Raw genomic sequence first — 41373 nt, 5'->3', positions numbered from 1 at the left:
ACGTGCAAGCGAATGGTTTTGATTGATTCAAGATAAACAGATTTGAAATGAGACAATCTTACGATATTCGGGATTCTTATTCAATATGAATAACGATTAACTATCATTAAAATCAATATATTATATGATATTACACAAAGTAACTTTGAGAATAGAGATAATTTTTTTGCCTTTTAAAGGGGGGTATAAGCTTACCTATAAGAAAGAAGAGAAAGGCTTTGGTGAAGAGCCATTGATGTCTCAATTTGTGCTGCATTTTATAAGGTTTAGGTTTGAAAGTTTATCTCTGAACAGTAGCAAAAAAGAGAAACGTTTTTTAAAGAATAAAAAGTTTTTACACGGTATGCATCAATATAAATGTGTATGGTTATTAATGGATTTTTATGCTGAAGTTTCTTATAGAAGAGAGCAGTATTATTTGGATAATATGCTCTCTTTGATTGGTAATCTTTTGTGTTAAAAGATATAGGTGAGGTGCGATGGATCATTTTTATGTTGTGGAGAAGGATTGATGAGTTTTTTTCGTTGTATTGGCCGTTCTGCCTTATTTATGTTGGATCCAGAGCAAGCACACGGTTTAGCGATTCTCGGGCTGAAAAGTGGATTAAATGGCTGTCAAAAGGTTATCGATAAACGTTTGTGTGTAACTGTTGCTGGGCTTGAGTTTGAAAATTTTATTGGTCTTGCTGCGGGGTTTGATAAAAATGCAGAGGTTGTGGATGGTGTTTTTCGTTTAGGATTTGGTTTTACAGAAATTGGGACAGTGACACCAAAGCCTCAGATTGGAAATTCTAAACCACGACTCTTTCGTTTAAAAGAAGATGAAGCAATTATTAATAGAATGGGTTTTAATAATGATGGACATCAAGTTGTTTACAACAGATTGCGCGCGTGTAAAAAAACTGGTGTTGTAGGCGTTAACATTGGAGCCAATAAGGATACGGTTAATAAGATTGGTGATTATACTGTTGGTATTGCTCATTTTTATGATGTTGCTGATTATTTTACGGTTAATATTTCTTCTCCTAATACACCAGGCTTACGTGATTTACAGGCCCGTGACAGTTTGCATCTTTTGTTGAGTGCAATTTCGCAAGTGCGAAATGAGCAAGAGAAAAAGCATGGATTCTCCATTCCCATTTTTTTAAAAATTGCTCCTGATTTATCAGAGAAAGAATTAGATGATGTTGCTGAAGAAATAAAGCTTTCTAATTTTAATGGGCTGATTGTTTCTAACACAACTCTTTCACGCCAGGGGCTTAGCAATAGTCACCTCAGCAATGAAGAGGGAGGGCTTTCTGGACGTCCACTTTTTGAACGTTCTACTATTGTGCTTGCAAAAATGCGTCAAAAGTTAGGGAAGGAGATTGCAATTATCGGTGTTGGCGGTGTAAAGGACGCACAAACTGCTTTGGAAAAAGTAAAAGCTGGTGCAGATTTGATTCAATTATACAGTGGGATGGTTTATGAAGGTCCAGATCTTGTCATAACTATTCTGCAAGAGATTTTGCAGATGATGCAACAAGATGGAGTTGATAACATAAAAAGCTATCGTGATCATAGTCTTGAGCATTGGGCAAAATTTCCTTTGTAAAAAACGCTTTTTTCTTCACAAAAAATTGCGAGATTTTTTTAAAGGGGCTTGCAAACTTTGTTGATTTTCCTTATGTCACATAAGCAAAGGATAAATGCTTACAAAATCGTGAACAGTTATGGTACATTTTCTTTTTATGCGGTTGTAGCTCAGTTGGTTAGAGCGCTGGTTTGTGGCACCAGAGGTCGTAGGTTCAAATCCCACCAACCGTACCAAAAAATTTTATTGGAAATACTGAAAATGGATGTGCAAGACGAACAAACGCTTGCTAAGAGTATTGTATCACCGACTGTAACTGCTTGGGGGTATAATGTTGTACAAAAAACGCATGGCATTCCAAAAAAAACAATAAGGCGCATTGCGCTTCTCCTCTTACCTTAATGCGTTTTCATTATGCATCTTTTACACAAGATTTGCGATGGAAAGATTTTACGGAACAAATCAATTGTTTTGTTTAAAAGATCCGAGCTTCATACACTTTTCAATATGGAAGGGTATTCACAATGTTTGTTGTGATGAAGCAATTGCTATCTCTTGGCATGCCACTGGCTGTTGGGTTTATCTCTCAGATGATGATTTCCTTCACAGAAGCAGCGCTTGTAGCGCATTTAGGCGTGCAAGCCTTGAGTGGTACAATGTTAGCTCTGAGTATATTTAGTTTTGTTATGTTGTTTGGGCTAGGTATTATTACCGCGGTTGCACCAAAACTTGCGGAAAGTTTTCGTAGACAAGATAGATATGCATTAAAGGCATGGTTTGATCAAGGAATAGGGCTTTCCCTTTTGATTGGAACGGTGAGTGCGATCATTTTACTCAACACGAGGAATATTTTGTGTTTTCTCGGCCAAGATGGGACAATTGCCAATATAGCGCAGGAATATAATAGTGGTGCTGCTATAGGAGTGGTGTTTTTTTATCTTTATGTGAATAGCCGGGGATTGCTGTCAGCAATTGGTAATCCACAGCCTTTAACCTGGGTTATGCTTGCAGCTATCATCGTGAATTTTTTTATCTCTTGGCCGCTTATTTTTGGTATAGGTTCTGCGAGCGGATTAGGTGTCTTTGGTGCTGGAGTTGCGAGCAGTTTGATCCGTATTTTAATTGTTATCGCTGCGGCAATAATTTTGTCCCGCAATTCTGCTTTTCATTCTTTTCGCTTTAATTATTTGAGACCAAAGTTAGAGATTTCACGAATAATAAAATTGCTGCGAGTAGGGCTACCCATTGGTATACGTATTCTTATTGCGGAAGGCTTTCCTTCGGTCATTGCATTTATGATTACGGCTTATGGGGTCGAATCTTTGGCTGCACATACGATAGGGATGCGTCTCGATATGCTTATTTCTGTGGTGGCTTTGGGAATTTCCAGCGCAGCTGCGACAATAGCAGCGTGGTATAGAGCAGATAGGAATAATATGGCTCTAAAACAGTTGCGTATAAGTGTCACAGTTTTTGCTGTAGCTTATGTCTTATTTTTATCAGTGGTTGTTTATCTCTCTTATGAATTTATCCTTACAACTATCTTTAATATTTCTTCAGAACGCGTTATTGTTTTCTCTTGGGAGTTGCTTCCGTTCATCTTATTGTCTTTTGCTTTTGGCACTTTAGGAGCTATGCTCAATGGCATACTTGTGGGTTTGCTTGATACGTTTTGGTCAATAATTGTTGTAGCAATAAGTTATTGGGGGTTAGGCCTATTGGGGGGAGCGCTAATGGCGCATTTTTTTGAATATGACTTTATTGGCTATTGGCTTGGCATGATTGGTGCAAGCTTAATCGTTTCTATCTTTAATTATATGCGCGTGGGTTATTTAATAAAATGCAATCCTATGTTTGGGGTAGAGTGAGTGTTATAAAAGCGCTTGTAAAGCACTAGCTGTGAAGGCATAGCTATTCACCGTCCATAGAGGCTGTTTTACTTCTATGGAGATAACAATATAGGTTACAAAACTTGCTTAATATTGAAAAGAAGTGCCTTTGATTGTAGCCTCAATATTCTTTATTGAATTTTAAAATAATATGGATTTATTAAAATCATTCAGCTTCAATTTAAGAGTAAGTTCGGTAGATTGGAAGAGTTTAATACCTTAAAAAATGACGAGAAAAAATGTGCTTATATTCATACGCCGTTGAGGAGGCATTTAAAAAAGTTGTTGTTTTTATAAGTTATTACAATACAATCAGCGGTGCTGAAGTGCATGCATTTGTTAAAACAATTGCAGTCGCTAACGGTGTTATTTTTGCAAATCCTGTTTATTACAGGTCTTATTCAGAGACATTGAAGAATGCTCTTGATAATTTAGATTATGATGCTTTTTGGATAAAGCTTTTGGTCTTCTCTCTCATGACAATACAACCAAAAATGCGCACTGCCCTGTGTATATTTGGTACTAGTTGTGCATATGCTTTATGGACAGGCACTGCAATATCAAGTTGCTTCAGCTAAAGATGGTTTTGCGTTTGAGAATGAAAACCGTACATGGAGACTTAGCAGCGTAAATGTACGGGCTCGCTGCGCACATCTTGTTGATGAAATATATATTTTTAAACAATAAGGGTGGAGGATATGATCAAAAATGATAGGAAATACCGTTATTTAGTCGTTGGTGGTGCAGGACTGTTGGCTTCCGTGTGCCGGTCATTAGGGCTAAATAACGTGATTATTGCAGCGCGTTTTCGTTCTCATCAATCCAAAATCGAGTTATTTCAGATAAGGGCTAAATGTGTATCTTGGAGATTATTATAAGCCATAGGCACAATTTTTAAAAGGGGTACCACTATGGACGTGCTTGAAATATTGCATATTATGGGGGCATTCGCCTGCACATGCATTTTCGTGTAGGTTGAGATTGAGCTTTTGGCCTTCTTACCGAAGCCGCTTGCGTATTGTTTATGTTTTTGGTTCTAATGCAGAGGATAAAATAATCTCTGGATGTGCGCATCACAATAAGATTGATTCCACATCTGTAAAATTAGGTCAGAAAAGGCGATCATATGGCCGGCGGTGGTCAATGAGAAAAGTCTTTATGATCATGTGATTTGTGAGAGCCGTATTGAGAAAGAGTTTGCGCAAAATCTCGATAACGACTCTGATGTAAGATTGTTTTTTAAACTGCAAAGAAGTTTTAAAATAGCTACTCCCATTGGCTCTTACACGCCTGATTGGACGTTTTTTTTAGAGCGGGATGGCGAACAAAAGCTTTACTTTGTGCTGGAAACAAAAGGAACGAATAGCGAGTTTGATTTGCGTCTTAAAGAAATGCTGAAGATTAAATGCGGCAAGGCGCATTTTACCGCCCTTGAGACTGGTGTGGTGTTTAACGAGGCACCGGTGATGAGTTGGCGCGATTCTAAGCGGGGGATGGTAGTAGAGAGAGTAGGGGGGCTGTGGTAGGAGTGGGCGGTACGAATGAGGCTGTCTTTAGTTGCGTACCGACAAGCTAATTTTGTGCTTTGCGAAATTCGCCAAGGCTTTTGGACGTACCGCGTTTATCGCGTAATAAAATCTTATGAATATCATGCAGAAGGCGCGCAGAAACGGGTGATTGCGTGTCTAGCTTCCCAATGCCGTAATTAAGTACAGCCACATAATGAGATAGCTCTTCAATATCATCAGTCGTACTGATACTTTTTTTTTATTTTCAAACAATAATAGGTCAGATGGTAACGATTATGTCCTTTTTATCTGAGAAAAGAGTAGCACCGCTTGCGTATATGTACGAGTAAAAGTCAATCAACATTGGTCTGAGGTAAAAACCGCCAATTATTTCTAATACACCTAAGGATTTCATAGCTTGCTCTAACGGTTTATATAAAACCGCCCTTTTAAAAGATGGATTGGGCGGCAAATTTATTGGGATATAGGCTTTATGAATCTCTCGAACTAAGCTTTCTACTATGCAGGTCCTAAGGCGTGATTGCATATATGGTCGTATCTGTTGCTGCGTTGTGTAGGCAGAGATCCTAAATTAGGAAAGGAGGGCTGCTCTTTTAATTACAAAGGAAGAATACGGCGCGTAAGTGAAGCAAAATGTATTTTGAGGAGCAGTAAAGGGGTGAGGCATTTGATGTCCAGCGGGTGATGGATTAACTGGAGTATACGTAGGCATTGCTAGGGCGGAGTTTTTAGTTAAGAATTGCACTTCGTACGCTATAAGCTCTCTGCATCCTTCATATAGGCGTTGGATCATCGCCCAATGCAACGTAAAGGGGCTGTTTTGTCTTTAGCGTTTGTTTGGCTGCTTCTATAGTGCCGCTGGCTCTATCAGCCATTATGGTGATAATTTTCTCGTCCAAAGAATAAATCAATCGATTGCGTAATAGGGTATGTGTGCCTTTTTTGACCGTGTCTTTTTTTAAAAGCAGCTGTTACCTCGTGGCAGGGTTGGGGGTGTTTATATGATCAGCTTGCCAAAGAAATGGAAGCGTTATCGCGATAGCCACCAATAGTAGTCCAGCGATAAAGGTGGCAGCAAACTGCAATGATATAAAAGAACCAAGGACGCCGACCAAAAAGCTTCCGACCGGCGTTCCAGCATAGCCTATCACCCGAAAAGCAGAATTAGCTCGCCCGAGAAGTTGCTTTGGTGTGAGGCGCTGCCTGAAGGCGGTAACACCAATAAACCATAAGCTTGCTCCAATGCCAGCGATAAAGGTGACGCCCCATACGACGACAGCACTTTTTGAAAAGGCTGGAATCAGCAGCAAGACAACCGTTCCTAAACCGTCAGTGAGAACAGCTAGGCGCACCGGTGCATAGCGTATACGCGGCGCAAATAGGGCACCTGCCATTGTTCCAAGTGCGTAGGCTGCAAACATCACGCCATATTGGCTGCTATGTAGGCCCAGATACCGACTGTCGGTAACGAAGAAGATGAATGAGGTTAGGAATGCTCCAAATACCACCGATAGAAAGAATGTGAGTAATGTAAGGGAGGTAAGATGCCGATTTGAAAAAATGAAACGAAAGCCGGCAATGATATAACGGAAAGTGATGTTTTCTTTATCAGGTGTTGGCGATGTCGGAACAGCATGGCGAGCGGTAAAAATCAATGCGATAAAAAGCACGATTAACAGGCCGAGAAATAGCAGTGTGCTATGCGCTAAAATGCTGCTTGTTATGACAGGGGCAAGAAAATAGGAGACCCCGAAATCTAAAAACAAGACAATAGAGTAGAAGGTCATCAATCGCTCTCCCTCCATGATAAGTGGTGGAATCGTCATTATATAAGCTTCGGCAGAAACGACGATGAATCCAGCAATGGTTGCATAGAAGAAAATTTGTTCGGCTGGAGTAATCTGTATCATGAGCAGTATGAACAGGACAATATGCAGTAGCATGAAGATGAAGAGAGCTGAGGTGGCAAGTTTTATTTTGTCGCAGCGATCAAGTAAAACGCCTGCAAGGATGCCGAAAATTGGCCACGCTAATGAGAAGAGACCTTGCGCCCAACTTACTCCGACTACGCCATATCCAGATTGTCTTGCTAATAGCGGGATGGCAGTGCGCAAAGCACCGCTGAGTAAGGCGAGCAGACTAACGGTTAGGCAAAAATAGCGTATGTTCTTGTTGGAAAAAAGCGTGAACATTCTGTTCTCCTTAAGATGCCACACAGGTTTCCACTGTTCCATCAAGTACGGCGGTTGTATTCAGCATGTTTGAGACATAGCCGTCCAAGATATTCCTGTCTTCCTGAGATAGAAGAAAATACATAAGGTTGGAATACCATTGCCAACCACGCTGAGTCAGCTGGAGATTGTTATCACTTTCTGCGATGAGACCTGCATCTATGAGCTGTTGTAGGTTATTGTATACGAAAGAGGGAAGTGCGGTCCAGTCAATTCTTTCTTTTTCGGCATGGCCGTTATAAGGTAGCCGCATACACAAAGCCTTGGAGGCTTGTTGCTCCGCTGATACCCAATTGTAGTATACTTTGGATTTGCCTTTAAGTTGTATGTCGGTAATGTATCCGCTTCGACTGGGATTGGCTCGTGTGACGAGTGAGCTGGGAATCGACAGTGCTGACGCCCCAAAGCCAACGACATAATCGTCATGATAACCATGCAAATATTTGTGATAGCGGAAATAATTAGCTGAACTCGTTTTAGCGAGCGTTAGACGAGTTTTGTTGGCAATTTTGATATAGGAATGCCCATTACACGGCGTATAGCCGCAGCTGCGCATAACGATGTCGCTAAATAAGCGAAGCATCTGTCGATGCTGTAGGCTGGATGGCTTTAGCCCTTTTTGTGCGTAAGACTTATGCAGTTGCGACGTGATAGCCAGATTGTTGATTGCATAGAGGTTGATGGTTTCAGGGTGAAGCTCGCTGGCTTGCTTCAATCGTATAATAGTTCTTCGGCTTGCTGGCTGTGCATGCCATATAGTAGGTCTAAACCGACATGTCCAATTATCTCTTGTGACCAAGCTACGGTATTGTTGATTTGTTCACGTGTTGAGGTGAGGTTAAACAATGATCGGAAACGCTCAATGAAACTCTGTATACCGAAGCTGATCCGGTTAACGCCGATCTCACGGGCAGCATAAAGTTTATCACGTGTGACGCTTTTCGGTTCGCTTTCCAGTGTAAGCTCAGTTAAGGAAGAGAGCTCAAATTCGGCATGCAATACTTTTCCGATGTGGCGGATATTATCTGCAGACAAAAGCGACGGTGTGCCGCCCCCTATATAGATGCTGCGGATGGACCCTTTAAGCGAGCGAATGAAATTTCCTTTGTTTCTGATCTCTGTGGTAAGCGCTGACATATAAGATTCGATTTGCTTAACGTGCTTGTAGGCCCCTTTCTGAAAGGGACAGAAGGAACAGATGGTTTCACAAAAGGGAATATGCAAATAAAGAGAAATGGTACGCGCTTGTGGAATCTGCTGACTCTGCGCTAGCTTATTAAAGTCTAGGTAATTGTAAAATTCATTTGAAATAGTGCGAAATAGCGGATATGTGAAGTTGTAAATCGGCTTGGGTTGATTGAATTTCACAAAAGGATGATCCACGAGTTGCATAGCTTATCTCCCCCAATTTCTTAACTCGCACTATATTATTGACGGGCGACTGGTTATCCAATCGCTCGAGTGTATTACCAAAGATTTTCACGGAACATAATGAATCCTCCTTTTGTAGAAGTTATATGTATTATACATATAACTTGTTATATGAACAGGATAGCTTGTTTAAGAGGCAATGGAAAGATAAAAAATGTCTATTTATAAAAGAACTTTCTCTTGCAGTCTTATGGTCTGATATTGTAATTGGTACCCTGTTTTACGTGGTCGGGCTATGAATGCCTAGAGCGAGAAAAAGCAGGGTATTTTAATGGACGTGCGGGACATCATTGTTATGTTGCTGGGTCTTGGAATTTGCGTCTGGTTATGAAATATCATTAGCGCAAAAAGATGGTTTTAAAGGTAGAGATTTTAATATCTCTGTAAAACTTCGAGAAGAGATAGAATTATCTATTAGAAAACATATAAATGTCCAGTGTGATAATATTATCGAATGACATGACATCATCGCTCTTGCTCGCCATTTTGACATATTACCTAAAATCTCATTGAGATTGTGTCATGTACTGGCAAACGGGGATAGATCGCGTTTTGGTATGACTGCGACGAAGTTACGTGCTGCATTGTCTTTGCTAGAATCCAATAGGATTAGGCTTAATAGGGTGCATTTGCATGGGGGCGTGTGCTCGGTCTGCACAGTATCACGAGATCATAAGTCAAAGTATGTGAAAGCAACTGATACAAAAAAGATTTTACGATGGTGGAAGATCGACGATGAAGGACGTTAGTTCAAAGAAAATTGATATTATTGTGTTTTCATATCCTGATTTTTGGGCTTTTGAGATATAAATAACACACCTCTTAGTGGGCTGGAGATTATCAAATGTTGAATCACGCATGGCGCAATTAGCAAAAAATCCTATCTATTGGATTTGGTATGCTCTACTGGATTCTTAGCTCTAAATATTGTGTGCGAAGTGTAATGTCAAGCGGTAGGAATTGATATAAGTGCAGAGTCGTACCATCCGCTCAGAACAAGGTTGATAGCTCTGTTATGCAGGCGATGGTTAAGTTTTATGTCGGAAATGTTGAGCGTATGACTTATCCTGAAAATACATTTACGCATATTATGGCGGGGTGAGTGTTTGTAAGCACTAGCTGTAAAGGCTACTCACCATCCTAGGGTGTTTACTTCTATGTGGATAACAATAGAGTTACAAAACTTGCTTCATATTAAAAAAGTTTCTTTTCTTTTAATTAAGCATTGCTACAACCAAAAGGAAATTAAATATCTCGTCTTTATTATTCTCGCCAATGTTTGCTTGTATATGATTATTTGAATCGGAATTAGGTTATGTTCCCTATGGTATTTCGCACTGTTTTATATAAGGAGAAGGTTCGACCGATGTATCGCGTGCAGTACCAATTTTCACTATGGTGATAGGATAGCTTGATGGTGATAGGATAGCTTGTTGAGCGTAAAATTCTTTTACCTTGATGAATCTTATAGTATTCTTCAAAAATATCAGTTGATAAATTTTTTTTGTGTCGTTTATGCATGGGCTGATACAATAAAAATAGGACTTAATTGTTTTTAAAGTTGGTATGTTATGGCTGTAAAAAATGTTAAACAAACGAAAAGTAAGAATTTTAAACCTGTCTCTCGTTTTCTCAAAAGTTTACGTGGTGTGAATAATTGGGAACAGGTTTCACAATGGCTTTCTTTTCGTAAGGTAGAGGATATTGAATGTATTACGCCTGATCAAGCAGGAGTTCCACGGGGTAAGATGATGCTTTCTAAAAAATTTACATCGGAAACATCATTGGCATTGCCTTCAGCAGTTTTTATGGCAACAATTTCAGGGGATTATCCTGAAGATGGTCATGGTTTTGAATATCCTAAAGCAGATGGTGATTTACGCCTTGAGCCTGATCTTTCTACGTTAAGCATTGTGCCATGGGAAGATGCTCCTACGGCACAGGTGATTTGTGATCTTGTGTATCAAAATGGTCAGGTTGTGGATTATACACCACGCAATGTTTTACGAACGGTGGTTCATTTTTACACAAAAATGGGTTTAAAACCAGTTGTTTCACCAGAAATTGAGTTTTATTTGGTACAAAAAAATCCCGATCCTGATTACCCTTTAGTTTCACCGGTTGGTCGTTCTGGGCGTTCAATTGGTGGAGGGCAAGGCTATTCAATTGCTGGTGTGAATGAATTTGATGATTTGATTGATGATATTTATCATTTTTCAGAGGCACAAGGATTGGAAATTGATACACTCATTCATGAAGAAGGAGCAGGTCAGTTTGAAATCAATTTACGTCATGGTGATCCTATTGAATTAGCGGATCAAGTTTTTATGTTTAAACGAACAATTCGTGAAGCAGCACTGAAACATAATATGTATGCGACATTTATGGCAAAACCCATTCAGGGGCAGCCAGGTTCTGCGATGCATATTCACCAATCGGTCGTTGATAAGAAAACGGGTATGAACATTTTTACACAGGAGAATGGTGAAGAAAGTGTCTGTTTTCGGCATTTTATTGGTGGATTGCAAAAACATATGCCAGGGGTTCTTGTGATGCTTGCGCCTTACGTGAATTCTTATCGACGTCTTGTACCTGATAATTCGGCTCCTGTTAATTTGCGGTGGGGATATGATAATCGGACGACAGCTTTTCGTGTTCCTCGTTCTGCTCCTCAAGCGCGGCGTGTCGAGAATAGGCTTCCTTCATCAGATGCGAATCCTTATTTAGCTCTTGCAGCTTCTTTAGCGTGTGGTCTCATTGGTTTACAGCAAAAAATTGAGCCAGATGAGCCAACGACAAATAATGTGAATGCTGATAATATTGAGTTACCGCGTGGACTCATTGAGGCAGTTAATTTGTTTGAACAAGATACAGCAATACATGCTATTTTAGGGGATGTGTTTGTCAGTACTTATGCTGCAATCAAACGACAAGAGTTTGAAACTTTTATGGAAGTAATTAGTCCGTGGGAGCGTGAATATCTCCTGCTGAATGTTTAAATTTTATGACAACGATTGATGATAATCCAATTTCTCCAGGAATTTCTTGGTATGAAGATACTTTAAAAGAGCGCCCCTCTTATCCATGTTTTGATGAATACAGACAGTGTGATGTGGTCATTATCGGAGGTGGATTTACGGGACTTTCAGCTGCTTATCATTTAGCCAAAGCTGGAGTGGATGTTGTTTTGTTTGAAGCATCACGTTTTGGTGATGGCGCTTCAGGGCGCAATGGTGGTCAATTAGGAACGGGGCAACGGCAGTGGGTAGAAACATTAGAGAAAAAATATGGTTTTGAGCGCAGTAAGGTTCTGTTTGATTTAGCAGAAGAAGCTAAAAAAGATATTTTATCGTTATGCGCGATGCCTGATTGTCAGTGTGATTTGATAGTAGGACAACTTTCTGTGACCCATAAAAGGCGTGATCTTCTCTCTTATCAACGGCATATTGAGGTGATGCAACGTTACGGTTATCAGGCTCTTACTTTTATGGATAGGGCTGAAACATCTAGGCGACTTGGATCGCTTTTTTATTGTGGTGGTATTTATGATGCGGATACCGGCCATATAAATCCCTTAAAATTGGTTGTTGGATTGGCAAAAAAAGCCCAAGATGCTGGTGCTAAGCTTTATGAGAAATCACAAGTAACGACCATAAGGCGCAAGCAAGCCCATTGGAAAGTGATAACAGAAAAAGGCAGTGTAACAGCAGAACATGTTTTACTTGCAACAAATGGGTATAAACTTGGTCTGGAGCGTTTTATTGAAAAAAATATTGTTTCTATTCGCTCTTATATTGGAGCAACGGATCCATTACCAAAGCATAGTTCAATTCTTATAGGGGGGGAATCGGTTGATGATTCCCGTTTTATGGTTCGCTATTTTCGCAAAAGCATTGATAATCGTCTCTTATTTGGTGGTGTAGAAAGTTATGATAATAAGCATCCTCTAAATTTAGATGAACGTATAAAACGGCAAATTGTTGAAATTTATCCTCAATTACATTCTATCAATTTAAGCCATCGGTGGGGAGCAACGGTAGCGATTACAGTTGAGCGCATGCCCTATGTTCGCCAACTTTTCTCAAGGATAACTTATTGTGGTGGTTATTCAGGGCATGGCGTTATGTTGGCTCCTTTCGTGGGAAAATTATATGCAGAATGGTTAACTGGAAAATATGAACGTTTTTCCTATTTCCAAGACTTAAAGATTTCATCTTTTCCGGGGGGACGCGTTTTGCGTTATCCGCTTATATTTTTAGCAATGCATTGGTTTTCTTTAATGGATCGCCTTTAATGGAAACATTGCTTGAAATGAAGAAAATTAATGGCTTATTTAGTATCTGTCTGCTTTAATGATGAAAGCTTTTATAAGTGATATGGGATTTCATAATCGAATGGAAAATAAACAAGTTCATGGTGCGTAAAATTATTCCAGTTTCTTCCTTTGATTGTATTGTTTTTGGTGGCAATGGTGATCTGGCGTCGCGCAAGCTTTTGCCGGCTTTGTATCATTGTCAGTGTGCTGGGCAATTCAATGAGCCAACACGTATTATTGGGGTTTCGCGCACTTCCCTAAGTCGTGAAGAATATCAAAATTTTGTCCGCATTTCTTTAGAAAAACATATCCATCCAAAAGATCTAAATTCAACAGAACTCAATCGTTTTCTTGCACGTTTAAGCTATGTTTCTGTTGATGTTTCCTCGAACCGAGGATGGGAGGATTTAGCCCTCCTTCTGTCACAAGATTCAGCGGATATTCGAGCTTTTTATTTGGCTGTTGGTTCGTCACTTTTTACTGATATTGCGATGAAGTTGGGAAAAAATAATTTGGTGACAGCACAAACACGGATTATCATTGAAAAACCAATTGGTTGCGATGTAAAAACAGCTATTTCACTTAATAATGTATTTGCAAGCGCCTTTAATGAAGAGCAGATCTTTCGCATTGATCATTATCTTGGGAAGGAAACTGTTCAAAATTTAATGGCATTGCGGTTTGTTAATACACTTTATGAACCGCTATGGAACTCCAATTATATTGATCATGTTCAAATAACCGTTGCTGAATCTTTAGGGTTAGAGGGGCGTACAGAATACTATGAAAGCACTGGTGCTCTACGCGATATGGTTCAAAACCATATGCTACAGTTACTTTGTTTGGTTGCGATGGAAATACCATTTATCAACAGTGCTAATGCTGTGCGCGATGAAAAACTTAAAGTTTTACATTCTTTGACACCGCTTGATGTCCATAATGTAGGGCAGCATACTGTACGTGGGCAGTATCTTTCTGGTCTATCAAATGGTATATCTGTAGAGTCTTATTTTGATGATCTGGGAAGAGCGAGTGAGAGCGAAACATTTGTTGCGCTTAAGGTTAAGATTGATAACTGGCGCTGGGCCAATACGCCTTTTTATTTACGAACAGGTAAGCGTATGTTCACGCGAATGTCTGAAATTGTTGTCGTTTTTAAACCTATTCCTCATAATATTTTTAATGTGGATTTAGATGAAATTTTTTCTAATCGGCTTGTAATTCGTCTCCAACCTGATGAAGGTGTAAAACAATGGTTGATGATTAAGGATCCAAGTTATGGCGGTATGCGGTTTCGTCACATTCCATTAGACATGAGTTTTGCTTCCACATTTTCTGAACGTAATCCTGATGCTTATGAACGTTTATTAATGGATGTTATTCGTGGAGATCAAACACTGTTTATGCGTCGTGATGAAGTTGAGGCTGCTTGGCGTTGGATTGATCCAATCATTGAGGGATGGGAAACAATAAAACAGCCTGTTCACAGTTATAACGCTGGTTCGTGGGGGCCATCTGCTTCGATGAGCCTCATAGAACGTGATGGACGTATATGGAACAATTTAGTTTAGAGCAATAAGTATGTATAGAATGAATATTGATCGTTTAGACTTTGAAACCCCTCAGACTTTAGCTTTGGCATTAGCAGATCGAGTAGCCGCAGAGCTTAGTATATCTGTTCTTGAGCGTAATAGAGCAGTTTTAGCGGTGTCTGGTGGTAAAACACCAGAATTGTTTTTTCATTATTTGTCAAAAGCGGATATTGATTGGCAAAAGATCATTATCACTTTGGTCGATGAACGTTTTGTTCCTACACACGATGAACGTTCAAATGAACATATGGTACGGTGTCATTTGTTACAAAATTTTGCAGAAAAAGCACGTTTTGTAGGGCTTTATCATAAAGCAATTACTGCTGAACTTGCTGCTTTTTCAGCGGCGAGTCGTGTTAATACTTTGCCTAAACCCTTTGATGTTGTTGTTTTAGGAATGGGGGAAGATGGACATACGGCTTCTTTTTTTCCTGATGCTGATCGTTTAAAGCAAGCGCTTGATTTACGAACACAAGCACTTGTTTTACCCCTTCATGCTAAGAGTGCTGTTGAGCCAAGACTCTCACTAACTTTGCCAGTTATTATGCAATCTCGTTGCATTATTCTCCATTTCGAGGGTCTTCAGAAACGCGATTGTTTTGAGGAAGCTTGTCAAGATGGGGCTGAAACAGAAATGCCTATTCGGGCAATTTTGCGTAATTCCCCTCATCTCGTTCAGGTTTATTGGTCGCCTGCAGAAAATGAAATAAGTGAATCAAAATATGCGACACAAGGTGAATAAAACGTAATCTCTCTCAATGAATGAGGGGAAGAAACAATGAAAGGGGGAGAGAAATATGGCACTTTCCAAGACAATTGCCACAGTTACACGAAGGATTTATGAACGTTCTCGATCAACACGAGAAATTTACTTAGATCGTATTGCAAAAGCACAAGTTCATCGCCCCAAACGGAGTTTTTTAGGATGTGCCAATCAGGCTCATAGCTTTGCTGCTTGTGGTGCAATAGATAAAGAGCGCTTGAAGGGAAATATCGTTGGGAATATTGGCATTATCACGGCATATAATGATATACTTTCAGCACATCAACCTTTTGAAAAATTTCCTCACTTAATTAAAGAGTCGGCCCGTACGGTTGGTGGTGTTGCACAAGTTGCAGGGGGTGTTCCCGCGATGTGCGATGGTGTTACGCAGGGAAATGCGGGGATGGAGCTTTCCCTTTTTTCGCGTGAAGTAATTGCAATGGCAACAGCTATAAGCTTATCACACGATGTCTTTGATGCAGCATTGTATCTTGGGGTGTGTGATAAAATTGTGCCAGGTTTATTGATTGGTGCCCTAACATTTGGTCACTTACCAGGAATTTTTATAGCTGCTGGTCCTATGACAAGTGGTCAAGGTAATGATGAAAAAGCGAAGATACGTCAACTTTACGCCGAAAATAAAATAGATCGTCAAACACTTCTAGCATCAGAAGCACGTTCTTATCATGGACCAGGAACATGTACATTTTATGGAACAGCTAACTCTAATCAGATGATACTGGAGATGATGGGGCTTCATATGCCGGGAGCTTCTTTTATTAATGCGAATACACCGTTGCGTGATGCTTTAACAAAAGAAGCCACGGAACGTGTACTTGAAATGACAGATCTTGGTGATCATTATAGTCCACTTGGTATGATCATTGATGAGCGTTCTTTTGTGAATGCCATTGTAGGGTTAAATGCAACAGGGGGATCTACCAATCATACGATTCATTTGATTGCTATAGCTGCGGCTTGCGGTATTCAGTTGACATGGCATGATATTGCAGAAATTTCATCCGTTGTGCCTCTTTTAGCGCGAATTTATCCGAATGGTTTGGCTGATATCAATCATTTTTATGCAGCAGGGGGGATAGGATTTATTATCCGCGAGCTTATCGAGGCAGGTTTAGTGCATGAAGATGTTTCTACGGTTTGTGGTCAAGATCTCAATGCTTATGCAATTGAAGTGAAGCTTTCTGCTGATGGACGTGTGTTACGTGAAGCGGCTCTCAAGGAAAGTGGTGATCATAAGGTGTTAGCAGGATGGAGAAAACCATTCCAGCCTGAAGGGGGTATTCGCGTTTTATCGGGAGATTTGGGAACAGCTATTATAAAAGTTTCCTCTGTTAAACCAGAGTATTGGCAGATTAAAGCACCAGTCTTTGTTTTTAATGATCAAGAAGAACTACAAAAATCTTTTAAATCTGGAGCGTTGCATGATAAAGATTTTATCGCTGTTATTCGCTATCAAGGACCAAAAGCCAATGGTATGCCAGAGCTTCATAAGTTAACGACCATTTTAGGCGTTTTACAAGATCGTGGTCAAAAGGTAGCATTGATAACGGATGGGCGTATGTCAGGAGCGTCAGGAAAAATTCCTGCTGCTATCCATGTGACACCAGAAGCAGTGGATAATGGCCCCATTGCACGTTTGCAGGATGGTGACATTGTTTTCCTTGATGTTCATGGGGGTAAATTAACTCTTTTGGAAGATTTAGCAAAATTTAACGCGCGAACAACCACGCCTCCTGATCTTTCAAAAAATGAACATGGTGTTGGACGCGAACTTTTTCATGTGTTTCGTCAATCCGTTAATCGTGCAGATCAAGGGGCATCTGTTTTTATGACATGACGAATGTAAAAATGGTAAATCATGTGCAATGAAACCATGCAAAATGAATTGTTACAATTCTTAGAATTTTGGTATAGGAAGATTGTGTGATCGCGCAGCGGCTTTGAGTGTATTAACCATAAGCATGGCAATTGTCATTGGTCCAACGCCTCCTGGAACAGGGGTGATCGCAGCAGCTTTTTCTTTTACATTTTCAAAATCGACATCACCAACAAGACGTGTTTTCCCTATACCTTTTTCTGGTGCAGCAACGCGATTAATACCGACATCAATAACAATTGCACCATTTTTCACCCAGTCTTTTTTAATCATTTGTGGGCGGCCTACAGCAGCTACGAGAATATCAGCGCTTCGACACACATCATCAAGGTCACGGGTACGACTATGGGCAATTGTCACAGTGGCATTGGCTGCTGTTAAAAGGGCAGCCATAGGTTTTCCAACAATATTAGAGCGTCCAACAACGACAGCATCAAGTCCAGATAAATCTTGCCCACATTGTTGTTCAATCATCATCATGGCACCAGCTGGTGTGCAGGGAATAATAGCATCTTCAAGTGCATTTGCCGCGAGTTTTCCTACATTAATATAATGAAAACCATCAACATCTTTTTGAAAAGCAATGGCTTGTGTTACGCGGTTTGTATTCATATGAGCAGGGAGAGGCAGCTGTACCAAAATACCATGAATTTTTGGATCAGAGTTTAATGTTGCAATAAGTTGAAGTAGTTCTTTTTCTTGGGTTTCTTTGGAAACGACATGTTTGATTGAAAGAAACCCACATTCTTCGGCTTTTTTATTTTTTGAGGCGACATATACTTGACTTGCGGGATCATCTCCAACAATAATAACGGCGATACTAGGTTGTATATTATAGTGACGGCGGAGCTTTGTTGTTTCGGCCTTAACTTTTACGATAATCTCTTCAGCAAGTTTTTTCCCGTCGATAATATTATTCATTCAGAGATCCTTTCGGTAAGGCTGTTTGTTTTTTTGTAAAGCATTTTCTAATGATACGATAGAGTTTTATAGCAATAACGGTAAGAATGGTTTGATAAGGTTGTGGATTTATAGTTTTAGAAGACTTTTAAATAATTGCTTTATAAAGAAGCAGCAACATTGCTGTTTGAATAAACTTTGGATAAAGAATAAAAATAATGAAGATATAAGGCGAATTATAAGGATATAAAAAATCTTTTAACGATCATTTAATTTTGTATTTAATCTGTTATAGGGGGATAACTGCAGAGGGATGTTGTGCACATCAGAATAATAAAATTTTTGAGCGGAATTTTTATTACAATTATCTTTTTATTTGGAGTGGGGATTCTCGTTTTACCTTATCTTGTCTCTACAGATGCGATTCGTATTCATTTAGCACAGGATTTGAGTGCATGGACGGGTTATAATGTACAACTGCGTGATCCACCGCGGTTACATCTTTTCCCTTATCCTAAAGCATTTCTTTCCGGCGTTACTTTAACATCAAAAATGGATGATGTTACGCCATTATTGGAAGCTGAATCAATAGAAGTTGATCTTTCTTTAATAGATCTTCTTTGGGGGCATGTTTCTTTTTCCGAGACGCGGATTGTGCGTCCTCAATTTGTTATGGAAAAGCCCGTTGAAACAATGGCAGATTTTTTTGATAGATTTTCTCGCTCACAAGGTGCATTAGGATTGGCAATACGCAATGCGCGTGAAATATTAAAAAATAATCCTGAACATCCAGAGCTAGAGCATCTTTTGAAACAACCTTTTGGGAGGATTGTTATTGAAAATGGTGTTCTTGTGTATCACGATAGTTTTTCGGGAGTAGCAGAAAAAATAACAGGATTAAATGCGACTTTAGATTGGGCTGAATCGACTGAGGAAGTACGCTTGCGTGCAGATGCTCGTTGGCGCGGAGAATTTACAAAGTTATCAATTGATGCTTCTCAAGCATTGCTGCTTCTTGCAGGAGGGAAAAGCCAGATTAAGGCAAGTCTCAATTCTGTGCGTGGGGGAATAACGTTTACAGGACAGGCTCGGTTATCTGAATATTATATTTTTGATGGAAAGGTATCGATGCGTTCTCCGGGATGGAATCAGACATTGTCTTGGATTGGTGGGAATCAGTTTTGGGGACATAAATTAAAAATACCCATTGTATGGGAATCTCATTTTTTAGCGCAACCAATGCATATCCAAATGAATAATGTTACCTTTACGATGGGGCAAACTAGTGCGCGTGGGGCTTTAGAACTTGATTTCCAAGATTCTGTACCAAATATTATGGGCTCTTTAGCATTTGATAACTTAGATTCTAGCACTTTGGGCTCAATGTTTTTTTCAAGCAAAAAGAAAAATTCATTTTTTGATATGACAAATTTTGATTGTATTGGGGTGGATGTACGACTTTCTGCACCACAAACTAAAATAGGGAATATTTCACTCACAAATTTAGCTGCTGCAATACAAATAAAAAATGGGCATGGTATTTTTGATCTTGGGCATGCGAATATTTGGGGTGGATCCATTCAAAGTAATATTGAAGTTACGCCAGTTGGACAGAAAGTGCGTATTGGAGGAAATATTTCAGGTGCTTCTATTGATATGCAGGAAGCTCTAGAAGCTTTAGGATTTATTCCATTTATACAAAGCAAAACGAATTTTACTGCAACGATACAGACACTGGCTGATTCTTGGATGGAAGTTTTTACAAAAATGCAGAGTGAATTAACATTAAAGATGTCTTCTGGTCGGCTATTAGGGTATGATTTGAATGAATTACAAACAAGACTTTCAAACAAACAACAATTTCTTTTAATAAATGATGATTCTCTTTCCACAACTTTTGATCACTGGAATATCCAGACAAGCTTTTCAGAAGGTGTGATGAAAGTGACAGAGTCATTGATGCATACAGCAGACTTGAGTTTATCCATTCAGGGAGCTATTGCAACTGCTATTTCTCAAGGGAAGCAGAATGAATTGATACTACAGGCACAATTACGAAAAAATTATAGATCAGACACTTTATGTAAAGATGTTCAATGCCTTGCTAACAGCCTTGCATGGCCTTTTACATTTTCTCTGAGCTCTAAAGGACAAGATCATGGTAATTTTTTAATTACAAAAGCCACTGATACAGATTGAGTATTGTTTTTCGTCTATACAACATTTTATTTTATAATTATAACTCATCCGTTTACAATTTAAAGTTGTTTTTAAACTTAAATAAGAAATTCCACTATCGTAAGATTCTCTCATTTTAAATCTATTCGTGATAAAGTCATAAAAATCGTCCTCTACGTTATAAGCGTGGTTGGTATGTCGATAAATGAGTGAAGAGAGGAAGAACAACGCTTCTTATAAAATCTTTTAAATACAAGAGATTCATAATATTGATGCAAGTCTTAGAAGGTTGCTAGCAATATTTTGTTACACTAAATTTTTAAGGGATGTCGGTCAGTGCTTATTGAATCTCAGAAGAAATACCATAGCCATCTTTGGTAACTGTATGCTTCCCGTCGGCTCCAACAGAACCAATTCCCACTGTAATCAAAATAAAGGCTAAGAGGGTTGTAATCGTAATAATTGTAGCTTTTTTAGCAGACATATCTTTTTCCTCCACGGATGCATCAATGACCCAATTCAAAGATGAACGGTGTATTATCTAAACTTTTATGAAAGCAGAATCACTTAAAGACCGATAGGTTCCTATTATCATCTCATAAAGCTAAAAAAACTCTATAAATTTTTCATATATTATAGTTCTATAGATATATTTTTTTCTTTTTGTTATATATTTTTCTTCATTTTCTCGATGATGATAGTGAGCTTTGGCAAGATTTTTATGCGCATAAATTATAAACTTAAAAGATTATTTATTAGACAGACATTGGCTTTGAATGAAGAAATAAAGATAGAGGGGGCGCAAGCTTTTTATCTTGTGCATGTTTTGCGGATGAAAGAAGGAGCAGAAATTTTACTTTTTAATGGACAGGATGGTGAATGGCTTGCTAAACTTATCATTGTAAAAAAAAAATTTGTTGTGGTTCAGCTTATCCATCAAGAAAGATTACAAACGAGGCATTCTAATCTTATTTATTGCTTTGCTCCACTTAAAAACGCGCGGTTGGATTATATGGTGCAGAAAGCTGTTGAAATGGGGGTATCGATTTTGCAGCCTGTTATAACGCATCGTACGCAGGTTACGCGTATCAATATGGCGCGTATGGAAGCCAATGTTATTGAAGCTTCTGAACAGTGTGGCATTTTATCTATGCCTGAATGCGTATCTGCTCTATCATTAGCAGAACTTTTAGCACAGTGGGATGAGACACAGCCTTTATTCTTTTGTGATGAAGAGCATAAATCGCATAATCCATTACCTTCTTTTAAAAAGCGTGACGTTACAACACCTGGTGTTCTCATTGGACCAGAAGGTGGGTTTAGTGAAGAAGAGCGGAGCTTTTTAAAAAAACATCCTTTTGTGGTTCCAATATCATTAGGTCCGCGTATTTTACGCGCTGACACTGCCGCTGTCGCTGCTTTGGCTCTTCTTAATGCTACCGTGGGGGATTGGGCAATGGATTGAGAAGTCTGTAAAATCATTCTAAACAATTCATTTAAGACGATGATAGGATATGATAAGTTATGGCGCTTGATATAACCGATGAAAGTGAAATTTATAACTTAGATTCCTTGGTTAGCTATTTCCAAGGGGGGTATAAACCAGAAGATGATTGGCGTATTGGTACAGAACATGAAAAATTTCCGTTTTATAGAGATGGTTTTCTTCCTGTTCCTTATGAAGGTGAGAGAGGAATCCGAGCGCTTTTAAAGGGGATGCAAAGCGTTTTAGGATGGGAACCTATTTTAGATGAAGGGAATATTATTGGGCTCGTAGGATCAGGTGATCAGGGGGCTATTTCTTTGGAACCTGGGGGACAATTTGAATTATCGGGTGCACCATTAAAAACAATAGGTCATACTTATAACGAGTTGATGCAGCATTTAGCTCTTCTCAAGAAAATTTCAGAACCATTAGGGATTGGTTTTTTAGGTCTTGGTGCTAGTCCAAAGTGGACTTTGGCTGAAACGCCGAAAATGCCTAAGTCACGTTATCAGATTATGACTGATTATATGCCGAAAGTGGGGCATAATGGTCTTAATATGATGTATCGCACATCAACGGTTCAGGTTAATCTTGATTTTTCATCTGAAAGTGATATGCGGCAAAAAATGCAAGTATCTATGAAGTTACAGTCTATTGCGACCGCATTATTTGCAAGCTCACCTTTTACAGAAGGACGTCCGAATGGCTTTTTATCTTGGCGTTCTGAAATTTGGCGTAATACGGATAATCAGAGGACAGGGGTTCTCCCTTTTATATTTTCTGAGTGCTTTGGTTTTGCTGATTATGTTGAATGGGCCCTTGATGTTCCAATGTATTTTGTTGTTCGTGATGGTCGTTATTATGATTGTACACACATAACGTTTCGTCAGTTTATGAATGGAGCATTAAAAGGACAAGTTGCAAATTCAATTCCAAATATGGGAGATTGGATTAATCACCTATCAACGTTATTTCCTGAAGTCCGCTTAAAAAGATTTTTAGAAATGAGAGGAGCGGATTGTGGTTCTTGGAAGCGTATTTGTGCGTTGTCAGCTTTTTGGGTTGGGCTTCTTTATGATAGAGAAGCACTTAATGAGGCGGAGGCTTTGACAAAAGATTGGTGTTTTGAAGAAGTTTTAGAGTTGCGCCAACGCGTTCCAAAAGAGGGGTTAAAAACTCCTTTTCGTCAAACCATTCTGTTAGAATTAGCACGTCAAGCCCTTGCTATTGCACGCAAGGGCCTAAAAAATCGCAAACAGTATGATGCGAATGGTTTTGATGAAACAAATTTTCTTAATCCTTTAGAAGAGGTTGTTGCAATAGGGCAAACAGATGCTGAAAAATTGTTGTCCTATTACTATTCTATTTGGAATGAGTCTGTAGAACCTGTATTTTTAGAATGTGCTTATTAAATTTGAGGCAAAGACATTTTGTACTTTTTTAAAAATGCATATCACTGTGGTGGCTCATTCACTCACTTATCTTAGAAAGAATATTTCCCCTTGCTTTCACACATTGTCTCGTAAATGATACAATACAAAGATCTCTTAGTCTCTGTTATTTTTATATCCAGATTAATACTGTCACGATATTTCCGTAACCTCAATCTTGTATCTTTATCTTAGAGATGGATCATAAGAGATATATTTAGCTTGTTATCAAATATTTTTATCCACTTGGCTCATCACGCTTATGAATAAGTCTGAAAACAATATTTTTCACTTTTTAATAAAGGAATAAAAATATTATTTGTGTTTAATAATCTTATCCAATATTAAATTATTATCATTCAATATACGATGTTTATATGAATATGAAGTATTTTTTATGTGGAACAAAATACAAAAATTTAGTTGTTGTACAGGCAAGCTGCAAATACTTATTTTGTTTGCTAAACATAGAGTGGGCTGCTTAACTTTTTGTTGCTTCCATTTTTTATTAGCCAGATCTTATAAGGATTCTTATCCCTTTTTTTATCATTATACGATATAATTACGCTGTCATTATGCAGACAATAGCTGTATTTTTAAAACGGGTAAGGAAATTACATGTTATTATTTTCTCTGGACGCATAATTTGTTCTTTTCGGTTAATGGGAGTTGGAGAATCTAGAAATTTTTTTCCATATTCAGCCATCAGATCATGAAAGTCTTCTGCAAGTTTTGCGAGAAAAACATCTTTTTTCAATGAATCAAATGAGTATTGTATTTGATTAGTGAGCAGATCTTCATCTTTGGATTATTTGCCAAACAACAGCAAAACGTCCACAAAAGGCAAGTATTGTGTGATAATGCTTTAAAATATCCAATTGTGGAGGTTCAATTTGTAGTTCTATTAAATATTTTTAAAATCATACCTTATCATATTCTACAGATGTAACAGGTTTTGTCTTACTTTGAAAGACTTTTATAACTTCTTTTGCTATTTCCTTTTTTTCACGATATTCTAAGTCTTTATGGTTTTGACTGATAAAGTTCATTGTACGGATTCAAATCGTTCACTTTAGTATATCCAAATGATATTAATACAGCAAACAAAAGTATCAATAGAGAAGATACAACAATAAATGTTATGGTACGCTTCATGAGTAATTTAACTCCTTATCTTCAATAAATAGACCGATATTAAATACGTCTATGATGACGATTGATATCATTTAGTTTTGTTATATCAACAGGATATATGGTATTTTTGTTGGTATTGTGTTTTAGGGTGTGTTGAGTAATGTTTTATATTATTAGTTGTATTGCATTTTATAGGTATTGTGGTTTTCGAAGTCTTCACATTTGAGATTTTTTTGTTATTGAGAGGGCATATTTTTATGTCTATAAAGAGAATTTCGAAAAACAAAAAAGCTTCCATTGAGAGCAGAGAAAGAATGTGTAAAAGGTGTTATCCATAAAATAATTATATTTGAAGTGCTGATCAAAATTGTTGAGAGTGCCGTCCATAAAATTGGCAAGAGTGGCTTGATCTTGTATTTTTCAGAAAAGTTATGAATGTTCGATTATTAATTAACCATTGTTTGGAAAGCTCTTTTCAATTCAAAGAGCAAAAGAGAGTGATAAGGGCATTTAGAGTGATAAGATATGTTGGAGTTATTCAGTATTAAGATGCTATGAGTGCTGTTTATATTTCTCTTTTTAAATTATTTAATGAGAGTATAAATTTAAATAATAGGAAAATAATTTTATTTATTTTCTTTAAACATTTATTAGTAGATAAAAAATTCTCTTTTAATCTATAAATTGAAAAATAATGGTTTTGTAAAAACCTTGTAAGTTTTATACTTTAACTTTCAAATATCATGCATTGATTTTGAGGTATGTATGTTATTTACATCAATCATAAACAATAGTGGATATAGACTGGGCATAGACAATGACATTTAATTTTTTTATCAATTTATTTCTATTTGTTATTTTTTTATTGTGGATTGCTCAGAGTAAGAGAATGCAATGGAGTCTTTCACTCCGTGTTATGCTAGGGCTTATCCTTGGCTTGATTTTTGGTAGTATTTTACAGTTTGTTTATGGAGAGGGTGAAGGCACTTTATTGAAATCCGTTGAATGGTTTAACATTGTTGGTGAAGGCTATATTTTATTGTTACAAATGATTGTTATGCCACTGGTTTTTGTCTCTATCGTTTCAGCGGTTGCTCATTTACATTCTGTTTATGCTGTTGGAAAGATGAGTATAATAACAATTTCAATATTGCTTTTTACAACGGCTCTTTCAGCATTGGTTGGCGTGCTTGTGGTTAATTTCTTTGGATTAACAGCAAATGGTTTGGTGCATGAAGGGCAAAATGTTTCTGCTATTCTTGAAGGTCATATTTCTCAACTTGGAGATATGAATATACCAAAGATGATTTTGTCTATGATTCCTAAAAATCCATTTGCTGAATTGAGTGGAGCTAAACGTACGTCAATTATCAGTGTTGTGATTTTTGCGTCATTTTTAGGTGCAGCGGTTCTTCTTTTAAAGAAAGATGAGCCAGAAAAAGGAGAAAACGCGCTTTTATTTATTCAAGTGGCACAAGCTTGGATTATGCGGTTGGTCCGTATAGTGATTGCTTTGACGCCTTATGGTATTTTTGCTCTTATGACGAAAGTAGGAGCGATATCACGTATTTCAGATATTTTAAATTTACTGGTTTTTATTATTGCCTCTTATGTCGGTATTATCTTAATTTTTGGTATTCATGGTGTACTGCTTGGCATTTCTGGGATTAATCCCTTTCGTTTTTTCAAAAAGGTTTTACCGGTTTTAACATTTGCTTTTAGCAGTCGTTCAAGTGCTGCAAGTATTCCTTTGAATATTGAAGCGCAAACGCAGTGGATAGGAGTTCCGCAATCCATTGCGAGTTTTGCAGCTTCTTTTGGGGCAACAATTGGACAAAATGGTTGTGCCGGTCTTTATCCAGCGATGCTTGCGACCATGATTGCACCCTCTATGGGTATTAATCCTCTTGATCCTACTTGGATTGCTACGCTTGTTGGGATTGTAACGTTGAGTTCTATTGGTGTTGCTGGTGTGGGGGGAGGGGCTATCTTTGCTGCATTGATTGTTTTACCAATTATGGGATTTCCTGTTACTTTGGTTGCTGTACTCATCTCTATTGAACCGCTAATTGATATGGGACGTACTGCTCTAAACGTGAGCGATTCAATGGTAGCTGGAACAATTACCAGTCAAATGTTACGAACAACGGATAAAAGTATTTTAAAAAAATGATTTTAGGTTATGTTTTTTTAGATTGTAAAACATCTGTAAGAGATATTTGCGCTGAACCAGGTTGTAGGGGTTTTTGTTGATTGGGGTGAGGGGCCCAACCAGAGAGCCAGATGAAAGAAAAATGTGCACGAATACGTCCATCAGGATCACTAAATCGTTGTGCATAGATTTCAGCTGCGCGGAGAAAAAAACGTTTGGATACAGGGCGTCGTGAACGATTTATGTGTGCATTTTGCATTCCCATAGCTTTAAGATCGTGCATAAGATCAAACATTGTATTATAACGTATTGTGATATCTTCAACGTCTGCTACAGGAAGGGCAAAGCCAACACGCTGTAAAAGAGCGCCTGCATCACGAATGTCGGCAAAAGGGTAGACCCTAGGGCTTGCTCCATCATAAATTTCACTTTCAGCTTGCAGTAGGCTTTCGCGCAATTCTCTTAATGTACCAGCTCCTGCCATAACAGCAAGAAATAAGCCATCTGGTTTAAGAGTATTTTTTATCTGGCTTAGAACACCAGGGGTATCATTGGTCAATTGTAATGAAAGAAGTGAAACAATAAGGTCACAGTAACTTTGAGGTAAATCAAGAAATTCTCGATGACGTAAATGAAATTTTTTATCATGGCTTTGATAAAGCGTATCGGTTTCAATACGTTCTATGGAACAAACTTTTCCAGACTTCATTAAAGCTTGCGCAGCAAGGTCTGTATGGCTGTGTAAATCGAGAGCTAATGTAAAGAGGCGATCAACAGTACTAAGACGTTTATAGAGATCTTCTGCTATGTGAGAGAGTAAAAAGTCATATCCTTTTTTTGCTTTTTGGAAAGCGCGTTTGCGGAATTGTTCAATGCGGTTATGATCAAAAATTAAAGGATGCGACATATTGTAGAACACTTTCTCTCTATGAAAGAATATATTTTGAAAAGGTTCATTATTTGTGCAAGCTCTGTCAAGTTTATAATATGAAAGAAAATAAATTTATAGAAGGTAAGAGTTTTTAAAGGAATTAAAATTATAAATTGAGGAAATACAAAGGAACTTTTGTTCTACGGGGAACTTGTAAAAGCCTAGATTTATAATGTTGTACTTTCGAGAAGCGGCGTTAAATAGCAACGATATACTAAGTAGATGCATTGAACGCTTGAAAACAATGCTTTATCCCCCAATTTGTCCTGGATGTAAGCAAAATGTTTCTACTTATGGTACGATTTGCTCCGAATGTTGGAAAGAACTTCAATTTATCACAAAACCTTATTGTCCTGTTATGGGGACTCCTTTTGTTTGTGATATGGGGGAGGGGTTTCTCAGTGGTGAAGCACTTCGTAATTCTTATCCTTTTTCACGTGTTCGCTCGGTCATTGTTCATAAGGGGCTTGCACGAACTTTAGTAACGCGTTTAAAATATGGTGATCATATAGAATTGGCATCATTTATGGCCAAGTGGATGATGTTTGCTGGACGCGAGGTTATTGATGATTGTGATGTTATTATCCCCATTCCATTGCATTTTCGTCGTTTTTGGGAGAGGCGTTATAATCAATCTGCTGAGCTTGCACGTTATATTGCAGAATCACAAAAAAAGCTTTTAAAACCGGGGTGGCTTGTTCGTTGTCGGCATACCCGTCCGCAGGTTAGTCTTTCTTCAAGAGAGAGAAAACTTAACGTAAAAAATGCTTTTAAGGTTTCGCATAAGGTTAAAAAATACCTTAAAGGATGTTCTGTTTTACTGATTGATGATGTTTTTACAACGGGTGCAACAGTTACGGCAGCAGCCTCTGCATTAAAAGATGCAGGTGCACGACAGGTTGATGTGCTAACATTTTCGCGTGTCCTCAAAGAAGATTCTATTTATCCCTCTTCTTAAGAGAAACTTGAAGTGAATATTATAAAAAATATTGGAGGAAACTATTATGAAAGAGATAATAATTTATACACGTCCCGGTTGTCCTTATTGCATAAAAGCTCGTGATTTACTTGATAAAAAAGGCGTAAAATATACAGATATTGATGCTTCTACATCCCGTCGCCAAGAAATGGTACAGCGCGCAAATGGACGTAATACATTTCCGCAAATTTTTATAGGTGATTATCACGTGGGCGGTTGTGATGATCTTTATGCTTTAGAGGCTGAGGGACAGCTCAATTCTTTATTACAAGGCATACAATAGTTGTAAATGAGATATTCTTAAGACCGTTTTGCGAGAAGGAGGTAGTTAACGTCCATGTCTTTTGAGCGATTCCAGCTGTCGTTTAATGGGTTATAAGTAATACCTATCTCATCAATGACAGCTAGAGCATTTTGTGATAAGAAATTTTTAAGTTCTAGAGGTTTTAGGAATTTTTTATAATCATGTGTTCCTTTAGGAAGCCAACGTAGGATATATTCAGCGCCTACAATAGCAAGCCCCCATGCTTTCCATGTGCGGTTGAGTGTCGAGACAAACATCAACCCTTGTGGTTTCAGCATTTTTGCTGTAGCTTCTATGAAGAGATTAACGTCAGCGACATGTTCAACAACTTCCATATTAAGGATGATATCAAATTTCTCTCCTTCGTTGGCGAGTGCTTCTGCCGTAGTGGTACGGTAATCAATTAAAAGATCATTTTGGGTTGCATGAATTTTTGCGACTTCAATATTCGTTTGTGAAGCATCAACGCCTACGACCATAGCGCCAAGACGTGCCATTGGTTCACATAACAAGCCTCCTCCACAGCCAATATCAAGAATTTTCAAATTCTCAAAGGGTGTAAGTGAAACAGGATCACGATTAAACTCTAAACAGATTTTTTCTCTGATGTAAGCAAGGCGTGTTGGGTTAAATTGGTGAAGAGGTCGAAATTTTCCTTGTGGATTCCACCATTCTGTAGCAATACGTGAAAAGTGATCAATTTCACTTTGATCAATAGTTGTCCGCGTTTTATCTATCATTTTGCTTTCCTTTTATTTTTTAATGATCACGTCAAGTAGATTTTATAAAAAGTCAAGAGAAATTAATATAATCATAATGAAACTTGCACAAATGATAGATATTCGCTATGTCGAGTAAATGATTAGTTGATAGAGCATCTTATTCTCATTACCGTTTGAGATAAGAGATGTAAAGATAGAGTATTATTAATGGCGCGCATTGTCATGAAATTTGGTGGAACATCTGTAGCAAACATTGAATGTATTCATAATGTTGCACGGCATGTCAAAAGAGAGGTTGATGCAGGTAATGAGGTTGCCGTTGTCGTATCTGCAATGGCTGGTAAAACCAATGAACTTGTTCAGTGGACGTGTGATGCTTCGCCTATACATAGAGATGTTCGTGAATATGATGTTGTGGTTGCTGCTGGTGAACAGGTTACTTCTGGTTTGTTGGCTTTGACACTTCAAACAATGGGCGTGAATGCACGTTCATGGCTTGGTTGGCAAATTCCTATTCATACAGACAATGCGCATGGCCGTGCACGTATTACTGATATTGATGGATCTTTTTTAATAGAGCGTTTTCAGGAAGGTCAGGTTGCTGTTATTGCTGGTTTTCAGGGGGTAACTCCGGATAATCGAATTTCTACCTTAGGACGTGGGGGATCAGATACAAGTGCTGTTGCTATAGCAGCGGCTGTACAAGCTGATCGCTGTGATATTTATACGGATGTGGATGGTGTTTATACAACGGATCCACGTATAGAACCGAAAGCGCGTCGTTTACCAAAGGTAGCTTTTGAAGAGATGCTGGAAATGGCTTCTCTTGGTGCAAAAGTTTTACAGGTTCGTTCTGTTGAATTGGCAATGGTTCATAAGGTTCGTACCTTTGTGCGTTCAAGTTTTGAGGATCCTGATGCTTTAGGCATGGAGGATCCAATGAGTTCTTCTGGAACACTTATTTGCGATGAGGATGAAATTGTGGAACAACAAAATGTTACTGGTATTGCTTTTGCTAAGGATGAAGCACAAATTTCCCTTCGTCGGCTTGCCGATCGTCCAGGGATTTCGGCAGCAATTTTTGGCCCCTTGGCTGAAGAGCGCATTAATGTTGATATGATTGTGCAAAATATTTCTGAAGATGGCTCAAAAACTGATATGACTTTTACTGTACCATCAGCAGATGTAGAAAAAGCCGTTGCTCTTCTTGAGAAAAATCGTAAAGAAATTGGATTTGATGTTCTCCAATTTGAAAGCGATCTTGCCAAGGTTTCTGTGATTGGTATTGGAATGCGCAGCCATGCAGGTGTTGCTGCTACAGCTTTTAAGGCTTTGGCTGAAAAGGGTATTAATATTCAAGCAATCACCACCTCAGAAATTAAAATTTCTATTTTGATTGATAGTGCTTACACTGAACTTGCGGTTAGAACATTACATGCTGTTTATGCTCTTGATAAGGGGTGAGCATTTTTTAGTTTCAATAAAGTTTCAATAACGTAAAGCTTTAATATATATTAATAATTTTTATTAAGAATAACTTATATTTTGAACTTAAATGAGAACTATTCAATACAGAAAAATGCTCTCATTTTAAACTTATTCATGATCTTGAAAACGGGAAGACAGTTTAACTCTGGGAGACTATGAAGTTGTAAAGGTAAAAATCAATACTCATCTTTACGCTTATAAGGGAGAAAGCGAGCCGCACTAAGGTTATTTTCAGTTTCCAGTATTGTGCAACTTTTGCTTTGAAATAAGGAAACCTTCCGGTATTTTGCTTTCTTACCCGAGTGATAAGACGATAAATGATCCTTAAAAATATATTTGCCCAAAAAATAATATGTTTTTTAAAGAAGGCTAGGATTAAAGCTGTTGATAATACTGACAATAAAGTCAGTAACGAAAAGATGGATTTGTTGGAAAAATGAGCTACGGGATTACTTAACTAATTATTGGGTCTGCTTGCTATGTTGACGTTATAAGTGATAGGTGAGGTTGGAAGAACTGTTGTGGCTATAAAGGGCAGTAAAAAAATTATATTATTTCAATAAATTAACGTCTATATACTTTATTATAAAAACAGCAGCTTGTAAGAATTGTAATGATGGAGTTAAGGTGTTTGAAACAACTCTCTATAATTTTTATACAAACAGTTATGGTGAGAAAGTTGTTTTGTGTTGATTAACTCAATATACTTTATTCATGTGCATTGAGTAGCCAAGATTTCAGTGATAGCTTCAAATGAAGATATATTATTTACATTACTATTAATTATTGTTTCTTATTTTTTCGTTATAATTAAATATAACATATTGATTTATAATAGGAATTCATTGTTTCTTTATAGTGGATAATAGCTTTGATGAAAGATCGCTTCTCCTATCACAAATCCCTTTATATTAAATCAATTAAAATTATTTCTGTGTACGCTACAAGTGGGACTGGTATATGAGTAAACTTTATTGAAGAAAGGAATAAAAAAAACGTCTCTTATGAATTCTCTCAAGTGTCAAGAGTTGTTGACATGAGAGGTTGGCAAAATAGTACGATGATGTCAGTTTACATCTTCATAGATGTAAAGATGAGGTAAAACAACGGCTTTTACGTTCAATATTGTCCAAATCCAACAAATGAATAGAATCACTTTTTAAAAAGCTCGTATAAAAGTCTATTTTTAGTTAGTTTATTGGGAACTATGAGCAACGTCTTTATTGCGCTTAATATAAATAAATCCATATCCTAGACCGATAAGAGCAGATAAACCAGAGCCACAAAGTACTCCAATTTTTGCAGCATCAAGAAGGATAATATTTTTAAAAGCAAGCATTGAAACAAAGATAGACATTGTAAAGCCAATTCCTGCTAAAAAACCAATGAGTAAAATACCTGTCCATGTCATATGAGGAGGGAGGCGGCATAGACCTGATTTTACAGCTAGATAACTGGCAGTGATAATGCCAAGCGGCTTACCGATGAAAAGCCCAATAACAACACCAAGAACAATCAAGAATGATTTATCGGAAGAAAGGTCAAAGTTTGCAAAACTTACTCCTGCATTTGCAAAGGCAAAAATCGGCATTACACCGTATGCAACCCATGGATGCAATGCTTTCTGAACACGGGTTACTGGAGCAATTATGGCACGCTGTCCTTTGCGCATTTTTTTCAATGCGGTTGAAATATGATGGAGATCTGTTTTAATATTTTTTTCTTGAAGAATTTGCATAGCATTGCTGAGCGTGGTGAGTGGCGCTACAAGAGTCCGAGTAGGAAAAACAGGAGTCATCATCCCTAAAATTACACCAGCAAGTGATGGATGAACGCCTGTTACCATTAAACCCCACCAGATGATTGCACCAGGTAAAATGTAAAGCCATGCTGATGCAAGTCCAATCCATTGAAAGAATAGCACTAGAGCAATACCTGCTCCTGCAATCATTAAACCACTAAGATCAATGTTTGTTGAGTAGAAAAAAGCAATAATAAGAACAGCTATAATATCATCAATAATCGCGAGTGATAGAAGAATGATATGAAGATTAGAAGGAATTTTTTTTCCAAGAAGAGCAAGAATACCGAGAGCAAAGGCAATATCTGTTGCTGTTGGTACGGCCCAACCATGTATATGCCCATCATTAAAGTTGAAGATAAAATAAATAATTGCAGGGAAACAAACACCCCCTATTGCAGCAACAATTGGTAAGATTGCTTGTTTAAAATCGGCAAGAGCACCTTCATGAATCTCGCGTCGGATTTCCATTCCAGCAACGAGAAAAAAAATAGTCATAAGAGCATCATTAACCCAAAAATGCAAATCCCATGAAAGAGTGAAATGCCCCAAATTAAAACCAAGAGGTGTATGCCAAAAAGATTCATAGAGATCAGCATATTTAGAATTGGCAAAAATGAGTGCAGAAGCAGCAGCTAATAAAAGAACAATACCACTAAGAGCTTCAATATGGAGAAAACGCTCGATAGCAGAAAGCGCTTGATTGGTGACACGAGAAGCGCGATTAGGCAAGCGATTTGAAGATAAATCAGACATGAACAACTCCAAGTATCGACAATTTTATGATTCTATATTCTCTTATGTAAATGACTCTGTGTGAAGTCTTCTGTATCATATAAAAGCAAAAAGAGGAATAAAGTTCTTAATTTATAGACAAGATCATCATGTTTAAAGCACCAAATGTTCAAGGCGATGCTTCATTTTTAATAGTGAGATCTACTTTGCTTAAAGCCTTGGATAGATCATTTTGTAAAGCAGATTCGAGATCAATTATTGTGAGCCCTTTATTATCTTTTGCTTTAATTTTAACGCTCAATGTTTGCGGATTTTTAGCAAATTCACCTAAGGATTTTGAAATTTTTTCTGCTTCGTCATGATTTTTTAACAGAATGTTAGGGGTCTGCGTCATCATTAGATAGAAATCGTCATAGAGTTCCTTTTTAAGATCATGTTTGCTGTCATTAAGAGTTTGCGCAAGATAAGAAAAAAGCTTATCAATGAAACCTGCATCCTTATATTGTATATCAATTTCATTGATGCCAAGGTCTTGAGAAGCAGCAATCATTACATTTTTCTGACCAGAAAAAAGCTTTTCATCAACATCAATAACCTTGGCTGATATGTACCCAGATCCGACGTCTTTCATATCGAAAGACATTGCATCAAGAAAGAGCATACGTTTTTTTTCATCATAAGAAATATCAATTTTTCCTGAAATGTTAAAGTGCTCAAAGTTCAAATTTTTGAAGAGTTCTAAGTCTTTTTCATTCATGTTTTTAGGTAAAACGGAAAGGTTATTGAGGGAAAGAAAAAGTTTTTTAGGGATAGGTTGTTTCCACAAGCTTGGTTTGAATTGGAATGATTCGAGTGTTGCTTTCAACTGTGGTATATCAACGGTGACGTTATCAACTTTGGCATCGGCTGAGGTAATGGCGAGCAATATGTTTAGAAGTAGACCATTTTGTGCTATTTTTTCAGCGGTTTTATTATTCTCTTTTCTTGCATTAAGATAAGCTTTGATCAATTTTTCAGGAGTTTGTTCAAGTGGCTTCATCTTTAAACCAGATGTTTTAAACTGTTGGAGAAAGAAAGAGCTGTTTTTTTCTGCTTCTTCAAAAATATCAACGCTTATATTATTCAGGGCAATGGGACCAGTAACGGTTTTACCTTGATTGAGAGTATTGTTTTTTCCAAAGATGATAGAATAGGCGTAGTTGATGTCGATATCATGGGCTTTTATTGTATCACTTTTAGCCATAAGCTGCATCTGTTTGGCACCATTGACTGCAACTGTTTTAAGATCCATATTTTTGATACTAACTGAACGGATATGGCCATTTCTAAAATCAGAAAGCTGGAAATTATTGACTTCAACCGTTTCTATTTGCTTATTTTTATTTTCTATAGAAAGTTGTATATTGGGAGCAATAATTGAGGAAAGCTCAATACGCATCATTGTTTGTAAAAGACGTGATGAGAGTGTTCTATCTTTTTCTTTTAAGAATACACTCCTAAGAGAGATTTTAGGAATTTGCACATGAATATTATTATGCTTTAAATCAACATTATAGAGTGTGAAAGTTCCAGGAATAAAGGAAAGAGGAGGACGGGCAGAAATGGCACCAATTTTAAGTGATGTACCGGCTGGAACGGGTAATGTAACATTTTTCAAATTGACTTTACCTAGAATGCTTACTTCAGATGTTTCTGCTTTTATGGCGTGACGGGTTATCTCTTTCCTTACAAAATTGTCAAGATAGGGTTTTGCGATATAAAATCCACCAACCATTATAATTGCCAAGATAGCAATAAATCCAATAATGCAAGTAAGCCAATATCTTAGGTGACTTTGATACCCACTATTAAGATTGACCATTTTTTCTTCTTTCATTTTTATCACTCGTTAAATTTGAGAGTGAAGATAAACTCTTTTTAAGCAACGACAAAGGTTAAAATATAGCGTGTACCAGTTTCAACAGTCATTTATGCCCTATATTAGAGGTATTCTTATCTTTTTAGCAATATAGCTTTATCAAATTTTATCAAATTTCTTTGGATTCAGCACTTTATAGAAAATCACACATAATGAAGAGAGGTAAGTTTATGCACATCATAATTTTTATCACTTTAAATTATCTTAAAATATTCCTATGTCTGCTTTTATCTTGCTGCTGTTTATAGGAATATTTAAAACATCAAAGATATGTTTTTATTCATTATAATTTAATGGGGAGAGGTGAGTGTTATGACAGAAAATCAAATAATGACCTTTTTGATCATTGGTCTCATGATGGTTATTTTTATTTGGGATCGATTTCGTTATGATCTTGTCGCTATTTGTACATTGTTAATAGCTTGTGCTCTTGGTCTTGTTAGTCCGAAGGAGGCTTTTAGCGGTTTTAGTAATGATATCGTTATTATCGTGGGGAGTGTGTTTGTTGTCAGTACTGCTGTATCTCGCTCTGGTATAATGGAATTTATTATTCAACGAATATGGCCAGAGGTGAAATCGGTGCGTCTTCAATTAGCTTTTTTGGTTATTTCTGTTGTCGTGTTATCAATGTTCGTTAAAAACATTGGTGCTTTGGCTATTATGCTTCCGATAGCTTTTCAGTTTGCTCGTCGTTCTCAGGTTTCTCCTTCTGTCTTTTTGATGCCCATGGCCTTTGGTTCTTTATTGGGGGGGCTTATGACACAGATAGGAACATCTCCCAATGTTGTTATTTCAGCGATGCAAGAACGTTTAGCAGGAACACCTTTTACAATGTTTGATTTTACACCAGTTGGTGCGGTTATTGCGACGGCTGGTGTTTTATATTTGGTTTTGTTTTATTGGCTTTTGCCTGTGCGTGTACGTTCAGGTGTATCATTTGATGATGCCATTGATATTCGTAATTATGTTGCAGAGGTGCATGTCCCAATAAATTCACCGATTGTGGGGAAAAATATTGTTGATTTGGTTAAGCCATCAAGTGGTGATGTTATGGTGATTCAAATCATCAGAAACAAAGTATCTATTTCACCATTACCAGATTTTGTTTTGTCTGAAAACGATATTGTTTTGCTGGAAGGATCACATACAGGGTTAGATAGTGTGATAAACTCTGCTCGTTTAGAGTTTTCTAAGGGGCGAACTATTTCTACAGGTGATAAGGACAGTGACATTGATATTATTGAAGCAGTTATCACCCATAATTCACCTCTTATTGGTATTAGTGCGAAAGAGTTTTCCTTATTTGATCGCTATAATGTAAATTTTCTTGCGTTAAGTCGTCAACATGAAAGGGTGCGGGGAAGACTTGATGATATTATCTTTCATCTTGGAGATGTGATTGTTTTGCAAGGACAGGATGCAGTTATTCCAAATTTGTTAAGGGAATTGAAATGCTTGCCCCTAGCAAAACGAAATATTGTGTTTGGAAATTTACGACATGGTTTCATCTCTTTAGCTGTTTTATTTATAGCAATTATTTTTACAGCTTTTCATATTGTTCCAGTTGCTTTTTCTTTCTTTTCTGCTGCTGCTGCAATGGTGATCTTTCGTGTTTTGCCAGCGCGTGATTTGTATCAGGCATTAGATGGTCCAATATTAGTACTATTAGCGGCTCTTATTCCAGTGAGTGAAGCGTTAGAGAAAACAGGATGTACGGAGCTCATTGGTCAATGGCTGAGCCAATTGGCAATATTTTTCCCGCCATCCGGTGCTTTAGCGCTTATGTTGGTGACAGCTATGTTGGTTACGCCATTTTTGAATAATGCAGCAACAGTGATGATGGTAGCACCAATTGCGTCAAGTTTTGCTCATTCTCTTCATTATAAGCCTGAAGCTTTTTTAATGGCTGTTGCAATCGGTGCAGGTTGTGAGTTCCTTACACCTATCGGACATCAAAGCAATATGCTCGTGATGGCGCCAGGAGGATACCGTTTTAGTGATTATCCACGTTTGGGGGCTCCATTGGCGGTGTTGATCGTTATTATTGCTGTTCCAGTGCTTATGTGGGTTTGGCCATTACAATAAGATATTTTCAGAAGCTTTGAGTATCCATTACAAAAGGTTATTAATTGTATAAAGATAAATTGAAGGGATACACTTTCTTTGGCAAAATTTTATGAAAACTTCGCATTGATCATTCAGAACGTCTTTCAAATATAGTTGATAAATTAGGTTTATCTGTGTCATTTTTATCTTCTGTAGAAATTGGTAGAAAATCTGTTCTAGTAGGCATGGAAGAGAAAATCATAGAACTCTATGCTTTAGATCAAGAAAAAGCTTCTCTGTTAAAAAAGAAGCCTATCTTTGTCGAAAGAATTTTACAATAAAACCTTCTAATCCGTTGCAACATGAAACTGTTGTTGCATTTATGCTACTTTTAGATGTCTTATTTTAAGGGGCGTTAGCAGATTTCAAAGAAATGTTAGAAACACTCCATGAAGTATGCTTTTTGTAGAGGCTATTGCAAAATTCTATTCCCCAACTTTTATTTACGCATCCCTCATATTAAAAAAGATATATAAATACAGTAAGCTAGATGAATAAAGAATGGTATTAAAATCCTATAATCGAATACAATACAATGATTGTGTTAAAGACTTCAAAAGATATCTTTCATATAATAGAGAGGGAAGGGTGCTGAAGATGGTAGGCAATCATGGATAATATTAAAGCAGTGATTTTTTTATAAGATTCAAAAGTTGTGATGTAAGCTTAAAGAACATTTACATCGTTTTTGACTAAGACAGTTGCAAAAATCCAATTGATTTGGTTACATGTCAATTTGAAATAAATAAATCAGTAATTTAAAGATTTTAGTTGATTTAGGCTACCATCTTTGTCCATTTATGCGTAAAAGCGCAGAGAGTAAATTTTTACAAGGTATGATATATGTCGTATGATAGTTTTATTGCTGAAGTTAATGCTGAATTTCGTCAGGAAAAGGCGCTTGCTTTTTGGAGACGTTATGGTTTTTCAATTATTGGAGCAGTCCTTCTTTTCATCATCATGATAATTATTTATCAAATTTATCATCATGCACAAATAAAGAAAGCCAGCCATATTGGTGACGCATTTATAAAAAGCCTTAATTTTGCGGATACACGTCATTTTGATAAAGCGATAAAGCAATTGGAGAATGTTAAAGACTCTAACTTTGGAGGATATCCTTTTCTTGCTCGTTTGCGGGAGGCTTCTTTACTCATGGAGCAAGGTGATATGATTAAATCAGTGGAGATCTTTGATTCTGTTGCATCGGATGGGAAAGCACCGCAGATTTTGCGGAAAGTTGCAAAAATTCGAGCAGCCTATATTTTAGTTGATACAGGAACTTTGGATGATGTCAAAAAGCGCGTCAAAGAGATGGCAAGTGATGTCGATCCTATGCGTATGTCGGCAAGAGAAGCTTTGGGTTTAGCTGCTTACAAAGCGGATAAAATGGATGAAGCGGTTTATTATTTTAAGAAAATTTCTAAAGAAGGTACTTTGGGGTCAAAAATAACAGATCGGGCTCGAATGATGCTTGAGCTTATGCAGGCCGAGGGCAAGACAAATAAGGAATAAATTGATGAGCCTTACCATTGCTATTGTTGGTCGTCCCAATGTTGGGAAATCAACACTTTTTAATCGTTTGGTTGGGCAAAGGTTGGCTTTGGTTGATGATAAGCCAGGTGTAACACGTGATCGGCGTATGCATGCGGCAAAACTTCAAGATCTACGTTTTGATGTGATTGATACGGCTGGGCTGGAAGAAGCAGGTGATCATACACTTGAGGGGCGTATGCGTTCTCATACAAAAGTTGCAATTGATGAAGCTGATCTTATTTTATTCGTATTTGATGCAAAGAGTGGAATAACACCAAGTGATTTAAACTTTGCTTCATTGGTTCGCAAATCAGGAAAACCAATTGTCCTTGTTGCCAATAAGTCTGAGTCAAGAGCGGCAACGGGAGGAGAGTATGAGGCGTGGTCATTAGGTTTGGGGGAGCCGTGCCCAATATCGGCTGAACATGGTTTGGGACTTAGTGATCTTCGTGATGCAATTATAGAGGCTGTTGGGGCAGAACGCGCTTTTGACAACAACAAAGAGGAAGATATTACGATACAGCCTGCATCTGTTGGTGATGATATAAACAATTTGGAAGAAGAGGGGCTTATGTACGATGAAAATAAGCCTATTCGGATTGCAATTGCGGGGCGCCCCAATACAGGAAAATCTACTCTTATCAATAGTATGCTGAAACAAGAGCGGTTATTAACAGGACCAGAAGCAGGACTTACGCGTGATTCTATTTCTGTAGATTGGGAATGGCGTGGTCGTCATGTTAAACTGTTTGATACTGCAGGTTTGCGTCGAAAATCGAAAATTCAAGAAAAGTTAGAAAAATTATCCGTTGCTGACACTTTGCGTGCTATTTGTTTTGCAGAAGTGGTGGTCATTGTTTTTGATGCAACGATGCCTTTTGAAAAGCAGGATTTACAAATTGCTGATCTTGTGATTCGTGAAGGGCGTGTTCCAGTTATTGCTTTTAATAAGTGGGACCTTATTGAAAATAGTCAGGCTACATTGATTGATTTGCATGAAAAATGTGCACGATTTCTTCCTCAAGTTCGTGGTTTGAGAGCTGTTCCTTTATCGGGACAATATGGTCAAGGAATTGATAAACTTATGGAAAATGTGATGATGATGCACCGTGTATGGAATCGTCGCATTTTGACGGCTAAATTGAACCAATGGCTTGAAACTGTTGTGGCACATCATCCACCTCCTGCGGTTTCTGGACGTCGACTTAAGGTTAAATACATCACACAGGTTAAGACACGTCCTCCTGGATTTATGATTTCTTGCTCGCGCCCCAAAAGTATGCCCCAGTCGTATTTGCGTTACCTTGTCAATGGGTTACGTGAAACATTTGATATGTTTGGTATACCAGTTCGCATATCATTACGAGCCTCTGATAATCCTTTTGCGGCACGTTCCAAGAAGAAATGATAGCGCTTTAATTTTTTAAATGAAAGAAATCTCTACTGCAGAAGCTTAGAAATAAGCTTTTTGATGATCTATTGCGTTCTAAATATAAAAATGAATTAATAACCTCAACAGACAATAATCTTCCTGTTCATAAAAGAAAAAAATTCTTTATTTGCTAAAGTCTTGATTTATCAATAATCATTTATCATGAACGCTATTAATCTGCCCTATCTTTACGCTTATAGAGTAACAAGTTGGTACCATCACATACTTTGCAAGCTCCCAATATTGTTACAGCTCTTGAATTAAGACGATTCATAAAAGGCATTTTTTCTCCTTTCTTCTATGTTTTTATCCACACGCTAATCCTGCTTGTAACATACAAACGAATGGTTTTGATTGATTCAAGGTAAACAGATTTGGAATGAGAGAATCTTAAGATATTCGGAATTCTTATTTAAAATGAATTATCTTGATAAATCAGTATATTGCTATTAAATAAAGTTCTCTCATTTTAATTATCTCTTGATAAAATTATTTATTCGCATGTTATAAGAATAGTTTAATAGGGGGAGTATTTAAGAAAGAGCACACGATTCTCTTAATGGGTTATTTAAATGAAAGAATAGATGCAATATGAGGGTGGGGAAATATAACTATGTGCTCGTTTGAAAAGAAACATTAAATTATCTTTTCATAAAAATAAAGGGTGTGAATAAGCGCTTTTGCTTGCGATAGTTTGTCTAAATAAAAAGCAAAAATACCTGCTGAATCTATCAATATTCAATTATAAAGGGTAAGATTCAACAAGTGGATTAAATTGTATAAAGCGATATGGTGATCGTATTCAAATATTATGTGTTCTATTGGTCTGAGCTATTTAGAATCATAGATTTATTAAGGTCTCGTATTTAAAGAAAGCTCTCTTAATGCCTTCAGGTTCATTTCATGATGATGTCCGTAATG

32 protein-coding genes, 1 tRNA gene and 1 pseudogene are annotated in these 41373 nt (G+C 37.6%); 23 read left to right on the top strand and 11 right to left on the bottom strand.

The features are described from left to right. Nucleotides 1-166: 166 nt before the first annotated feature. The 7 genes from ACFIM1_RS02310 (at nucleotide 167) to ACFIM1_RS02280 (ending at nucleotide 4988) form a co-directional block, all read left to right on the top strand. Entirely contained in the window at nucleotides 167-460 is a 294-nt protein-coding gene (locus tag ACFIM1_RS02310; RefSeq protein ID WP_375606464.1) for a hypothetical protein, read from the top strand. A 51-nt stretch (nucleotides 461-511) separates the two neighbouring features. Further along, nucleotides 512-1594: a quinone-dependent dihydroorotate dehydrogenase gene (locus tag ACFIM1_RS02305; RefSeq protein ID WP_375609059.1), complete on the top strand. Its 1083-nt coding sequence runs from the start codon at nucleotides 512-514 to the stop codon at nucleotides 1592-1594. Nucleotides 1595-1732: 138 nt separating this feature from the next. Next, nucleotides 1733-1809: transfer RNA gene (locus tag ACFIM1_RS02300), tRNA-His, on the top strand. 25 nt (nucleotides 1810-1834) lie between these two features. Then, nucleotides 1835-1975, top strand: coding sequence for a hypothetical protein (locus tag ACFIM1_RS02295; protein WP_375606462.1), 141 nt, complete (start codon nucleotides 1835-1837; stop codon nucleotides 1973-1975). 122 nt (nucleotides 1976-2097) lie between these two features. Continuing rightward, the gene (locus ACFIM1_RS02290; RefSeq protein WP_375609060.1) at nucleotides 2098-3441 is read left to right on the top strand and encodes an MATE family efflux transporter; all 1344 of its coding nucleotides are present in this window, start codon (nucleotides 2098-2100) and stop codon (nucleotides 3439-3441) included. 260 nt (nucleotides 3442-3701) lie between these two features. Next, entirely contained in the window at nucleotides 3702-4040 is a 339-nt protein-coding gene (locus ACFIM1_RS02285; RefSeq protein ID WP_375609061.1) for an NADPH-dependent FMN reductase, read from the top strand. Between the two features lie 558 nt (nucleotides 4041-4598). Next, nucleotides 4599-4988, top strand: a complete 390-nt coding sequence (locus ACFIM1_RS02280) for a hypothetical protein (RefSeq protein ID WP_375606459.1) — start codon at nucleotides 4599-4601, stop codon at nucleotides 4986-4988. Nucleotides 4989-5034: 46 nt separating this feature from the next. Here the strand turns inward: ACFIM1_RS02280 and ACFIM1_RS02275 are convergent, their stop codons facing one another. The 4 genes from ACFIM1_RS02275 to ACFIM1_RS02260 form a co-directional block, all read right to left on the bottom strand. Next, nucleotides 5035-5181: a hypothetical protein gene (locus ACFIM1_RS02275; RefSeq protein WP_375608561.1), complete on the bottom strand. Its 147-nt coding sequence runs from the start codon at nucleotides 5179-5181 to the stop codon at nucleotides 5035-5037. Nucleotides 5182-5962: 781 nt separating this feature from the next. Then, nucleotides 5963-7183, bottom strand: a complete 1221-nt coding sequence (locus ACFIM1_RS02270; protein WP_375608562.1) for an MFS transporter — start codon at nucleotides 7181-7183, stop codon at nucleotides 5963-5965. A 10-nt stretch (nucleotides 7184-7193) separates the two neighbouring features. Continuing rightward, the gene (locus ACFIM1_RS02265; RefSeq protein WP_375608563.1) at nucleotides 7194-7937 is read right to left on the bottom strand and encodes a hypothetical protein; all 744 of its coding nucleotides are present in this window, start codon (nucleotides 7935-7937) and stop codon (nucleotides 7194-7196) included. Beyond that, a complete protein-coding gene (locus ACFIM1_RS02260) occupies nucleotides 7934-8614 on the bottom strand; it encodes a radical SAM protein (protein ID WP_375608564.1) in 681 nt (226 codons plus the stop codon). Before ACFIM1_RS02260 ends, ACFIM1_RS02265 begins: the two co-directional genes overlap by 4 nt. 1610 nt (nucleotides 8615-10224) lie before the next feature. On the opposite strand from ACFIM1_RS02260, the gene ACFIM1_RS02255 reads away from it, so the two are divergent. The 5 genes from ACFIM1_RS02255 (at nucleotide 10225) to edd (ending at nucleotide 17181) form a co-directional block, all read left to right on the top strand. Beyond that, nucleotides 10225-11652 carry a glutamine synthetase family protein gene (locus ACFIM1_RS02255; protein ID WP_375606455.1) on the top strand — a complete coding sequence of 476 codons (1428 nt, stop codon included), beginning with the start codon at nucleotides 10225-10227 and terminating at the stop codon, nucleotides 11650-11652. Between the two features lie 5 nt (nucleotides 11653-11657). After that, the gene (locus ACFIM1_RS02250) at nucleotides 11658-12947 is read left to right on the top strand and encodes an NAD(P)/FAD-dependent oxidoreductase (RefSeq protein ID WP_375609062.1); all 1290 of its coding nucleotides are present in this window, start codon (nucleotides 11658-11660) and stop codon (nucleotides 12945-12947) included. Nucleotides 12948-13066: 119 nt separating this feature from the next. Continuing rightward, on the top strand, nucleotides 13067-14539 hold the full coding sequence (gene zwf / locus ACFIM1_RS02245; RefSeq protein WP_375609063.1) for a glucose-6-phosphate dehydrogenase: 1473 nt from the start codon (nucleotides 13067-13069) through the stop codon (nucleotides 14537-14539). A 10-nt stretch (nucleotides 14540-14549) separates the two neighbouring features. Beyond that, complete coding sequence (gene pgl, locus ACFIM1_RS02240) at nucleotides 14550-15302, top strand: 6-phosphogluconolactonase (protein WP_375606452.1); 753 nt, start codon at nucleotides 14550-14552, stop codon at nucleotides 15300-15302. A 55-nt stretch (nucleotides 15303-15357) separates the two neighbouring features. Next, entirely contained in the window at nucleotides 15358-17181 is a 1824-nt protein-coding gene (edd, locus tag ACFIM1_RS02235) for a phosphogluconate dehydratase (RefSeq protein ID WP_375609064.1), read from the top strand. A gap of 60 nt (nucleotides 17182-17241) precedes the next feature. Here the strand turns inward: edd and folD are convergent, their stop codons facing one another. After that, entirely contained in the window at nucleotides 17242-18141 is a 900-nt protein-coding gene (folD, locus tag ACFIM1_RS02230) for a bifunctional methylenetetrahydrofolate dehydrogenase/methenyltetrahydrofolate cyclohydrolase FolD (RefSeq protein WP_375606450.1), read from the bottom strand. A gap of 297 nt (nucleotides 18142-18438) precedes the next feature. On the opposite strand from folD, the gene ACFIM1_RS02225 reads away from it, so the two are divergent. Next, nucleotides 18439-20319 carry an AsmA family protein gene (locus ACFIM1_RS02225; protein WP_375609065.1) on the top strand — a complete coding sequence of 627 codons (1881 nt, stop codon included), beginning with the start codon at nucleotides 18439-18441 and terminating at the stop codon, nucleotides 20317-20319. A gap of 319 nt (nucleotides 20320-20638) precedes the next feature. Here ACFIM1_RS02225 and ACFIM1_RS02220 read toward each other — a convergent pair whose 3' ends face one another. Further along, complete coding sequence (locus ACFIM1_RS02220; protein WP_375606448.1) at nucleotides 20639-20782, bottom strand: hypothetical protein; 144 nt, start codon at nucleotides 20780-20782, stop codon at nucleotides 20639-20641. A 237-nt stretch (nucleotides 20783-21019) separates the two neighbouring features. Between ACFIM1_RS02220 and ACFIM1_RS02215 the strand changes: the two genes are divergently transcribed. Next, entirely contained in the window at nucleotides 21020-21763 is a 744-nt protein-coding gene (locus ACFIM1_RS02215; protein WP_375609066.1) for a 16S rRNA (uracil(1498)-N(3))-methyltransferase, read from the top strand. Between the two features lie 59 nt (nucleotides 21764-21822). Further along, the gene (locus ACFIM1_RS02210; protein ID WP_375609067.1) at nucleotides 21823-23196 is read left to right on the top strand and encodes a glutamate--cysteine ligase; all 1374 of its coding nucleotides are present in this window, start codon (nucleotides 21823-21825) and stop codon (nucleotides 23194-23196) included. A 938-nt stretch (nucleotides 23197-24134) separates the two neighbouring features. Here the strand turns inward: ACFIM1_RS02210 and ACFIM1_RS02205 are convergent. Next, the gene (locus ACFIM1_RS02205; RefSeq protein ID WP_375608568.1) at nucleotides 24135-24263 is read right to left on the bottom strand and encodes a hypothetical protein; all 129 of its coding nucleotides are present in this window, start codon (nucleotides 24261-24263) and stop codon (nucleotides 24135-24137) included. Nucleotides 24264-25165: 902 nt separating this feature from the next. Here ACFIM1_RS02205 and ACFIM1_RS02200 point away from each other — a divergent pair. Beyond that, complete coding sequence (locus ACFIM1_RS02200; protein WP_375606445.1) at nucleotides 25166-26521, top strand: L-cystine transporter; 1356 nt, start codon at nucleotides 25166-25168, stop codon at nucleotides 26519-26521. Between the two features lie 7 nt (nucleotides 26522-26528). On the opposite strand, the gene ACFIM1_RS02195 is transcribed toward ACFIM1_RS02200, so the two are convergent. Continuing rightward, complete coding sequence (locus tag ACFIM1_RS02195) at nucleotides 26529-27407, bottom strand: methyltransferase (RefSeq protein WP_375606444.1); 879 nt, start codon at nucleotides 27405-27407, stop codon at nucleotides 26529-26531. 196 nt (nucleotides 27408-27603) lie between these two features. Here ACFIM1_RS02195 and ACFIM1_RS02190 point away from each other — a divergent pair, with 196 nt between their 5' ends. Further along, nucleotides 27604-28389 (top strand): ComF family protein, encoded by a 786-nt coding sequence (locus ACFIM1_RS02190; RefSeq protein ID WP_375609068.1) that lies wholly within the window; start codon nucleotides 27604-27606, stop codon nucleotides 28387-28389. Between the two features lie 46 nt (nucleotides 28390-28435). After that, on the top strand, nucleotides 28436-28693 hold the full coding sequence (gene grxC, locus ACFIM1_RS02185) for a glutaredoxin 3 (protein ID WP_375609069.1): 258 nt from the start codon (nucleotides 28436-28438) through the stop codon (nucleotides 28691-28693). A gap of 17 nt (nucleotides 28694-28710) precedes the next feature. Here the strand turns inward: grxC and ubiG are convergent, their stop codons facing one another. Next, nucleotides 28711-29454 carry a bifunctional 2-polyprenyl-6-hydroxyphenol methylase/3-demethylubiquinol 3-O-methyltransferase UbiG gene (ubiG, locus tag ACFIM1_RS02180; protein ID WP_375609070.1) on the bottom strand — a complete coding sequence of 248 codons (744 nt, stop codon included), beginning with the start codon at nucleotides 29452-29454 and terminating at the stop codon, nucleotides 28711-28713. Nucleotides 29455-29643: 189 nt separating this feature from the next. On the opposite strand from ubiG, the gene ACFIM1_RS02175 reads away from it, so the two are divergent. Further along, on the top strand, nucleotides 29644-30900 hold the full coding sequence (locus ACFIM1_RS02175; RefSeq protein ID WP_375606440.1) for an aspartate kinase: 1257 nt from the start codon (nucleotides 29644-29646) through the stop codon (nucleotides 30898-30900). 1219 nt (nucleotides 30901-32119) lie between these two features. On the opposite strand, the gene nhaA is transcribed toward ACFIM1_RS02175, so the two are convergent. Continuing rightward, nucleotides 32120-33481 (bottom strand): Na+/H+ antiporter NhaA, encoded by a 1362-nt coding sequence (gene nhaA, locus ACFIM1_RS02170; RefSeq protein ID WP_375606439.1) that lies wholly within the window; start codon nucleotides 33479-33481, stop codon nucleotides 32120-32122. 148 nt (nucleotides 33482-33629) lie between these two features. Then, nucleotides 33630-35336: a hypothetical protein gene (locus tag ACFIM1_RS02165; protein WP_375609071.1), complete on the bottom strand. Its 1707-nt coding sequence runs from the start codon at nucleotides 35334-35336 to the stop codon at nucleotides 33630-33632. Between the two features lie 354 nt (nucleotides 35337-35690). On the opposite strand from ACFIM1_RS02165, the gene ACFIM1_RS02160 reads away from it, so the two are divergent. From ACFIM1_RS02160 to der, 4 genes and pseudogenes are all read left to right on the top strand, one after another. Next, nucleotides 35691-37463 (top strand): SLC13 family permease, encoded by a 1773-nt coding sequence (locus tag ACFIM1_RS02160; protein WP_375609072.1) that lies wholly within the window; start codon nucleotides 35691-35693, stop codon nucleotides 37461-37463. Nucleotides 37464-37567: 104 nt separating this feature from the next. After that, nucleotides 37568-37833, top strand: a pseudogene (locus tag ACFIM1_RS02155) (XRE family transcriptional regulator). Between the two features lie 494 nt (nucleotides 37834-38327). After that, a complete protein-coding gene (locus tag ACFIM1_RS02150) occupies nucleotides 38328-38999 on the top strand; it encodes a tetratricopeptide repeat protein (RefSeq protein ID WP_375609073.1) in 672 nt (223 codons plus the stop codon). Nucleotides 39000-39003: 4 nt separating this feature from the next. Then, nucleotides 39004-40428 carry a ribosome biogenesis GTPase Der gene (gene der / locus ACFIM1_RS02145; protein ID WP_375609074.1) on the top strand — a complete coding sequence of 475 codons (1425 nt, stop codon included), beginning with the start codon at nucleotides 39004-39006 and terminating at the stop codon, nucleotides 40426-40428. The last annotated feature ends 945 nt before the right edge of the window (nucleotides 40429-41373 follow it).

Origin of the sequence: Bartonella sp. AC158YNML (genome assembly GCF_042196725.1) — a bacterium.
Taxonomy (GTDB): Bacteria; Pseudomonadota; Alphaproteobacteria; order Rhizobiales; family Rhizobiaceae; genus Bartonella.
The sequence above is the reverse complement of the archived record's forward strand: the minus strand, read 5'-3'. Positions and strand labels throughout refer to the sequence as shown.

Bases quoted from the DNA above. Each gene is read 5' to 3' on its own strand.
- ACFIM1_RS02295 (WP_375606462.1), top strand. From the start codon at position 1,835: ATGGATGTGCAAGACGAACAAACGCTTGCTAAGAGTATTGTATCACCG.
- ACFIM1_RS02250 (WP_375609062.1), top strand. From the start codon at position 11,658: ATGACAACGATTGATGATAATCCAATTTCTCCAGGAATTTCTTGGTAT.
- ACFIM1_RS02285 (WP_375609061.1), top strand. From the start codon at position 3,702: ATGTGCTTATATTCATACGCCGTTGAGGAGGCATTTAAAAAAGTTGTT.
- ACFIM1_RS02190 (WP_375609068.1), top strand. From the start codon at position 27,604: ATGTTGTACTTTCGAGAAGCGGCGTTAAATAGCAACGATATACTAAGT.
- ACFIM1_RS02290 (WP_375609060.1), top strand. From the start codon at position 2,098: ATGTTTGTTGTGATGAAGCAATTGCTATCTCTTGGCATGCCACTGGCT.
- ACFIM1_RS02200 (WP_375606445.1), top strand. From the start codon at position 25,166: ATGACATTTAATTTTTTTATCAATTTATTTCTATTTGTTATTTTTTTA.
- ACFIM1_RS02255 (WP_375606455.1), top strand. From the start codon at position 10,225: ATGGCTGTAAAAAATGTTAAACAAACGAAAAGTAAGAATTTTAAACCT.
- ACFIM1_RS02150 (WP_375609073.1), top strand. From the start codon at position 38,328: ATGTCGTATGATAGTTTTATTGCTGAAGTTAATGCTGAATTTCGTCAG.
- ACFIM1_RS02215 (WP_375609066.1), top strand. From the start codon at position 21,020: ATGCGCATAAATTATAAACTTAAAAGATTATTTATTAGACAGACATTG.
- ubiG (WP_375609070.1), bottom strand. From the start codon at position 29,454: ATGATAGATAAAACGCGGACAACTATTGATCAAAGTGAAATTGATCAC.
- ACFIM1_RS02220 (WP_375606448.1), bottom strand. From the start codon at position 20,782: ATGTCTGCTAAAAAAGCTACAATTATTACGATTACAACCCTCTTAGCC.
- zwf (WP_375609063.1), top strand. From the start codon at position 13,067: ATGGTGCGTAAAATTATTCCAGTTTCTTCCTTTGATTGTATTGTTTTT.
- ACFIM1_RS02195 (WP_375606444.1), bottom strand. From the start codon at position 27,407: ATGTCGCATCCTTTAATTTTTGATCATAACCGCATTGAACAATTCCGC.
- ACFIM1_RS02210 (WP_375609067.1), top strand. From the start codon at position 21,823: ATGGCGCTTGATATAACCGATGAAAGTGAAATTTATAACTTAGATTCC.
- ACFIM1_RS02205 (WP_375608568.1), bottom strand. From the start codon at position 24,263: ATGAACTTTATCAGTCAAAACCATAAAGACTTAGAATATCGTGAAAAA.
- ACFIM1_RS02175 (WP_375606440.1), top strand. From the start codon at position 29,644: ATGGCGCGCATTGTCATGAAATTTGGTGGAACATCTGTAGCAAACATT.
- ACFIM1_RS02260 (WP_375608564.1), bottom strand. From the start codon at position 8,614: ATGCAACTCGTGGATCATCCTTTTGTGAAATTCAATCAACCCAAGCCG.
- edd (WP_375609064.1), top strand. From the start codon at position 15,358: ATGGCACTTTCCAAGACAATTGCCACAGTTACACGAAGGATTTATGAA.
- folD (WP_375606450.1), bottom strand. From the start codon at position 18,141: ATGAATAATATTATCGACGGGAAAAAACTTGCTGAAGAGATTATCGTA.
- der (WP_375609074.1), top strand. From the start codon at position 39,004: ATGAGCCTTACCATTGCTATTGTTGGTCGTCCCAATGTTGGGAAATCA.
- grxC (WP_375609069.1), top strand. From the start codon at position 28,436: ATGAAAGAGATAATAATTTATACACGTCCCGGTTGTCCTTATTGCATA.
- pgl (WP_375606452.1), top strand. From the start codon at position 14,550: ATGTATAGAATGAATATTGATCGTTTAGACTTTGAAACCCCTCAGACT.
- ACFIM1_RS02160 (WP_375609072.1), top strand. From the start codon at position 35,691: ATGACAGAAAATCAAATAATGACCTTTTTGATCATTGGTCTCATGATG.
- ACFIM1_RS02165 (WP_375609071.1), bottom strand. From the start codon at position 35,336: ATGAAAGAAGAAAAAATGGTCAATCTTAATAGTGGGTATCAAAGTCAC.
- ACFIM1_RS02305 (WP_375609059.1), top strand. From the start codon at position 512: ATGAGTTTTTTTCGTTGTATTGGCCGTTCTGCCTTATTTATGTTGGAT.
- nhaA (WP_375606439.1), bottom strand. From the start codon at position 33,481: ATGTCTGATTTATCTTCAAATCGCTTGCCTAATCGCGCTTCTCGTGTC.
- ACFIM1_RS02270 (WP_375608562.1), bottom strand. From the start codon at position 7,183: ATGTTCACGCTTTTTTCCAACAAGAACATACGCTATTTTTGCCTAACC.